Below are 54,458 nucleotides of genomic sequence, written 5' to 3'. Positions count from 1 at the left end.
CGACGGGCCCGATCCGGCGCCACGCCACCCTCGCCATCATCGGCCTGCCCAATGCCGGCAAGTCCACCCTGCTGAACGCCCTGCTGGGACAGAAACTGGCGGCCACGAGCCAGATCCCCCAGACCACCCGCACGAAAGTGCTGGGGGTGGTGAACCGCGGCGATGTGCAGCTGGCCTTCCTGGATACGCCGGGCATCCACCTGCCCAAGCACGCCCTCAACGAACGCATGATGGCCCACGTGGACCAGGCGCTCGAGGAGGCCGACCTCCTTCTGTGGATGGTGGACGCGGACGACTACCTGGGGACGGGTGAGCATGCCCTGGCCAAGCGCCTCCGCAAGCTGGGCCGGCCTACCTACCTGCTGCTGAACAAGATCGACCTGCTCTCCAAGGGCCGCCTGCTGGAGAAGATCGCCACGTACAAGGACCTGCTGCCCTTCAAGGAGATCGTCCCCATCGGCGCCAAGATGGGGCTGAACCTCGACCCGCTCTGGACCCTCCTCGAGCGGGATGCGACCCAGCCCGGCTGGCTCTACGACGAAGAGACCTTCACCGACCAGACCGAGCGGTCCCTGGCCGCGGAGTTCATCCGCGAGAAGGTGCTCCGGAAGACCCGCGAGGAAGTCCCCCACGGGGTGGCGGTGCTCATCGAGCAGTGGCTTGAGGCGGGCCATGCGGACTACCCGGAGGACCTGGGACCTGAAGGCGTCTTCATCGCGGCCCGTATCCTGGTGGACCGCGACGGCCACCGCAAGATCCTGCTGGGCAGCCAGGGCGAGATGATCAAGGACATCCGCCAGAGCGCCCAGCGCGAGCTGAAGAAGCTGCTCCAGCGCCCCGTGCGCCTGGAGCTGTTCGTGAAGGTGGACGAGGGCTGGCGGGACCGCCCCGATCGGCTGGACCGGCTGGAGATCTGAAACGGGTGGCATAGCCTCCTCGCCGGAGTCTCGCGGCGCTGGCCTGTCCCCCAGGCCGCTCCGCGATCCGGCGGTCGGCTAGATCGACAGATCGGTCGCGCGGTGCTCAGGATCGAGCGGCGCCAGGCCTTCCATGGCCGTGACCGAGGTGTACTGGCCGCGGTCCGGATCGAACGCGAAGACCTCGCCGGTCTCGATCTTGTAGACCCAGGCGTGCAGGTGCAGCCGGCCGGCACTCACCGCCTTGGCCACGGAAGGATGGGAGCGCAGGTTCTCCAGCTGGACCAGGGCGTTCTCCTCCACCGTGGCATGCAGCAAGGCGTTGCCGTGGAGGTGGCCGTAGCTCTGCCACATGATCTGCTCGGTCTTCCGGGCATGGGCCAGCCAGGCCTTGGTGGCGGGCAGTTCGCTCAGCTGGTCCGGTTCCAGCAGGGCCTTCATGGCGCCGCAGTTGGAATGGCCGCAGACGATGATGTCCTTCACCTGGAGGACCGTGACCGCGAACTCGATGCCCGCGCTCATGCCGCCCATGTGCTCGTACGGGGGCACGAGGTTGCCCACGTTCCGCAGAATGAACAGCTCTCCCGGCTGGGTCTGCGTGATCAGGTTCGGGCTGATGCGCGAGTCCGAGCAGGTGATGAAGAGCGTCTCGGGCGCCTGATCCTTGTCCAGGCGCTCGAAGAGGTCCTTGTGGGAGCTGAAGATCTGGGTCTGGAACTGGTGGATGCCTTGGACGAGCTTCTGCATCCAGCCAGTCTACCGGAGGTCAGGGGCGGGGAGGGAGCCCCCACCCTCAGAGGTTCAGGTGCGCCAGGTGCTCTTCGGAGGTGATGGGCGTGTTCGGCTCGTCATGGATGATCTTGCCGTCGCGCAGCTTCACGATGCGGTGGGCGTGGCGGGCGATGTCCTCTTCGTGGGTGACGAGGATGATGGTGTTGCCCTTCTGATACAGATCCTCGAAGAGGGCCATGATCTCCACGCTGGTCTTGGAATCCAGGGCGCCCGTGGGCTCATCCGCCAGGAGGATGGAGGGATCGTTCACCAGGGCGCGGGCGATGGCCACGCGCTGCCGCTGGCCGCCGGAGAGCTGGTTGGGCATGTGGTCGCTGCGGGTGCCCAGGCCGACGTTCTCCAGGGCCTTCAGGGCCATCTGGTGGCGCTCGACCGGGGTCTTCCCCGCGTAGATCAGAGGCAGTTCCACGTTCTGCAGCGAGGTCGTGCGGGCCAGCAGGTTGAAGGTCTGGAAGACGAAGCCGATCTCCTCGTTCCGGATCTGGGCCAGGTCGTCATCCGTCATGGCCGAGGCCAGCTTCCCGTTCAATTCGTAGGTCCCGGTCGTGGGGGTGTCCAGGCAGCCGATGACGTTCATCATCGTGGATTTTCCGGAACCGGAGGGTCCCATGATGGCCACGTATTCTCCGCGGCGGATCTCCATGGACACGCCGTCCAGGGCTCTCACCTCCATGTCGCCCATCTGGTAGACCTTGGTGATGTCGGTGAGCCGGATCAGGGGCGCGTCGGTCATGGAATCCTCAGGGGGCCGGGGGAGGCCCCGGTTCATCTTCGCAGAAGTGCCAGGCCTGGTTTAGGCGCTCTTATTCGGTCTCGAGCAGCAGGGCCAACCCCAGTCCTCCCCCGATGCCGAGGGTGGCCACGCCGAGGCCGCCGCCCCGGCGCCTCAGCTGGTGGACCAGGGTTGCGACGATGCGCGCGCCGGTGGCCCCGATGGGATGTCCCAGGGCCACGCCGCCCCCTGCCACGTTCAGGCGGTCCTCGGGAAGGCCAAGTTGCCGTTGGCAAACGAGAAGCTGGGCCGAAAAGGCCTCGTTCAGCTCCCACAGGTCGATGTCGGCCACGGTCAGGCCGTGGGCGGTCAGCAGGCGCTGCACGGCCGGGACGGGGGCCTCGCCCATGTCCAGCGGATCCACGCCCGCTTCGCTCCAACCCAGGACTCGGGCCAGCGCCGGAGCCTCGCCCGCCTGCTCCCGCCGGGCCAGCAGCAGGGCCGCGGCGCCGTCCGACAGGGCAGAGGCATTCCCGGCGGTGATCTGGCCCCGGGGATCGAAGGCCGGGGCCAGCCGGGCCAGGGCCTCCGGCGTGATCTCCGGCCGGATGGATTCATTGTGGTGGAGGTCTGGATGAGGCAGCTGCTCCGCGAGGAAATCGGCCCTGGCCGCCCGGTGGTGGCTTTCCGCCGCCCAGGCATCGGCCTCCAGGCGCGTGACACCCCGCTTGACCGCCAGGCGTTCGATGGTTTCGCCCATGAGCAGCCCCGTTACGGGGCACCGCAGGCCGTCCTGGAACATGACGTCCGGCAGCTGCCGGTGGCCCAGGCGGAACCCCCAGCGCAGGCCAGGCACCAGATGGGGGGTATCCGACATGGCCTCGCTTCCGCCGGCGAGGATGGGTGCCGTCGCGCCGGCCCCCAACCGCTGGGCTGCGAGAATGAGGGCCTGGAGACTGGACCCGCACGCCATGTTGATCGTGAAGGCCGGCGTGTCGCTGGGGAGGCCGACCTTCAGAGCCAGGGTGCGGGCCGGATTCATGCCCTGGGTGTGGCTGCGCGCCATGCCCCAGATCAGGTTGCCGGGCCGGGGCAGGGCGGGGTCGGCCAGCAGGCCCTCCACGGCCGAGACCCCGAGGGGCAGGGCGCCCACGCCCGCCAGGCTGCCGCCATAGCGCCCCTGGGGCAGACGGCCTGCGGCGAGAATGACCAGGTCTCTGGGGTTCCTCATGAAGCAGGATCCCAGTCGTCGGGGGTCGGTTCGCGGGGGCCCAGCCGGACATCCGGCGGGAACCAGGCATCCCACAGGGCCAGGTGCCGGGCCACGTACTCGCGGAGCCAATACCGGATCCGGTTCACGGGAGGGCGGTCCTCGGTGGAGGCCGGGACGCCCCAGGCCTGGATCCCGATGCGATCGGCCAGGTAGAGGGCGCGGGGCAGGTGGAAATCCGAGGTGACGATGACCACCTGCCGCTGGCCAAAGACAGCCTGGGCCCGCTTGAGGCTGTTCCAGGTCCGGAGGCCTGCGTAGTCGCTGACGATGCGGGTGGGCGGGACCCCCTGCTTCACCAGCCAGCGCCGCATGGCCTGGGGTTCGTTGTAGGAAGGGTGCCGGTTGTCGCCGGACACCAGGAACCAGCGGACCTTTCCGTTCTGGTAGAGATTCAGGGCCGTGCGGAGCCGGCCCTGGAGGAGTTCGGTCGGTTCCCCGTCTCCGTACACGCCGGCACCCAGGACCAGCACCGGCCCGCCCACCGCCGGAAGGGCCTCAGCCCGGTAGATTTGCTGGTGGTGCAGGGCTGGGAACCTTCCCAGAGTCCAGAGCAAGTCTCCCAGGAGGGGAAGCGCCAGGATCAGGAGCAGGGTCCGTCGGTGCGGCCAGCAGCGATGAAGAAGGGCGGAGATCGGCATCGTGAGTTAGCATAGACCTTCCGCACGCCCCAGCCCCATGGACCTCCCGCCTGAACGAGACGCCTTGATGAACATGAGCCTTGATCCCGAAGTCCTTCCCGCCCGTCTGTCTTCCCGCCGTCTGCAGGGGCTCCTGGCCCCCCTGGCCATGGTCCTGGCCGCGGGCGGGTTGGGCTGCTTCCGGGCCACGGGTGTGGCCCGGCCCACCGTGGCGGTGGAGGAGATCCCGGCTTCTGGCGGCGACCGGCTGGTCGGCCTGAAGGCCACCTCCGGGCCGGGGGACTTCTACCTCGGCAATGATGCTGTGCAGCTCGCAGTGGACGGGGCGGCCTTCGGTGACCGGGAAGGCCAGTTCGGCGCCCCCTCGGGTGGCGCCATCCTGGATGTGGGCAATGTGTCCCTCGACCAGAACTACAAGCGGGTGTCCATGCCCACGGACCTGGTGGAACGCCTGGGACCCGTGGCCAACCAGGACCCGGATCTGCCCCTGGTCTTCGACCGCTACACCCCCGGCACCGGCGTGAACCTGGTGGATCTGGAAATGCAGGGCTACCTGCTGGACCCCGGGGGCAAGCTGGGCGTGGCCACCGATACCCAGGGGCGGGTGCAGGGCGTCAGCGTCCTCCACCGGATCTCCCTGACCAAGGCCGACACCTTCTTCACCCTGGAGACCACCATCACCAACGGCGGCACCACGGCGCTTCCCATCCGGAGCATTGGGGATTTCCTGTCCCAGCACGGTGGCGGGTTCCGGTTCGTGGTGCCGGCGGTGTCCACCTTCACGGGCACGCCCCTCAGCAGCTGGGGTGCGGAGATCCCCGGTTCGGACTTCTCGGCGCCACTGACCACGAGTGTGGTGGCCCCCATGGTGGCCCTGATGGGCTCCGAGTCCGCGGGGAATACCCTGGATGAACATGCCACGCTGGGCATCCTGCCCCTGGATGTGGATCAGGTGCTGGTGGCTTCCGACCCCCAGCACGCGCTCACCGAGGTCCGCCCCAGCTTCCCGGGCCGGCTGGTGGTGGGCAGTCCTGCGGTGGCCAGCCTCCCCGCTGGGCAGTCCCTGACCTACCGGCGGCGGCTGTACCTGGTGGGCGGGCCCAGCATCTCGGCCACCCAGCCGGCCCAGGCCACCTCGGTCTTCAACGAGATGGTCCAGGCGCGAACGGGCCTCCGGGGCGGGGATTTTGGTGTCCTGGCCTACGATTCCTTCGGAACGGCCGCGCGTTTCGGCCCCAGGCAGACCGAGTTCCGGTTCGAGCGCTATACCGGCCTGAACGCCGACCCGGCCACGGATGCGGATCCCTCCCACTGGGTGACGGAACGGGTGGAGTGGCGCGAAGCCAGCGACATCCCCTCCGGCGGCGGGGCCCTCGGAATCCTGTTGCCGGCTGTGCCCGATGCCCGGGGAACCGGGCACACCCAGCCGTACCGGGTGACCGCCACCAATGCCATCCAGAGCCATACGCTCTACCTCGGTACGAATGCCGCGGACACCAACCGCCCCTATCTGGCGACGCCCATCACGCCGTCGAAGGACCAGGCCTGGCACTTGGCCGAGAGCCTCAGCCCTGAACGCGCCGACGTGGTGGACACCTCCGGCAACGTGATCCAGCAGAAAGAGCTGATCCACAACTTCATGGCCCGGCAGGCGGGGACCCTGGAACTGGGGGGGATGAACCCCCTCCGCATCACCCTCTCGGCCCTGGGCGGGATTCCGGACCCATCCATGAAGCGGAGGCGCAGCCTGGCGGGGTACTACAACCAGGTTCTGAAGGCCAAGGACTTCGCCGGTGCCAACCTCGGCTCCTATCAGTACACGGCCGGGAACCAGATCTTCGGGACCGCCTTCCGGTATATCGGCGGGGCGGCCACGGCCTATTTCCCCCCCGGTGATTATCTCGCCTACGGCACCCGTGGGCCCCTGTCCCACCTGGATGCCCTGCCGGTGAAGTCCTTCCAGGGGCAGGCGGATGTGGCCCACACCTTCGTGACCATTCCGCCGACCCTGCCGGCGGGCTGGACCACCTTCGATGTCCCCGGCCCCACCCAGGCGACCACCGGCGGGTTGAACCCAGGGGAAATGCTCAGTTCGGCCCTGGCGGAAGGGGTGCAGACCGTCGCCCGCACCGAAGAGGACCGGCTGACGGACCCCGTCGCGCTGCGGGATGAATTCCGTTCGGAGATCGACAACCTCGCCGTCTCGGACGCCCAGCGGGCGCCCATCGGCAATGACCCCTTCGTGGTGGGTGCGCGCAGCTCGACGCTTGGGGATGGCTTCGTCACGGCGCTGTTCACCCCGGCCCCCACGGGCAACCGCAATGGCGGGGCCCGTCCCTCCAAGGGTTGGACCCTGGCGGATTTCATCACCCAGTCGGAGGGCGCCTATACCATCGTCCACCGGCCGCGGGGCCCCCAGGGGCTGTTCACCGTGCGCGGGTTCGATCCGGCAGTGCCGATCGGGACTGGGGTCAATGCCTGGTGGACCCAGACCGGACCCGTGAGCCTGACCAAGCGTCAGGGGGATTTCGACGCCCTGGAACTGCTTCGGGCCGAGGGCTGTGACTCGGCGGATCCCAGCGCCTGGTTCGCCGAGTTCAAGGCTGTGCGGAGCGACTGGTTCTCGCTGTTGAGCCAGCAGCAGCCGACCGCTTTCACCAAGGGGCTGGGCCTCTCCGCCGCGCGGTTCAGTTTCGACACCCCCGTGGGCCTGGCCCGGACCTACCTCAAGGTGGGAGCCAAGCTGACGCAGACGACGCTCGACCCAGTGTTGGCCGCCCTTCGCAGTGGTGCCGCCGTGGCCTCCACCGGCCCCCTGCTTGATGTGACCGTCAATGGCGTGGGACCCGGGGGCCTGGTGCCCGGCCCTGCGGCCACCGTCACCCTCACCATCTCGCTCTATGCGGCGGATTGGGTGCCGGTGGACGAGGTCCGTGTGGTGGTGAACGGCGTGGCCCAGGTGGTGCCCATGAGCAGCTTCACCGCCTCCACCTCCGACTTCCTGCTGCGCACCGCGACCCTCAGTGGCGTGGCGATGCCTACCGGCAAGGACGCCTGGGTGGTGGTCGAGGCCGGCGTCCCTCTGGCCACGACGGGGGCGTACCAGGCCGGCACGCCCTGGAACAAGATCATGAAGGGCATCTATCCCGTCGCAGTCACCAACCCGGTCTTTGTGGATGTGGACGGCGGGGGGTACACTCCTCCGGGACTCTGAACGGACGGTGCAGTGATGGCGGATTGGCTTCCGGAACGCCTTCCGGAGGATATTGATGCGGAGCGGTCCTTCCTGGCCACATGCTGCGCCCCGGGCGCTGGCTTCGTGGCCAGCGAGGCGGTGTTCGCCCTGGCGGAGGACGACTTCGTCCATCCGGCCCACCGCGCCGTATTCCGGGCCCTGCGCACCCTCATCGAAGCCCAGGTCGAGGTCAATTCCCTCACCCTGAAGGATGCGCTGGATCAGGACGACAGCCTGAACAAGGTCGGCGGTTATCCCGGCCTGGTGGAGCTGCTGGCCGGCGAGGATGTCGAGCGGCCCCAGGTGCTGGCGGACCTGATCCGCCGCAAGGCCAAGCTGCGTCGCCTCGTCCACTTGGGCGCCCAGCTGGTGCGCCAGGCCGCAGAGGAGGATGAGCCACCGGAAGTGCTGGTGGACCAGACCGCCCAGAGCCTCTTCCACCTGGCCCAGGGCGATGCCAAGGCCCGGGGCCTGCTCTCCATCCAGTCGGTGGCGGACGATGCCATGGAGCGCCTCCATGAGCGGCTGGAGGGACGCCTGTCACCGGGCGTGCGGGTCGGGTTCCAGCGATTCGACGAACTGACCCAGGGCTTCCAGCCGGGGAATCTCATCGTGCTGGCGGCCCGTCCGGGCATCGGCAAGACGGCCCTGGCCCTGAACTGGGTCCTGCGCGCGGCCCAGGAGCGGGATGGCCGCCCGGGTCATTGCGGCGCCTTCTTCAGCCTGGAAATGAGCCACGAGGAGGTCTTCCTGCGCCTGCTCGCCGCGCAGAGCCAGACCAACATGAAGGATCTCCAGTCCGGCCGCGCCACCGGGCGGCTGGATCATGTGATGCGATCCCGGGACGAGCTGGTGCAGATGCCGCTGTTCATCTGCGATCAGGCCTCGATCACGGTGCCCCAGATCCAGAACATGATCGTGAAGCAGGGCAGCCAGAGCAATCGACGGGTGGAGTTCGTCCTCATCGACTACCTCCAGCTGCTCAGCAGCCCCGAGAACAGCCGGGGCGCCAAGCAGAACGAAGCCGTCCGCATCGGCGAGATCAGCCGCGGCCTCAAGCTCATGGCGAAGGACTTCGGCATACCGGTGGTCGTGCTCTCGCAGCTGAACCGCGAAGTGGAACACCGCACTGGCGGCCGACCGCAGCTCAGCGACCTCCGCGACTCGGGTGCCATCGAGCAGGACGCCGACATGGTGGCTTTCATCCACCGGAAGATGATCCCCTCAGCCAACGAAGAGCCCGATCCCTCAGCCGAGCTGATCGTGGCCAAGCACCGCAACGGCCCCACCGCGATCATCCAGCTGCACTTCCAGGGCGAGTACGCGATGTACCGGGAAATGGTCCGGGAGACGTCCTCCTACGCATGAAAACGGCGGCCGCCAGGCCGCCGTTTTCATGCGTGGATGAGTTGCTATTCCAGGCCGAAGGTCGACGATTCCAGTTCCTTTTTAGCGAAAGCCATGAAGAGATCGGCGGTGGCGCCATCGACGATCCGGTGATCGAAGCCCAGGCTGCTGAACATCATCTGGCGGATGGCGATGAAGTCGGTGCCGTCGGGGCCGGTGATGACCACGGGGCGCTTCACGATGGCGCCCACACCCTGGATGGCCGCCTGGGGCTGGTTGATGATGGGCAGGCCGAAGGTGTCGCCGTAGACGCCCGGGTTGGTGATGGTGAAGGTGCCGCCGCTGATCTCGTCGGGCTTGAGCTGCTTGGTGCGGGCCCGCTCGGCCAGGTCGTTGAGGCTGCGGGCCAGGCCGCCCAGGTTCATCATGTCGGCGTTCTTCACCACGGGGACGATGAGGCCCCAGTCCAGGCTCACGGCGATGCCGAGGTTGATGTCCTGCTTGTAGACGATGTTGTCGCCGTCCACGGAGGCATTGGCGATGGGGTAGGCGCGCAGCGCCTTGCAGGCGGCCATCATCACGAAGGGCATGAAGCTGAGCTTGGTGCCGAACTGGGCTTCGAAGGCCTTCTTGTGCTTGTTGCGCAGCTGGGCCACATGGGTCATATCGATCTCGAAGATCGTGTAGGCGTGGGCCGAGGTCCGCCGGCTCGCCACCATGTTGTCCGCGATGATCTTGCGCATGCGGCTCATGGGCTCGACCTTCACGCGCTCTCCGGCGGCGAAGGCGGGCATGGCCGGGGCCGGGGCCACGGCCATGCCCGGCGTCAGCCCCATGGTCGGCGCGGAGGGGTCGTGGACTGCGGGCAGGGCAGGCGCGATGGATGCTGCTACCGGGGGGGCGGCGGGTACCGCGACCGGCCCCTTGGCCAGGTAGGCTTCCAGGTCCTCCCGGGTGACGCGACCGGCCTGGCCGCTGCCCTGGACCCGGGCCAGGTCGATGCCGTGCTGCTTGGCCATCTCGCGGACCAGGGGGCTGCTCTTGGTGCGCAGGCGGCCCTCGAGGCTGTTGTCATCCTCTTCGACCAGCGGGGCAGGAGCCGCCGCGGAAATCGGCGCCGCTGGGGGAGCAGCGACCGCAGGGGGCGCGCCAGCTCCGGTCGGCTTTTCGGAGGCACCGCCGATGCGGGCCACCACGGTACCCACGGGAACGGTGGCGTTCACGTCCACGAGGATCTCCAGCAGGGTCCCGGCGGCGGGAGCGGGGATCTCCGCGTCCACCTTGTCCGTGCTGATCTCGTAGAGGGTCTCGTCCTTGGCGATCACATCGCCGACCTGCTTGTGCCACTTCAGTACGGTGGCTTCCGCGATGCTCTCGCCCATCTGGGGCATGACGACGTCAAAGGCCATGGTTCGCTCCTATGCGGACAGGGTCGGGGTTTCGAGGTGATGGCGGGTGAGGGACTGGAAGGCGTGGGCCGCCTCCAGCAGGCGGACATCCGAAAGGGCCGGTCCGATGAGTTGGATGCCGACTGGCAGGCCGCCGGTGAACCCCGCGGGCATGGACAGGCAGGGCAGTCCCGCCAGGGCGGTGGGTACGGTGAAGACGTCGGCGAGGTACATGGACATGGGATCCGCTGTCTTGGCGCCGAACGGGAAGGCCGTGCCGGGGCTGACGGGGGAAGCCAGGATATCGGCCTGGGCGAAGGCGGCGCGGAAATCCTCGGCGATGAGCGTGCGGGCCTTGAGGGCCTTCAGGTAAAAGGCGTCGTAATAGCCCTTGGACAGGCAGAAGGTCCCCAGGAGGATCCGGCGCTTCACCTCGTCGCCGAGGCCCGCATCCCGGGTCCGCGCCATCATCTCGGGCAGGCCGCCGTCGGAGGAGGGCACCCGGAGGCCGTACCGCACCCCGTCAAAGCGGCTGAGGTTGCTGGACACCTCGCTGGTGCAGAGCAGGTAGTAGGTATCAATGGCGTAGCGGGTGTGGGGCAGGCTCACGGGAACCCGCCGCGCGCCCCGGCCCTCGAACACCCGCAAGGCCGCGTCGAGCAGCTCCCGAACGCCTGGTTCCAGGCCATCGGTGAAGTACTCCTCGGGAAGGCCGATGCGGAGGCCCTCCAGATCCAGCGGCTGGAGGTCGGCCAACCGCTCCGTGCCCGGCAGGTCCACGGAGGTGCTGTCCAGGGGGTCGGCGCCGGCCATGACGCCGAAGGCGAGGGCCAGATCTGCGGCGGTGGCCGCGATGGGGCCCACCTGGTCGAGACTGGAGGCCATGGCCGTGAGCCCGTAGCGACTGAGGACGCCGTAGGTGGGCCGGAGGGCCGTCACATTGCAGAAACTGGCGGGCAGGCGCACGGAGCCCCCCGTGTCGCTGCCCAGGGCCAGAGGCGCATAGCCGGCGGCCACGGCCACGACGGAGCCGCTGCTGCTGCCGCCGGGCACCCGGGTGGGATCCCAGGGGTTCCGCGCCGGTCCGAAGGCGCTGTATTCGCCGCTGGAGCCCATGGCGAACTCATCGAGGTTGGCCTTGGCGATGGGAATCGCGCCCGCCTCGAGCAGCCGACCCACCACGGTGGCGTCGTAGGGGGCCACGTAGCCGTCGAGCACGCGGGACCCGCAGGTCATGGGCAGGCCGGACCAGTGGAGGTTGTCCTTGAGGACGATGGGGAGACCGAGCACCGGCGAGCGTTCTCCGGCGCGCAGGCGCGCGTCAGCCTTCCGGGCCAGGTCGAGGCTGCGGGCTTCGTCCGTGGCCAGGATGGCGTGGAGGGTACCGTCCAGGGCCCGGATGCGGTCGAAGGCCGCTCGCACCAGGGACTCGGAGGACAGGTCGCCGGAATCCAGGCTCCTGCGCCAGCCCATCGCCCTGCCCAACGCCATGCCCGCTCCCGTGGAACCTTCTACTGTGCCACCAGAGCCGGGGTACCTTCCAGTCCGGACCTTCAGGAGAACCCCCCTCCTCCCGGTGGCGTCGGACCACGTTTCCTTGCCCTGGGCCTGCACACAGGATGGAAATAGGCTACCATCCTCTGCTCAAGCCCTGTTCTTCCATCCCCATGCGATGCGTTGGCGCAGGGTGCCCTGTGGACTCCCATGAATCCTTTCGATGTGCTGGAAATCTCCCCCGATGCCTCCGCCGAGGACATCAAGGCCGCCTACCATCGGCTCGCCAAGCATTGGCACCCGGACCGCTACACCGGAGACGCGAAGGTCGAGGCCGAAGGGAAGTTCCGGGAGTTGGCGGAGGCCTTCAGCACGCTGAAGGATCCCGGCAAGCGGCTTGCGCTGGTGCAGCAGATGCAGCAGCTGCCCAAGGCCGCGCCCGCCGCCGCGCCGGCCGTGGAAAAAGGGAAGGAAGCCGAAACCCCGCAGGAGCGAACGCCCGAGGATTGGGCGGCCATGGCCAAGGAGGCCTTTGACCAGGGGCGGGTGGATCAAGCCCAGGCCCTGATTCAGTACGCCATCCGCCTGGACGACAAGAAACCGAAGTACCACGCACTGCTCGCCACGATCCTGGAACAGGGTGGGGGCGACCTCCGCGCTGTGGTGAAGGCCCTGGAGGCGGCTGTCCGGCTGGCTCCCCGGGATGTGGACTGCCACCTCCGCCTGGCGGGTCACTTCCAGACCCTGGGCATGGCGGCCCGGGCCCAGCGGCACCTCCAGACCGCCCGCGAGATCTCACCCAACCATCCGAAACTGCGGCAGGCCGCCCCCAAAGGGGCCTCGGAGCCCGGCAAGAAGGGGAAGGCCCCGGCCACTCCCGCAAGCCAGGCGAGCCTCATGGATCAACTGAAGGACCTCTGGGGCCGACTGACGGGAAAGGGTTGATCATGAGGATCCGCGCCGCAGGCAAGACCGATGTCGGTTGTGTCCGGAAGCACAACGAGGACAGCTATCTGTCAGATGCGGACCTGGGTCTGTTCTTGGTGGCCGATGGGCTCGGCGGTCACGCCGCCGGTGAGGTGGCCAGCCGGATTGTCGTGGACACCGTGGCCAAGTTCGTGAGCGACACCAAGGAGAAAGACCGGACCTGGCCCATGGAGTACGATCCGGCGCTCTCCTATGACGGGAATCGGCTGAAGGCGGCCCTTCTCCTGTCCGATCGGGCCATCGCCGAGGACATCCGCCACAACCCCGAACGGGAGACCATGGGCTCCACGGTGGTGGCGGGCCTGGTCCACGGTACGAAGGTGACCCTGGCCCACGTGGGAGACAGTCGGGCCTATCTGTTGGGGCCAGAGGGTATCCGTCAGGTGACCAAGGACCACAGCTGGGTGGCGGAGCAGGTGGCGAATGGCATTCTGACCCCTTCCGAAGCCCGGGTGCACCCCTTCCGGAACGTCATCACCCAGGCGCTGGGCAACGGGGGGGACCTGGATATTGAGGTCCAGAATCTCGATCTGGGCAAAACGGAGCGACTTTTGCTTTGCTCTGACGGCCTGTCAGGAATGATCGGCGATAGACAGATCTGGGACATCGTGACGCAGTCCAGTGACCTTCAAGGGGCTGTGGAATCACTTGTTCTGGCCGCGCGAGACCATGGCGGCGAGGACAATATCACGGCCGTCCTGGTCGGTTTGGAACCGGAATCGGCTTGACGCAAAATTAGTTAGTCTTGACCTAATCCATTCCAGCGGTACCATCTCCAATACCTAAATTCTCCAAGTGAGGCATCCGGTGGGTCTCTTCGGAAGCAAACCCAAAAGTCTTGTTGGCTTGGATATCGGGTCCAGCTCGGTGAAAGTCTGCGAACTCCAGCAGATTGGAAAGGGCGGCCAGACGCGTTATCGCCTCCAGAAACTGGGGCGGGTGGCCCTGCCGCCTGACGCCATCGTGGATGGCGACATCATGGATAGCAACGCTGTGGCATCAGCTATCCGGCAGGTCATGGCGGAACAGAAAATCAAAGCCAAGGATGTGGCCATCTCCGTGTCAGGTCAGCAGGTGATGGTCAAAAAAGTGACATTCCCCCTGATGAGCCAGGCTGAGCTGGCGGAATCCGTCCGCTGGGAAGCCGAAAGCTTCTTCCCGGCAGGACAGGGTTTGGACTCCTACGCCCTGGACTATTACCTCATCGAGGAGCGGGCTGGGGACGGCAACATGGATGTCGTGCTGGTGGCCTGCCGCAAGGACAAGCTGGAAGCCTATGTGAGCTGCGTGGCCCAGGCCGGATGCAGCCCCAAGGTGGTGGACGTGGACGTCTTCGCCCTACAGAACGCCTATGAGGCCAACACCATGGGCGGCGGGCGGGATGAAGTCGTCGCCTTGGTGAACATGGGCGCCACCTTCACCAACCTCACCATGATGGTGGGCGGCAAGTCGGTGTTCTGGCGCGACATGGCCTGGGGCAGCAGCCGCTACTCCGAGAAGCTCATGGAGGACTGGGGCGTGACCCGCGAGGGCGCGGAGCGTCTCAAGCGGAACCAGGCGGCCGAAGGGCACGAGCCCGACGAGATCCATCCGTCGATCAATGCCGTATCCGATGCCTTCGGCGATGAGCTCGGCCGGACCCTCGATTTCTTCAAGAGCAGTTTCAAGGTGGACCGTCTCGACCGCGTGCTCGTCAGCGGTGGCGGCTCCATGACCCATGGATTGATGGACGTGTTGAGCGACCGGCTCCGGGTTTCGGTGGACCGGTTCAATCCCTTCCAGCTCGTTGAGATCGATGGCCGGACCGAAGATCCCATGACGGTTCGCGAAATCGGCAGCGGCGCCACCGTCGTGGTCGGGCTGGCCTTGCGCCAAGTGGGGGACCGATGATCAAGATCAACCTGCTGGGTGACGCTCTGGCCCAGGCCGGGGGAAAGAAGGGGGCCAGCAAGGCGGCTGCCGAACCCGTCCAGGTCTACACGGGTGAAGGCGGAAGCCGCTCGAGCCTGCCCATCGCCGGCGTGGTGGTGGGTCTGGTGTTCGCGGCCTGTGGCGGCATCTACTACGTCTGGCTGAACAGCGAACTGACCAGGGCCGAGAAGCAGAAGGCCGATCTCGAGCGCGACAAGAAGCAGTACGAGCCCTACATCGCGCTGGAGAAGACCTTCCGGGAGAAGAAGGCCGCCCTCCAGAAGAAAGAGGAGGTGATGACCACCTTGAAGCGCCAGCAGTCGCTGCCGGTGCACCTCCTCGAGGAACTTGCCAACAGCCTGCCCGACGACGTGTGGTTCAAGAAGATCTCCCAGAAGGGCTCGCTCATCACCATCGAGGGAGAAGGGCGGAATTTCGAGGCCATCAACGCCTTCTACGGCAACCTCCAGTCCCGCACCCGATGGTTCAAGAAGATCAATTATCCGAGCGCGAGGCGGGGAACCACCGGTTCCTTCGACTTCACGATCTCCTTCGAACTCCAGAACGCTGTCTGAGGTAGGCCATGGATCCCCAGCTTCAGAAACAGATCGGCGTTGGCGCGGTGGCGGGTATCGTCCTGGCCGGCTTGGTCTACTTCCTGCTCGGCGGGAAGCGGAGCGAACTGGACGCCGTCCGGACCGACGTGAAGACCCTCCAGGCCGAAGTGGACAAGGGCCGTCTGCTCAAGGCCAGCTACGAGAAGCTGCGCGACGAGGTCGCCAAGCAGGACAAGCGGATCGAAGAACTGGTCAAGATCATGCCCTCCGAGGCGGACTACGGGGAGATCCCCTACCGCATCAAGAAGCTTGCGGATGATGCGGGCATCGACCAGGTCTCCTTCTCCCTCAAACCTGAGCGGAAGGACACCTACTACACGGAAAAGCCCGTGGAGTTCGAGTTCAGGGTGGGGTACCACACCTTCGGCCAGTTCGCCTCGCTGGTCTCCGGCTACGACAAGATCATCAACGTCTCCAACATCGAGTTCAACCGCAAGGCCGACAAAGGCAGCGTCTATCCGGCCACGGTGAAGTGCACCGTCAGCGCGTTCATCTACAACCCCGAACCTCCCCCGGCCCCGCCGGCCCCAAAACCGGCCCCCGGTCCCGCCCCCACGGGCGGCACCAAGGAGGATTGAGGAACCGCCATGATCCAACGACTCCTGTACCTTCCCCTGTTTGCCGGAATCGCCCTGGTGGCCCAGACCGGACCCACGGCCAAGCCCGCGGAAGCACCCGCCGCGGCCGGAACCCCGGCCGCCGAGGCCGCTCCGGCCCAGGACGTGGCCATCATCAAGATCACGCCCTACAAGCCCGCCATCACCCGGGATCCCTTCTCGACTCCCAGGGATGACCGTCCCACGGATGCCCTCGACCTCATCGACGACATCGCCGTCAAGGGGATGATTCGCAAAGACGGCAAGAATTTTGCCATCGTCTCCGACAGCCGTGGGAATGTCCGCTGGCTGCCAGCGGGCCACCGCTTCAAGGATGGCGAGATCACCAGCATCACCGACAAGGCCGTGACGTTCCACCAGTGGGATGTAAATACCACCAACCGTTCTGTATTCCGCACCATCACGAAGACGTTCAAGCGTGAGGAGGGTAAACGATGAATGCTCGCCTGAGTTCCTTGCTGGTCGCAGGGGGCGTGGTCCTGGCGGGGATCCACACGGGGTCCCTCCTTGCCTCGCCGTCCACGGAAACCACCGTCGCGAAGGTCACGCTGGCCGCCGCGACCCTTGAGCCCGCTGGCGCGGGCGCCCGGGTGTCGCTCCGGATCCCCGGGATGGCGGGCCAGCCTGCCATCCAGGTCCTCTCCAGCCCCCTCCGGGTGGTGCTGGATCTTCCCGGGGTCGAGCGGGGAACCGCCGTCACCAAGAAGGATCTGGCCCTGCTGACCCATCCTCTGGTTCAGAAGGCCCGCCTTGGCCAGTTCTCGGCGGCCCCCAAACCGGTCACCCGTCTGGTGCTGGAGGTCGCTCCCGGCACCCAGGTGGTGGTGGGCACCAGCCCGGACGGTGTTCAGCTGATGCTGAACCCCGGCGAAGGACGGGTCCAGGCCCGGGTCGAGGGTTCCCATCGCATGGAGGCTCAGCCTCTGCCGGCGATCCACCCTGCCGCCACGCTCATGGCCGCCGCTCCGGCTCCTGTTCCGGTGACGGTCCAGGCCTCGGCCAAGCCGCTGGCCCAGCTTCCCTCCGTGGGCGGTTCCTTCCAGCTCCTGCCCCAGCTGGCCGTCTCGACGGCACTGCCGGTGACCACGCCCGAAGCGGTGCAGCTGCCCGAGGCGGCGAAGGCCCAGGCACCTGCTCCTGCTTCAAGCCGGTATTCGGGCCGCACCCTCGGTGAGACTTCCACCAAGTACACCGGCGCGAAGATCACCATCGACCTCCAGAACACGGACATCCGGGACTTCCTGCGCATCCTCGCGGACACCGGCAAGCTGAACCTGGTGATGGACCCCGATGTGCAGGGCAACTACGGCTTCAAGTTCAATGAGACCCCCTGGGACCAAGTCCTGGATGTGGTGCTGAAGAACGCGAGCCTGGGCAAGGAGATCCAGAACGGCGTCCTGCGGGTCGCCAAGGTGGACAAGCTCCAGAAGGAAGAAGAGGAGCGGAAGAAGCTGGAGGAGACCAAGGCCCTGGCCGGGGAACTCCAGACCATCACCCGTCCCCTCTCCTACGCCAAGGTCGGCGATGTGCAGAGGATCCTCAAGGAGATGATGACCAAGCGCGGCTCGGCCATCCTGGACGACCGCACCAACACCCTCATCATCACGGATCTGCCCTCGCGGATTCCCGTCATCTCCGAACTGCTGGACACCCTGGACGTCCAGATCCAGCAGGTCCAGATCGAAGCCCGGGTGGTCGAGGCCAACAAGGACTGGCAACGCCAGTTCGGCGTCAAGTGGCCCCAGGCCGACGCCGCCCCGGCGACCATCGGCGGCCCCTGGGTCGGCAACCAGGCGCCCTTCTGGAACGGCATCCAGGGCTTCAACCGGACCGCCTCCGGACAGCACGCGTCGGTTGCCTGGGCTCCTGGCACCTCTGGTGTGACCTCCATCGCGGCCCCGGCCGGGGAACTCTGGCTCTCCTTCCTCAGCAACCGCCTCAGCATCAACGCGGTCCTGCAGGCTCTGGAATCGGATGGCACGGTGAAGATCGTGTCCTCCCCGAAGGTGGTCACCCAGAACAACAAGAAGGCCACCATCCTCAGCGGCGAGAAGATCCCCTATCCCACCCAGCAGGGCGGGGCCCAGGGCGGCGCGATCACCGTGGCCTTCGTGGATGCGAACCTGCAGCTGGACGTTACCCCCCAGATCACCAACGAGGGGACCATCATCATGGACATCAAGCTGGAGAAGGCCGAGGCCGATTTCAGCCGCACCGTGAATGGCACCCCCACCATCCTCCGCAAGGCCCTGGAAACCCAGATGCTGGTGCGGGATGGCGGCACGGCCGTGCTGGGCGGTGTCTACGTGACGAACCACACCACCGGTCGGGCGGGGGTTCCCTTCCTGTCCAAGATCCCCCTCCTCGGCTTCCTCTTCCGCCGGGATACCAAGTCCGAGTCGAACAGCGAGCTGCTGATCTTCATCACGCCGCGGGTCCTGCGCCAGTAGTCCGGCGCTGCCCAAAAGGAAACGGCCCCGAATGGGGCCGTTTCCTTTTGGGCGGGAAAGAACTACTTGGCGATGGGAAGGGTGCGGACGAGGCGTTTGCAGCTATTGCAGAGGATAGTGAAGTTGTCCGCCTGCTCGAAGTGGTATTTGAAGCCGGGGTCCTCGGAGACCTTCTCCAGGTGGCCGAACTGGTACTCGGCGATGCGCACGCTTTGGGGGGCGGTCAGATCGGCGCCGCAGTGGGTGCAGGAGATGGCGGCCATGCTTGCTCCTCGGAAGGCTGGAGATTCAGGAATGGAACAGTTTCCAGAGCCCCCAGCTTAGCAGAGCCAGCACCGCGAGACCCACGAAGACCCGCAGCAGGGCCCTGCCGATCCGATATGCGACGTAGATCACGAACAGGAGCACGAGCGCCCCGGCCACGAGGATGGTGGTGCTCACAGGCGCCTCCCGTCTGAACCCCAGCTGTAGAAACCCCTTCCGGCCTTCTGCCCGATATCGCCCCGGGCCACCAGCTCCCGGAGCAGGGCGGGCGGCTCGAAGCAGGGATCTCCGGAAGCCTGGAAGAGGCCCTCGGCGATGCGCAGGCGCAGATCCAGGCCGATGCGGTCCGACAATTCCAGCGGCCCCACGGGATGGCCGTAGCCCAGGGTCATGAGGGCATCCAGGTCCTCCGCCGAGGCGGTGCCCGCTGCCAGCAGGCGGATCGCCTCCAGCCCCTGCGCCAGGGCCATCCGGGCGGCCGCGAACCCGGGCTGGTCCTTCACGGCCACCACGCGCTTGCGCAGGGCCAGGCCCAGGCTGCGGGCCCGATCCACCAGGGCGGGCGGTGTCCCGGCCGGCACTCCGACTTCCACCACGGCCATCCGGGGAACCGGTACGAAGAGGTGGAATCCCAGGAGACGCTCCTGGAGTCCCGCGGCCTCGGCCAGGCCTGAGATGGGCAGGGCCGAGGTGCCCGAAAGCAGCAGGAGGTCCTTGCCGCCCCAGTCCTTGGCAGCGGCGAGGGCCAGGGTTTTCAGGGCTGGATCCTCCGGCAGGGCCTCCAGCAGGATGGACGCGTCCTCCAGGGCTTCCGGCCCGAAGGGGCGGACCTGGAGCCGCGCCTGGGCCTCCTCGCGGGCCTGGGGCGTCAACACGCCCTTCCGCAAGGCTGCCTCCCAGCGGCGCTCCACGTGCCGGAGCCCTTGCTTGGCGTAATCGAGGTTCCGGCCGAGCAGGCGCACTTCCAGCCCGCACTCCGCGGCCCACTGGGCGGTGGACAGGCCGAGCACGCCTGGGCCAAGGATGGCGAGTGCGCCGGTCACGCTCGGCCCTTGGCGGGGCCGGGGGCTGCCGCGCTCCGCAGGTCGAGAAGATCCGGGTCCACGGGTCCTTCGGTCATTAGATTCGCCCCTCCACCCGCTATGATGAACGGAAAGGGCCAATTCGTACCTTCCCGAACCCGCAGTCCGCCAGGGTCCTCACTTCCTCATGCTCATCGATTTCGCCGCGATCACCCATCCGGGCAAAGTCCGGAGGAACAATGAAGATGCCTACCTGCTGAGCGCGCTGGATGGCGAGGAGCCTATCATCAACGGCCCGGCCAGTTCCCTGAAGGTCGGTGACCCGGGCCTCCTCGTGGCAGTGGCCGATGGCATGGGCGGGGCCGCCGCGGGAGAGGTGGCCAGCCGCGAGGGTCTGGCCGCGATCGCCCTGTACCTCTTCGGCCACTGGGGGCGCCTGGCGCCGGGCAAGGGTCGCGAGGCGGACCTGATCAAGGCGCTGGAAGCCGCCGTCCGGGAGGCCAGCGACGCCGTCCTGCGCTATTCCGACGACGACCGCACCGCCCGGGGCATGGGCTCCACGCTGACGGCGGCGATCATCTGGAACGGCTGCGCCTACGTGGCCCAGATCGGCGACTCCCGGGCCTACCTGCTGCGCCAGGGGGCCCTGCACCAGCTCACGGAGGACCAGACGCTCGTGAACGACCTGGTGGCCCAGGGGACGCTCACGCGCGAGCAGGCCCGCACCCACCCCCAGCGCAACATGATCACCCAGGCGCTGGGTTCCCCCCAGCCGCTGAAGGTGGCGCTCTCGCGTCTGGCCCTGCGCCGGGGGGATCGCCTGCTCTGCTGTTCCGATGGACTCCACGGTGAAGTGGGGGACGGCCACATCCGCGAGACTCTGAACCAGAACCTCAGCCCCCGGCGCAGCCTGGAGCTGCTGCTGGAGGAGGCCATCGCCCGGGGAGCCCGGGACAACGTCACAGGGGTGGTGCTCGTCCTCAACGATCCCTCTCTTCCCCTGCCTGTTCCGGGAGAACCCCTGGACCTTCTGCACCCGGATTCCCGGGACCTCGGGCGCGGCTTCTGGGGCCGACTCCGGGGACTTTTCGGAGGCGCCGCCTCATGAGCATCCTTCAGGGGACCGTGTCCCTCAAACGCTTCCTGGTGCTGGGTCCCGTGCCCGATCCCAAGGATCTCCAGGCGGGCCTGGAGCAGGATCAGTTCCGCCCCTTCCAGGACGGCATGGAGGAGGAGCGCATCGGCTGGTGCGACTGGCGCAATCCGCTCATCACGCCTCCCGACGAGGACTGGGTCGGGCAGGAGCGCTTCGCCGTCTTCGGCCTCCGCATCGACACGCGCCGCGTGCCGCCGGCGCTGCTCAAGGCCCACATGGATCTGCGGCTGCAGAGCCTGCTGAAGGAGAAGGACCTGGCCTTCATCGGCAAGGAGGCCCGCATCTCCCTCCAGGACGAAGTGAAGCTGGAACTGTTGCGCAAAGTGCTGCCGACGCCGCGGGTGGTGGAGGTGGCCTGGGATCTCAAGGGCGGCATCCTCTGGACCACGGCCTCTTCGAGCAAGGCCCAGGGGGCCCTCTCGACGCTGTTCATCAAGTCCTTCGGCTGCGAGATCCATCCCCTGGCGCCCCTGGTGCTGGCGGGGCGGCTCAGCCCCGGCTTGTCCGTGGAGGGCCTGATGGCCCTGGATCCGCTGGATCTCGAAATCGAGGAGGCCTAGGTGAAGCCGCTTGAACTCTTGGAGCAGGGCCGCTTCCTCGGCGAGGAGTTCCTCCTCTGGCTCTGGATGCGCAGCATGACCGAAGGCGGGGCCAGCGGCGGGGACGGCGACGGCTCCGGCTGTTTCGTGGACGACGCCATCCAGCTGGTCTCGGAGCGGGGCGAGGTGAAGGAGATCAGCCTCAGGAAGGGCAATCCTTCGGAGAGCCGTGAAGCCTTCGAGGCCCTCGGCCGGGGCATGCGCCCCGCGAAGATGAAGCTCCGCATCCTCTCCGGTGACCTGGAGTGGGTGTTCACCCTCAACGCCGCCACGCTGGACATGGGCACCCTCAAGCTGCCGCCCAGCACCGGCAAGGCGCCGCACGAGCGATTGCACGACCGGCTCTTCCTGCTCGAGGAAGGGGCGGGCCACCTGGAACGGCGCCTGAAGCTCTTCCTGCAGGCCCGCTCCGAGGATCCCGGCGGCCTGGAGGAATCCATGCGCGCTTGGGTGCGGGCGGGCCGTTCCGGCGAGGCCCTGCCCACGGGCGAGGCCCCGTGGGAGGCCTGAGCCTCCGCAGCGCCTTGCTTCTGCCCGCGGCCCTGGTCGCCGTGGCGCAGGAACCTGCCCCCGTGCTGGCCCACGCCCGCACACCCGAAGGCAGGCCCATCATCCTGCGGCTCCAGTTCCGGAAGGGGCTCAGCGTCGAGGGCAAGGCGCTGCCGAAGGCCTTCCTGGCCAAGGGCGCCGAAGGCAGCGGCTGGGTGCCCTTTGAGAGCCTCAGCCCTCAGGGCAAGCGCTGGGCCCTGGCGGCCCTGTTCCCCGCGGATCAGTGGCGCCAGGAGGAGGTCCGGCACCGGGTCGGTCATCCCGATGTGGAATCGGTCTGGACCCTCGCCGCCTTGTTCACGGGCCATGGCCAGAACTATGACCGGCTCATGGCCGAGAACCCCGACCTGCCCGAGAAACTCCGCGAGGGCGATGTCTGGCGCATTCCGCGCAGCCTGCTGTCGGCCGACCTCGGGGGCCTGGGCAAGGGCCCCGACCGCTCCCAGCCCGAGGATGCCCTCGACGACGAGGCCCGCGTGGCGGCCTACCGCGGGCTGCTCTCCTTCGGCGAGGACACCCAGGGCAAGTACGCCGCCTACCGCATGCGCCGGGGCGAGGCGCTGTACTCGAGCGTGGTCATCCGCTACACCGACCGGGTGGATCCCAAGGGCGTGAACGAGCTGGCGGACCTCATCGCCCAGCGCAGCGGCATCGCCGACGTGCGCGGCATCCAGCCCGGCCAGCTCGTCAAGATCCCCGTGGCCTACCTGGCGGATCCCTTCCAGTCCGAAGGCAGCTCGGGCCTGGCGGAAGAGCGTGAGGTCCGCGCCGAAGTGCGCCGCACCGCCCGGGTGGAAGCCGGCCCCAAGCTCAAGGGCGTGCGGATCATCCTGGATGCCGGCCATGGCGGCGTGGATCCCGGTGCCCGGGCCAACGGCCTCTGGGAATCCGATTTCGTCTACGACATCGCCATGCGCGTGCGCCGCCTCCTCGAGCAGGAGACCGAGGCCCAGGTGAGCAGCACCATCCGCTACCCCGGTCTGGGCTTCCAGAGCCGGGAGACGATCCGGACCCCCAGCCACGCGGCGGAGATCCTCACCAGCCCGCCCTTCGCCGTGGATGGTGAAAGCCCGTCCGCGGTGAGCGTCCACCTGCGCTGGGTGCTGGCCAACGACCTCTTCGCGGCCTTCCGGAAGACCCGGGGTGATGTCCAGAAAACGCTCTTCCTGAGCTTCCACGCCGACAGCCTGCACCCCTCCGCGCGGGGCTCGATGGTCTATGTGCCCGGGGCGGCCCTGGTGCCGTCCACCTTCGCCCTGAACGGGGCCCGGGCCGGTCGCGTGGCCGAGGCGAAGCGCTCCAGCCGGGTGGCCTTCACAGGCCGGGAAAAGCTGCAGGGCGAGGCCCGCAGCCGGCAGTTCTCCGAGGCCCTGCTGACGGCCCTGCAGAAGGACAACATCCCCGTCCACGCCAACCGGCCCATCCGCAATGTCATCCATCGCGGCGGCGGCAAGTGGATCCCCGCCGTCATCCGCTACAGCATCGGCGCCACCAAGGCCCTGATCGAGGTGGCAAACCTCACCAACGAGGACGACGCCGCCAACCTGCGTGATCCCGACTTCCGGGAACGCTACGCCGTGGCCGTGGTGAACGCGATCCGGGCTTACTACCGGAAATAGCTGTTTCGCCACGGGGGCGGCGAAGCGGCGCAGGGTGCCCCTTTGCGCCGGCGGGAAAAGCATCAGAATGGAGATGGAGGGTCGGATGCGACTGCTGCTGGTGGCGCTCGTCCTGCTCATGGGCTTCGGCTGCCGGAAGCCGGAGACCGTGGCGACACCCCAAGCGCGGCTCATCGTGCGCTACCTGGATCGGGACGCCGTGCTGGAGCTGGCGGCCATGCCGGCTGAAGGCCCGTGGCGGGTGATGAACGCGGGGCAGTGGGAGCCCCTGGAGGTCCGCTGGAAGCCCGGCACGCCCAGGATCGGCGCCGCCGTGGTGGGCCGCACCGCTCCCGACTGGGTGCTGCTGGAGGACCCCGCCCAGGGCACCCACCGGGTCGTCATGCGTGGCCCCGGTCCCGAAGAGCTCCGTGACCGCAACCAGCGCATGGACCCCGACGACCGCGACGCCCTGGCCGTCCTGGGCGTCTTGTGGGTGTTGGGGTGGAAACGGTGGTAGGAGACCCCTGTCGTGGGAACCGCTCTCCGCTAGAATGGCCCTTCCCGAGGCGGCCCCCCGGCCCCCGGCGATTGAGAGGCATCCATGACGACGACTCCCCTGGTGGGCATCCTGATGGGCTCCAAGAACGACTGGGAGACCATGCAGCACACGGCGCTGACACTGAAGGCGCTGGGGATCCCCTTCGAGGCCCACGTGGCCAGCGCGCACCGCACACCGGAGAAGGTGGTGGCGTTCTGCAAGGAGGCCGAGGGCCGGGGCCTCAGGGTGATCATCGCCGCCGCGGGCGGGGCGGCGCACCTGGCGGGCGTCTGCGCGAGCAAGACGCACCTGCCCGTGCTGGGCGTGCCCATGAAGGGCTGGGCGACGGAGGGCATGGATGCGCTGCTCTCCACGGTGCAGATGCCCTCGGGCATTCCCGTGGGCACCCTCGCCATCGGCAAGGCCGGCGCCATCAATGCCGCCCTCCTGGCCACCTCGGTCCTCTCGCTCACGGATGCCGGCATCCGGGACCGCTACCTGGCCTACCGCCAGGCGCAGACCGAGAAGGCGCTGGCGGACGACGATCTCGTGATGCCCTAACATGGACCGCGTCCACCTCATCACCCTGTCCGATCGCGCCTCCCGGGGCGAGTACCAGGACCAGTCCACGCCGCTGCTGACCTCGTGGCTCAAGGGGCAGGGGGTGAAGGCGGTGACGGCCTCGCTGATGCCGGACGATCCGACGGCCCTGGAGGCGGACCTGCGGGTCGCCGTGGCGTCGGAAGCGCCGCTGGTGCTCACCTGCGGCGGTACGGGCTTCGGCCCCCGGGACACCACGCCGGAGGCCACGCGGCGCGTCATCGAGCGCGAGGCGCCCGGCATCTGCGAGCTGATCCGCGCCAAGGGCGGCCATCCCCTGGCCTTCGCCAGCCGCGCGGTCTGCGGCATTGCCGGACGGACGGTGATCCTGAACCTCTCGGGGCGGCCCGCGGCGGCCCTGGAGCAGATCCAGCTGGCCTGGCCCCTGCTCCTGCATGCCGTCTCGGTGCTGAGGAAGGAAGGCGCGGCCGGAGGACCTTGCACGTGAAGGTCTGGGCCCGCATCAACCACGTGGGCTGGGTGCATCTCTGGCGCACCCGGGAGGCCTTCGAAGCGGCCGAGCCCTCGGCCCACTTCCTCCACGGCAAGACCGATCCGCGCTGGGTGGAGGCCTCCCTCACGCCCGGACAGCGGCAGCGATTGGAGGCCGGGGATCTGGTGGAGATCGAGGATCCGGGCTTCTTCGACGACGAGGATTGATCAGGCGGCGGGAGCCGCCAGGGTGGCCTCCAGCCGGTGGTACAGCGCCAGCAGGGAACTGCTGAGCCAGAGGTTCATGGCACCGCCCAGCAGGTTGAAGACCCAGAGGGCGGGATGCTTCAGGCGCACCAGGGCGCTGGGGCCCAGGTCGGGGTCCGCGGCGGGGAGGAGGCGGTCCAGGGCCCAGCCCGCGGCGATCTGGTAGACCAGGGCCACCAGCAGCATGGCCAGCACCGCCTGGATGATCCGGGGCCAGTGGCGGGCCATGGCGGCTTGGCTCCAGCGCAGGGAGGCCAGCGCGGAGTCCCCCCGGAGCAGCATGCGCATGGGGGCCCAGCCGAACAGGGTGAGGAGCAGGAGCCCCGGGACCAGGAAACAGAACAGGCCCAGGCCGATGGCGACGCTGAGCCCCAGCCGCAGGAGGAAGGCCTTCAGCCAGCGGCCATCGAAGACGGTGGGCCAGGTGGCCGCGGGATTGCCCGGGGCGTCCCGCAACTCCGCATCCAGCTGGGCCTGCAGCCTGGGGATGAAGTACATCTCGAGCGGCAGCAGGCCGGCGAAGCCGAAGATGGGCTGGACCAGCAGGCTGGGCTTCACGCCCGCCGCCATTTCCAGGGCGGGTCCCAGCTGGGCCAGGAGCATGGCCAGCAGGGCCAGGCCGAGGCTGAGCAGGGGGTGCCGGCGGAGCAGGGCGAGCCCCTCGCGGAGGGCACCGAGGTGGGACGGGAGAGGCGTACGCATGCCTCCAGCCTAGCCTGAGCGCCTTCCCTGCATGGACCGCTGGGCTATCATCATCGGCATCATGACGCCCGAAGCCCCCTGCCTCCTGGTGGCCAGCCCTTCGCTCCTGGACCCCAACTTCCTCCACACGGTGGTGCTGATCGTCGAACACGATGATGAAGGGGCCCTGGGGCTGATCCTCAACCGGCCCCTGCCGCTGGCCCTGGCCCAGGTCAGCGCGGAGGGCGGTTTGGCCTATGAAGGCTCTGAGGAGGCCACCGCCTGGCGGGGCGGACCCGTGGACCCGCAGCGGGGCATCCTCCTGGTGCAGGGCGGCCTGCCGGAGGAGGAGGACACGGTGGTGGACTTCACCCATTTCGTGAGCCACCGCAAGGATCTGCTCGAGTCCCTGCTGGGGGATCCGTCGGCCCGCTACCGCCTCTTCCTCGGCTACGCCGGCTGGAGTCCCGGCCAGCTGGACCAGGAACTGGAGGCTGGCGCCTGGGCCAGGCGCCCCCTGGTCTCCGAATGGCTGATGCACTCCGATCCCACCAGCCTCTGGCAGGTGGCCCTGGGCAGCGGAACCAGCGGGTGAGCCGGCCCCGGTTCTGTGTGCAGGGCGCGTTATACCGATATCAATAATGTTTATACAAATGGGATGATCCATTAAAAGGATTGCCTGCCGGGTAGCCTGGAAGCAGGCAGTCCTCCGGAGGAACCGATGACCTGGAAGCGATCCCTTCGACTCATCGCCATCCTGGGCATGGGGTTCCCCCTGGCCGCCGCGGGGAGCGCTCCGGTGAACGACACCGGCACCACCGCGTGGATGCTGACCTCCACCACGCTGGTGCTGCTGATGGTGCCGGGGCTGGCCATGTTCTACGGCGGCCTCGTCCGCACCAAGAATGTCCTGGGCACGATGATGCATTCGTTCTCGGCCATGGCCGTGGTGGGTGTCCTCTGGACAGTGGTCGGCTACGCCCTCAGCTTCGGACCCAATGTGCTGGGAGGGCTCATCGGCTGGAGCCGGGGCCTGGTCCTGCTCCGCAGCATCGACCACACGATCCTGCCGGCGGGGGTGCCCGAGTACGCCTTCGCCATGTTCCAGGGCAAGTTCGCCATCATCACGCCGGCCCTGATCGCCGGGGCTGTGGCCGAGCGGATCTCCTTCCGCGGCTGGGTGGCCTTCATCACGCTCTGGGTGCTCTTCGTCTATTGCCCGCTGTGCCACTGGGTGTGGGCCTCCGATGGCTACTTCTTCAACCTCGGCGCGAAGGGGGCCATCGACTTCGCGGGCGGTACGGTGGTGCACATCTCCTCCGGCGTGGCGGGCCTGGCGCTGGCCCTGTTCCTGGGGGCGCGCCACGGCTACCCGAAGACCGCCATGTCCCCGAACAACCTCACCTTCACGCTCATCGGCGCGGGCCTGCTGTGGGTGGGCTGGTTCGGCTTCAACGCGGGATCCTCCATCGCCTCCAACCTGGAGACCGCCCGGGCCCTCACCGTCACGCAGGTGGCCGCGGCCGCCGGGGCGCTCACCTGGGTGCTCATCGAGATCATCCGGGAGGACAAGCCGACCAGCCTGGGCATGGCCTCGGGCATCCTGGCGGGCCTGGTGGTCATCACGCCGGCCGCCGGCGTGGTCCAGGTCGGCGGGGCCATCGCGCTCGGGGCCATCGCCTCCTGCGTCTGCTACGGCATGATCATGCTGAAGAACCGCCTGGGCTACGACGACTCCCTGGATGCCTTCGGGATCCACGGCACCGGCGGCATCGTCGGGGCCCTCGGTCTCACCTTCTTCATCCGGGACTCCTGGTGGGCCGAGGCCGCGACCAAGGTCCCCGGCTGGGGCGTGCTCTCCCAGCTGAAGATCCAGGCCTTCGCGGTGGGCGCCACCATCGCCTTCTCCGTGGTCATGACGCTGCTCATCGCCTTCCTGGTGGAGAAGCTCGTCGGCTTCCGCGTCGCCGAGTCCGTGGAGCGGGCGGGCCTGGATCACGAGATCCACGGGGAACGCGCTTACGGCCTGAACAACCTCAACTAGGCTGAACCAGGAGGCTCCGATGAAGCTCATCACCGCCATCATCCCCGAAGAGAAGCTCGACGAGGTTCGCGAGGCCCTGATCGAAGCGGAAATCGAGCGCATCACCGTCGCCCGCGTCAGCGGCCACGGGCGCCAGCAGGAGATCGTGGTCCAGCGCGGGAAGAAGATCATTCCCAACCTGATCCCCAAGATCCAGATCACCATCGCCTGCAACGACGCCTTCGAGGACATCACCGTGGACACCATCATCCGCACGGCCCGCCACGGCGCCGGCGAAGTGGGCGACGGGAAGATCTTCGTCCAGGACCTCAAGGAGTGCATCCGCATCCGCACCGGCGAGCGGGGCGGCCAGGCCATCTGAAGTCCGCATTCCGGGCTAGGCTTTCGGCATGCGCAGCATCGTCTGGTTCCGGGGCAAGGACCTCCGCGTGGCGGACCACGGGCCGCTCGTGGAGGCCGCCGCCGCGGGCGAGGTGATCCCGCTCTTCGTGCTGGATCCCTTCTTCTTCGCGCCGGAGCGGGCCCGGGATCTGCCCCATCGCATGCAGTTCCTGGTGGCGTCGCTGGTGTCCCTGGAGGCCAACCTGGGCCACCTGGGGTCGCGCCTGCTGGTGGTGCCGGGCCGCAGCGTGGAGGTTGTGCCGCGCCTGGCGGCCCAATGGAAGGCTGACCAGGTGCTGGCGCATCGCTGGGTGGAGCCCTTCGCGCGGGTGCGCGATCGCCGCGTGGACGAGGCCCTGGCCCGCGCGGGCATCGCCTTCCGCCTGTTCGAGGGGGAGACGCTCCTGCCGCCCGGCTCCGTGCGGAACGGGCAGGGCGGCATGTTCCGGGTGTTCACGCCCTTCGCCCGGGCCTGCGGGGCGAAGCTGGACCTGGCGCCGGCGCTGGCCACGCCGCGCTCGCTCCCGCCGATTCCCGGGGACCTCCGGGCCGATACGGTGCCGATCCCTTCGCTGACGGACCTGGGGCTCGTGCCCAATCCCCGCCTCCAGGCCGGCGGGGAACGGGCCGCCCGCCAGCGCCTGAAGGCCTTCCTGGAAGCCGCCCTGGGGGACTACGGGGTGGGCCGGGACCGCATGGACCAGCCCGGCACCTCGCGCCTCAGCGCGGACCTGAAGTTCGGCACCTTGTCTGTGCGCGCCCTCTGGCAGGCGGTGGCGGCGGCCGGGGCGGGCGAATCCGGACGCCGCTATCTCAACGAGCTGCTGTGGCGCGAGTTCAGCCACCACCTGCTGTGGGAATGGCCGGAGCTCCTGGAGCGGCCCTTCCGGCCGGCGTTCGAGGGCTTCCCCTGGCGTGAGGACGAAACCGCCTGGGAAGCCTGGACGGAAGGCCGCACGGGCTATCCCGTGGTGGATGCCGCCGCCCGGCAGCTGCAGGCCGAGGGTTTCATCCACAACCGGGCCCGCATGGTGGCCGCGAGCTTCCTCACGAAACACCTGCTCATCGACTACCGGCGCGGTGAGGCCCACTACCTGCGCTGGCTCACGGACGGCGACTGGGCCGCGAACAACGCCGGCTGGCAGTGGTGTGCGGGCTGCGGCTGCGATGCCCAGCCCTGGTTCCGCATCTTCAATCCCGTCACCCAGGGCCGCAGGTTCGATCCAGAGGGCGCTTACGTCAGGCGTTGGGTGCCCGAGCTGGGCGACTGCCCGACCGCCTTCATCCACGAGCCCTGGAAGGCGCCGCAGGCGATCCGCCTGCGGTTCGACTATCCCGGGCCCATCGTGGACCACGCCTTCGCACGGGAGCGGTTCCTGGCCACTGCGAAAGGGCAGCTGGGGCCCGGGGCGCCCTGATAGAGTGGAGGGAGCGGTCTGTCGCTATCCCTTCTGCTTTATTGACTTATGGGTATTGCATGCACACCATCCGATTCGACGGCAAGAAACCCGGCAGCGCGGAGTGCGAGCAGGAGACCGCCCTGCTGGCGGCCAGCACCCGGGCCGGCGTGCCCCTGAACCACCGCTGCGGTGGCCACGCCCGCTGCGGCACCTGTGTCGTCACCGTGGTCGAGGGCGCGGAGAACCTGAGCGAGAAGGGCACCGCCGAATCTCGCGTGCTCGAAGTGCTCAAGGCCGGGCCCGACCAGCGCCTCGCCTGCCAGGCCTGGGCGAAGGGTGATGTGAGCGTGAAGTACTAGCTGCTAGCCGACCGGTCTCCGCCCTTCCATGGCGCGGTCCAGCGTGAGCTCGTCGGCGTACTCGAGGTCGCTGCCGATCGGCAGGCCCAACCCGATGCGGGTGGTGCGGACGCCGATGGGTTCGAGGATGCGGGCCAGCCAGCTGGCGGTGGCCTCGCCGTCCACGGTGGGGTTGGTGGCCAGGATGATCTCCTGGATGGCGCCGTCCTCCAGGCGCTTGAGCAGCTCGCGCACGCGCAGCTGATCGGGCCCCACGCCGCGCAGGGGCGAGATGAGGCCGCCCAGCACGTGGTAGCGGCCCCGGAAGTGGCCGCTGCGCTCGAAGCTGAGCACGTTGGAGGCCTCGGCCACGATGACGAGGCTGGACGGATCCCGCCGCGGATCCAGGCAGATGGGGCAGGTGGGCTGGTCCGTGAAGGCGCCGCAGACCTGGCAGAAGCCCACCTTCTCGGCGGCCTGCTGAAGCTGGTGGGCCAGATGGGCCATGGCCTCCGGGCCCTCCTTGAGCAGGTGCAGGGCCATCCGCTGGGCGGACTTGGCGCCCACGCCCGGCAGCTTCTGGAGGCTCTCGACCACGGCCTCGAGGGGCGGCGGCAGCTTCACGGCAGGCCCCCACGATCCTGGCTGCCAGCCGCCGGCTGGCAGCTGACGGCTGACAGCCAGCAGCCGATGGCCATCAGAGCCCCAGGCCCGGCAGGCCGAGGCCGGCGCCCATGCCGCCCATCTGCTTCTTCATGGCCTCATCCACCTTGGTGGTGGCATCGCGGAAGGCCGCCAGGAGCAGGTCTTCGAGCATGGAGGGATCCTCGGGATCCATGGCGTCCTTGGCGATGGAGAGGCCCATCAGCTCCTTGGACCCGTTCAGGGTGACCTTCACCAGTTCGCCGCCGGCGGTGCCTTCGATGCGCAGGTTGGCCTGGGCCTCCTGCAGCTTCGCCTGCATCTGCTGGGCCTGTTTCATCAGGAAGCGCATGTCCATGGTCAGTCTCCGGGAAGAGGGGTGGGCACGGGGCGGCGCAAGCGATGCGCCAGCCGCAGCATCAGAAAATATCCCACGGGCATCGCCAGGGCGCTCATCACGAAGCCGCCCAGCAGATAGGGCGCGAGGATGGGTTTGAGCATGGTGGCGGCCGCCTCGAACCCGGCGCGGGTGCTGACGCTCTGCCAGCCGATGCTCTTCCAGTCCACGCCGCTCAGGTCCAGATGCAGGCCGCGGCCCAGCAGGATGTTGCCGAACAGGGCGGAAACGGTGGCGATGGGCACCATGGTCCAGGGATTGTTGGTGAACGCGCCCAGGAAGGTGAGGGGCCGGTGCAGTTTCTTCACCAGGGCGCAGACCGCCAGGATGATGGCCGTGTGGGTGCCCAGCAGCGGGTTCCAGGCGATGGCGAACCCCAGGGCGAAGCTCCAGGCCAGGTGGTGTGGTTCCAGCTCGGGATCGGCGAGAAATCGCTTGGTGCGGGCCCAGATGTGCGTTTTGTCGTGATGCGTCATGAAGATCCGAAGTGGTCGAAGCTGAGGTCGGGCAGGGGACGGAGCGAGCCTCCATCATAGGCCAGCAGGGGTGATTCCCCGCGGGGCAGGGTTTCGCCGACGGGGATGAGGGGCAGTCCCAGTCTGGCCTCGAGGTCGGCCTGGGCCAGCGCGCTGCCGAAGCAGCGGGCGTAGTCCTCGCCCCCGCGCAGGGCGTCCTCCTCCAGGCCGGGATCCACCACGATGCTGAGACCCGAGGCTTCCGCCAGATTGCGCAGGTCCCGGCTGAGCCCGTCGGACAGGTCGAGGCAGGCGTGGACATCGGGGATTCCGGCCAGTTGCAGGCCCAGGCCCAGCCGGGGGCGGGGGGCCAGGTGGGCCTCCAGCTCCGCATCAGGCCTCGTGGGATCCCAGCGGTGGCCCGCCTGGAGTTTCCGCAGGCCCCGCAGGCTGGCACCGGGGCGCTGGTCCACGAAGAGCCGGTCGCCGGGCTGCAGGCCGTCCCGGCGTAGCCAGCGGGTGGCGAAGCCGAATGCCGTGAGGCCCAGGCCCAGGCCCGAGGGGCGGCCGACCGTGTCGCCGCCCAGGACCTGGACCCCGGACTCGCGGGAGGCTTCCGCCAGGCCCTCCAGGAAGCGGTCCAGCCAGGGGGCATCAATCTCAGGCCCCAGGGCCAGGGTGAGGGTGTAGCCGAAGGGGCGGGCGCCGGAGGCGTCCAGATCCGAGAGGTTCACCATCAGCAGCTTGCGCGCCAGGAGGTCCGGCGGATGCCAGTCGAGGTGGAAGTGCTGGCCGGATTCCATGAGGTCCGTGGTCACCAGCAGCGTCTGCCCGGCCGGGGTCGCAGGCAGGGCGCCGCAGTCGTCCGTGAGCCCGTCGCCTCCGGGCAGCAGATTCCGGATCCGGGCAAGAATTCCCGTTTCCTGCAGGCTCATGGGCGGACCTCCGTCACAACTCCAGTCTCCCACGCCCCAGGAGGCCAGGCGAAGCTTGGTCCGGGGCCCCTGCGATGCTAGGTTGGTTGGGTTCGCCCACTGCCAGGGCCCCAATTGAATTTCGAGGAGACGACCATGGCCATCACCAAAGTCTGGATCGACGAAGGCTGCATCGTGTGCAATGCCTGCGAGGCGGAGTGCCCCGACGTGTTCCACGTCACCGACACCAGCTGCAACATCAACGGCTCCGTGCGCGAGGACGGCATCGATTCCGAGAACCGGGATGAGCAGAGCCCCCTCTCCGGCAGCTTCGGCACCGACCTGGAAGCCAGCATCGAGGCCGCCGCCGCTGGCTGCCCCGTGGAAGTCATCAAGTTCGAGAAGGCCTAGGACTGGAACGGCTTCGCCGTTTCAGATGAGAACGGGCGCCAGTCGGCGCCCGTTCTGTACGTCGGGATGCAACCGCGTCACCATGGAATTCCCCCGGAGGTTCCCATGCTCAATCGTCTTCAGGCCGATCTGAAAACCGCCATGCTGGCCCGAGATGCCGCCCGGACCCAGGTACTCCGCATGGCCCTGGCCGCCTACAAGAACGAGGCGGTGGCCAAGGGGCTCGGCCCCCAGGGGACCCTTGCCGAGGCGGACGCCCTGGCCGTGCTGAAGCGCCTGGTGAAGTCCCGGGAGGACAGCGTCGCCCAGTTCGAGAAGGTGGGCCAGGCCGAGCGGGCCGCCCAGGAGCGGGCGGAGATCGAGCTGCTGAAGCCCTACCTGCCGGCCATGATCGAGGGACCGGCCCTGGAGGCCGCCGTGAAGGCCGCCATCGCCCAGTCGGGTGCCGTCGCGAAGAAGGACATGGGCCTGGTCATGAAGGCCCTGCAGGCCGCCCACGGGGGTGCCTTCGACGGCAAGGCCGCCAGCGCCCTGGTCCAGAGCCTGCTGACCTGAAACCGCGAATGACGCGATTGGGCGCGAAGGAGGATTTGGGAAGCGCCTGAGGCGAGTCCAACCGCCCGCTCTCCTGGGCTTTCTTCTTTCCCACTCGCGGGCCCGAAGGGCGATCCGCGCCATTCGCCGTCGGCTTTTCATCCCAGGGGAATAGGTCTGGGCCTGGGTTAGACTAAAAAGTTCGAGGCCCCCATGAAGCAGTCGAAACTCCTCATTCAGACCCTGCGCGAGACGCCGCGCGATGCCGACGTCGTGAGTCAGCAGCTCATGATGCGCGCCGGCATGATCCAGAAGGTGGCCGCGGGCATCTACAGCTACCTGCCGCTGGCCTTCCGGAGCATCCGCAAGTTCGAGGAGATCGTCCGCGAGGAGCTGGCCAAGGACGGCTGCCAGGAACTGCTCATGCCCGCGGTGCTGCCGGCGGAGCTGTGGCAGGAGAGCGGCCGCTGGAAGTTCTACGGCGATGAGCTGCTCCGCTTCTGCGACCGCAAGGCCAAGGCCGAGGTCGCCGAGCGCCGCGCCCGGGGCGAGAAGCCCGATGAGCGGGAGTTCTACAACTTCTGCCTGGGCCCCACGCACGAAGAGGTGATCACCGACATCGTCCGCAAGAACGTGCGCAGCTACAAACAGCTGCCCATGAACCTCTTCCAGATCCAGACCAAGTTCCGGGACGAGCGCCGACCCCGCTTCGGCCTCATGCGGGGCCGCGAGTTCACCATGAAGGACGGCTACTCCTTCCATGTGGATGATGCCTGCGCCGACCGCGAGTACTGGGCCATGTTCAACGCCTACAAACGGATCTTCAGCCGCCTGGGCGTGAAGTTCCGCCCCGTGGAGGCCGACAGCGGCGCCATCGGCGGCAGCTTCACCCATGAGTTCCACGTGCTGGCGGGCAGCGGCGAGGACGCCATCCTCAGCTGCGATGCGTGCGACTACACCTCCAACATCGAGAAGACGGAAGCGCCGGCACTGCCCGTCGCCGATCACGGCCGGGCCTTCGAGCTGAAGAGGGACCACTTCCGCACACCGGGCGTCGTGGGCCAGGTGGAGCAGGCGGCGGGGATGATCGACGCGGACCACCCCCAGGGCATGCCCATCACCCAGACCAGCAAGTTCTTCCTCTACCGCGTCACCTTCGCGGATGGGACCACGAAGCTGGTGGGCGCCGTGCTGCGGGGCGACCACGAGGTGAACCCCGTGAAGGTGAAGAACTTCATGGGTGCCGCCGAGATGGAGCTGATGCCCCTGGAGGAGGCCGAGGCCTTCACCGGCGCCAAGAGTGGCTTCATGGGGCCCGTGGGGCTGAAGGAGGTGGCCTTCCTCGTGGACCGCAGCCTCGAAGGCGCGGTGAACCTCACCTGCGGCGCCAACCGCACGGACTACCACCACTTCGGCCTGGATCCGGTGCGGGACCTGCCGGGTTGCACCTACACGGACCTGCGCATGGCCGCCGAAGGGGATGCCTGCACCCGCTGCGGGAAGGGCACCTACCAGGCCTTCCGCGGCATCGAGGTGGGGCAGGTCTTCAAGCTGGGCCTGAAGTATTCCAAGAGCATGGGCTGCACCTTCCTGGACGAGCAGGGCAAGGAGAACCCCATGGTGATGGGCTGCTACGGCATCGGCATCACCCGCACCGTGGCTGCGGCCGTCGAGCAGAACTACGATGCCGACGGCATCATCTGGCCCTGGCCCATCGCCCCGTACCAGGTGCACATCGTCTGCCTCGACCCGGCCAACCCAGAGGTGGCTGGCGTGGCGGCGCAGGTCGAAAAGGATCTGGAGCAGGCCGGCTTCGAAGTCCTGCACGACGACCGCGAGGGCATGAGCCCCGGCGCGAAGTTCAAGGATGCCGACCTGCTGGGCTTCCCCCTGCGCCTCACGGTGGGCGCCAAGGGCCTCAAGGATGGCATCGTGGAGTTGCGGGACCGCCGGACCAAGGAGGTCCTCAAGCTCAAGCCCGAGGCCGCCGTGGCCGAAGTGGCCGTCGCCCGCGACCGCATCATGCAGGAGTTGGAAACCGCAGGAGGGCGTTAGGGCCTCCCTTCAAATTGGGGTGCGGCCGCGCAAGGGGCGCCGCCCAAGCGAGACGAGGAGAACGACGATGGCGATAACGGCACTATCGGCGAGGAGTTTGACGTGGTATCGCGCAGGGCGCCGCCCCTTGCCCTCCGGGACGTGGCCAGCCGCACCCCTGGCGGCCTTGCCGGCCTTGAACGATGTCCCGCATCGCCCTTCGGCCGGCGCCTTGCCAGGGGCGCGGCTGGCCGACGTCGCGGCTCACATCCAATTTGAAGGGAGGCCCTGATGGCCGAGGGCCGGGTCCACCTCACGACCTTCATCGAAGGCGTGCTGGTCCACGGCCAGCAGACCCCGTTCGTGCTCCTCGTGCCCTCGCCCCACACCCCACATCGGGGCCTGCTCATGCCGGTCCAGATCCCCTGGTCGCCGGGCTTCCTGCCCACCTCCCTGCTGAATGCGCAGATCGAGGCCGGCTGGGGCATGCCGTACCGGTTCGTGGACAAGTCCACCCTGCCCGTGGTCTTTGACGAGCGCACCAGCCGGCTCCCGACTCCCTGGCTGCTCCGGCTCGAAGGGCTCGAAGGCCAGCAGCGGCTCTATCTCAGCCACCTGCTGCGCACGAAGGCTCCCGAGGACCTGCTGCCGCCGCCTCCCACCGGAGGGCAGTGGCTCCACGAGAAAGGCCTCCAGAATGCCGACCTGCTGCCCGGCGTGCGCCGGCTCTGCCAGGCCGCCCTGCAGGCGGTGATGGAGGGGTGAGGTTCCGGCCTGCATCCGCTCCTGCGAAAATCGGCGCCAGCGGCGCCGATTTTCACAGGGGCGGATGCCCGGAAAGATCAGAACTGTTCGAACGCGTTGAAGAAGTAGGCGACTTCGAACTGAGCGCTCTCGGGCTTGTCGCTGCCGTGGGTGGCGTTGCGGCCGATGCTGGCGCCGAAGCGCTTGCGGAGGGTCCCCTCGGCGGCGTTGGCGGGGTTGGTGGCGCCCATGAGGTCGCGCCAGCGCAGGATGGCGTTCTCGCCTTCGAGCACCATGATGGCGACGGGGCCCTCGGTCATGAAGGCCTCCAGCTCGGCATAGAAACCCTTGCCCACGTGCTCGTGGTAGAAGCCCTGGCAGATGGCGGGGGTGAGGCGGGTCAGCTTAAGGCCGACGATCTTGAGACCGCTCTGCTCGATGGCGGTGAGGATCTCGCCGATGTGGCCGTCCTTGACGGCGTCGGGCTTGACGATGGCAAAGGTGCGCTCAAGGGCCATGGTTTCTCCAGAATCCAAACAATCAGTGTGCCCTGGATGGGTAAGTCGGGCAACCACGGAGGCTTGGGAGACCGCACCCCCACTGGGAATTGGTCCTTCATCACGCTACAATCAACGGTTTACGCGACTGGACGGATCCATGATCGACAACCTCCTCAAGAAACTCATCGGTTCCAAGAACGACCGGGAGCTGAAGCGGCTGTGGGCCAAGGTCCAGTTCATCAATGCCCTGGAACCCGAGATCTCAGCCCTGAGCGATGAGGCCCTGAAGGCCAAGACCCCCTACCTCAAGGAGAAGCTGGCCAACGGCGCCACCTTGGAGGAGATCCTGCCCGAGGCCTTCGCCGTGGCCCGGGAAGCCAGCAAGCGTGTCCTCAAGATGCGGCATTTCGATGTGCAGCTGGTGGGCGGCATGGTGCTCCACGAGGGCAAGGTGGCCGAGATGCGCACCGGTGAGGGCAAGACCCTGACCGCCACGCTGCCGCTGTACCTCAACGCCCTCGCGGGCAAGGGCGCCCACCTCGTCACCGTGAATGACTACCTGGCCCGGCGCGACGCCGAGTGGATGGGCCGCCTCTATTCCTGGCTGGGCCTCACCATCGGCGTGATCCAGCACGGCCTCGACGACCAGGAGCGCCGCGACGCCTACGGCTGCGACATCACCTACGCCACCAACAACGAGCTGGGCTTCGACTACCTCCGCGACAATATGAAGTGGGATCTGGAGGACTTCACCCAGCGCGGCTTCCACTATGCGATCGTCGACGAGGTGGACTCCATCCTCATCGATGAGGCCCGCACGCCGCTCATCATCGCCGGCAGCAGCGAGGAGGACACCTCCAAGTACTTCCGCATCGACGCGGTGGTCCCCAAGCTCAAGGCGGAAGTCCACTACAAGGTGGACGAGAAGGACCGCCAGGTGATGCTCACCGACGAGGGCATCCACTTCGCCGAGCAGCTGCTGGGCGTCGCGAACCTCTACGATCCGGGCAGCATCGAGACCCTGCACGGCCTCAACCAGGCCCTGCTGGCCCACAACCTCTACCGCCTGGATGTGGATTACATGGTCCACCCCAAGGAAGACGGCAAGGGCATGGAAGTGGTCATCGTGGACGAGTTCACGGGCCGCCTCATGCCGGGCCGCCGCTGGTCCAACGGCCTGCACCAGGCCATCGAGGCGAAGGAAGGCGTGGAGGTCAACGCCGAGAACCAGACCCTCGCCACCGTGACCTTCCAGAACTTCTTCCGCATGTACGGCAAGCTGGCCGGCATGACCGGCACGGCCGAGACCGAGGCCACGGAACTGCACTCCATCTACAAGCTGGACGTGATCATCGTCCCCACGAACATGCCCATGGTCCGCAAGGACTTTGCGGACACGGTGTATGCCACCCGCAAGGGCAAGAAGAAGGCCATCGTCGAGGAGATCCGGGAACTCCACACCAAGGGCCAGCCGGTCCTGGTGGGCACGGCCAGCATCGAGAGCAGCGAAGATCTCGCGGAGGCCCTCAAGACCGCCCGCATCCCCCATGTCGTGCTGAACGCCAAGCACCACGAGCGGGAAGCGGAGATCGTGGCCCAGGCGGGCCGCAAGGGCTCCGTCACCATCGCCACCAACATGGCCGGCCGCGGCACGGACATCATCCTGGGCGGCAATCCCGAGGGCATGGCCCGGCTGGAGGCCAAGAAGCGGGACATCGCCCTCTACGATGAGGACGGGCTGGAAACCGCCGAATTCTCCGCCCTCGTGGAGCAGATGCGCGAACAGACTGCGGCCGAACACGAGGAAGTGGTGAGCCTCGGTGGCCTGCACATCCTGGGCACCGAGCGGCACGAGAGCCGGCGCATCGACAACCAGCTCCGCGGCCGTGCCGGCCGCCAGGGCGACCCCGGCAGCAGCCGCTTCTACCTGTCCCTCGAGGACGACCTGATGCGGATCTTCGGCGGCGATCGCATCAAGAACCTCATGGGCGCCATGGGGATGAACGATGACGAGCCCATCGAGGCCGGCATGGTCACCCGCGCCATCGAGCGCAGCCAGAAGCGCGTGGAAGCCCACCACTTCGAGATCCGCAAGCACCTGCTCGAGTACGACGATGTGATGAACAAGCAGCGCATCTTCTTCTACGGGCTGCGCACGGAGATCCTCGGAGGCAATACGAAGGACTACGTCCTGCGGGTCGCCGGGGAGATCGCCGAGGGCATCTGCCATGACTTCCTGCCCGATAAGGGTGAGCGCGACCTGGCTGGCTTCCGGGAGCGCGTGGAGCAACTCTTCACCCTGACGGGCGAAGAGGTGGATGCCGTGGGCCAGATGCCCTACGCCCAGGCCAGCGGGGCCCTGGCCACCCTGGTGCAGAAGTTCTACGAAGGCAAGGACGAGCGGCTGGGCGGCGAGGGCATGCGCAGCTACGAGCGCTGGTCCATTCTCCAGATCATCGATGCGGCCTGGAAACGCCACCTGCTGGTCATGGACCACCTGAAGGAGGCCATCGGCTTCCGCGGCTATGGCCAGAAGGACCCGCTGGTGGAGTACAAGCGCGAGAGCTACGAATACTTCGAGCAGATGCGCTTCGGCTACGAGGACGAGATCATCTCCTACCTCTACCGCGTGGAGCCTCAGCCCGCCTACACGCCGGACGAGGATCTCCTGCGCGGCCCCTCGGACACCTTCGAGCTGGGCCCCGACGAGCAGGGCAACGCCCCCGACGGCATCCAGCGCGTGCTGCGGTTCACGGCGGGCGGGCTGGAGGACTAGCCTTCGGCCATCAGCCATCGGCAGGGCCCCTCTGGGGCCCTGCTGTTTTTACTGACAGCTGACCGCTGACAGCTGATAGCTTCTAGATCCATGGAACTCATCGTCGTCACGGGACTCTCCGGCGCCGGCCGCCACTCGGTGCTGGGCGCGCTGGAAGACAGCGGCTGCACGGCGCTCGACAATGTCCCGCCCCGCCTCCTCGAACCCCTGATCGAGCTGGAATCGAAGCTCAGGCCGGGCCGGGAGCGTCTGGTGGTGGGCATGGACAGCCGCCAGGGCGACTTCGCCCACGAGTTCGGCCCGCTGCTGGAACGCCTGAGCGCGGGCAACGTGCCGGTCCAGGTGGTCTTCGTGGAGGCGGATGACAGCATGCTGCTGCGCCGGTATTCCGAGACCCGGCGGCCTCACCACCTCGCCCTCCTGGGCTCCGCCGGGGAAGGCATCCAGCGGGAGCGGGAGCTGCTCGCCCCGATCCGCGCCCTGGCCACCACCATCCTCGATACCACCACGCTGAGCCTGGCGGACCTGCGCCAGCGGGTGGCGGCGCTGGTGCCCCAGCTGCCCTCCCGCAGCACCGCCGTGCGGCTGCTGAGCTTCGGGTTCAAGCGGGGCGTGCCGGCCGATGCGGACGTGGTGCTGGATGCGCGGTTCCTGCCCAATCCCTACTATGTGGAAGCCCTGAAACCGCTGACGGGGTGCGACTCGGCCGTGCAGGAGTACCTGCTGGAATGTCCGGAGTTCCGGGAGTTCCTCGAACGGGCGGAATCCTGGCTGCGCTGGTCCCTGCCCCTGGTCCGCCAGGAGGGCCGCGCCTACCACACCCTCGCCATCGGCTGCACCGGCGGCCAGCATCGCTCCGTGGCCCTGGTGGAGCTGCTGGCCCACCGGATCCGCAACGATGTGGCCGCCCTCACCGTGCGGCACCGCGAGCTGAACGGCTGATCAGGATTCCGTGAACACCACGCCGCGCTTCGCCAGTTCCGCGCGGATGAAATCCCAGGCGCCGGGCTCCTGCCCCAGGAACTCGGGCGGGTTGACGCCCTGGCGGGTGTAGCCGCCCTGCGCGAGGAGGCGCACGGCGGCCGTGCAGGTGTAGCCGGTGGTTCGTGCCATGGAGGTGGTCTTCGTGGCGCGGTCGTAGCGGTCGAGGAGGTTCAGCTCCCGGCGCACCCGCTGGCCATCCTTCAAGCCCGTCACAGTGACGCGCATGATCGTGAAGTCCTCGTCGCCCTCCTGCATGAACCACATGGGGAAGAGCAGGGCGGTGGTGAGTTCCAGGGGGCTGATCTCCACCCCGGCGACCTGGAGCTTCTCCTTGCTGAAGAATCCGGACTCCCGCAGCATCCGCATCTTCTCGATGTGGCCGGGGTAGCGGAGGGTCTTCTCCTTCATGTCAGGCACCTGGGGGAAGGTGCGGATGAGGCTGCGCAGGCCGTCCGTGTTGAAGGATTCCAGCGTGCCCAGGCCCTCGAAGTCCAGCAGCTCCGGCTCGGAGAGGGCGGGCAGCGTCACGGTGCGCCCATCCTTCACGTAGCGGGCGGGACGGGTGTATTCCTCGATGACATCGATGGGACTGAAGCCGGCCTTGTACTCGTAGGGCCAGGTCCGCACCGCGGGCAGGCCGCCCACCAGGCACTCGAAGACGTCCACGTGGTCCCACTGGCGGGCGGTGTCGCCGAGGATGATGTTCCCGCAGCCGGGCGCCACGCCGCAGTCCACGATGGCGGTCAGCCCCTGGGCTTTCGCCAGGGCGTCCAGCTCGAAGCAGTCCTCGTCGAAGAAGGAGATGTCCACCAGGGGCTTCCCGGCCTCCAGCACGGCCTTGGCGGTGGCGAAGCCCATGAAGCCCGGCACGGCGCCGACCACCAGGTCCGCATCCGCCACGGCGGCCTTCACGCCGGCCGGCGTGGCGAGATCGGCGGGGCGCGTGGCCAGTCCGGCCCCGCGCATGCGGGCCAGGGCGCCTTCGGAGCGGTCGGCCACCGTGACCTTGAACTCCGAGGCCAGGTCCTTGGCCATGGCGCCGCCGACGCGGCCGGCTCCAAGAACGACGACATGGGTCATGAGAGACTCCCTTCAGGGGCCGTGACGCGGGGCTTCACGGCGAGGTAGACCGGCCAGCCCAGGGCCACCAGGGCCAGGCCGGGCCAGGAATAGCTGGGCCGGTGGATGAAGAGGGCGCCGATGATGGCGAGGGCGCCGAGGAGGTAGAGTCCCGGGACGAAGGGGTAGCCCCAGACCTTCACGGGGCGCTCCAGGTCGGGCCGCCGCCAGCGGAGGAGGAAGATCCCGCCCACGGCCAGGACGTAGAAGAGGATCGTGGGCAGCATGACGAAGTCCAGCAGCTGCCCGTAGGTGCCCGTGAGGGTGAGCAGGCAGGTCCACAGGGCCTGGATCCAGAGCCCGAAGCCCGGGACGCCATGGTCGTTGAGGAGGGCCGCGCGGGGGTAGAACAGGCCGTCCTCCGCCATGCGCTGGTAGACCCGGGCGCCGGACAGCACCAGGCCGTTGAGGCAGCCGAACATCGATACCAGGATGCTGCCCGCCATGATGAGCCCGCCGCCGCTGCCCAGCAGGGCCTGAAGGGCGGCGCTGCCCACGCGGTCCTGGGGGGCGTGGGCGATGCCCGAGGGCCCCAGCACCTTCAGGTAGGCGGCGTTGGCCAGCACGTAGAGGCCGCAGACCATGGTCGTGCCGATGAGGAGGGCGAATGGGATGGTCCGCCTCGGCTCCTTCACCTCCCCGGCGATGAAGGTGATGGCGTTCCAGGCGTCCGCCGAGAACAGGCTGCCGGTCTGCACCACCAGCAGGGCCGTGAGGAAGGGCAGGGCGGCGCCGTCCGTGGCGATGAAGGGGGCCTGGGAGGGCGCGACGGCGGGTTTCAGCAGCAGGCCCAGCAGGATCAGGGCGGCCAGGCCGCCGATCTTGGCCACGGTGAACAGGTCCTGGATGCGGGAACCCAGCCGCACGCCGTAGAGGTTCACCGCGCTCAGCAGCACCACCACGGCGATGCCGGACAGCCGGGAGGGCGTGAGCCCCAGGTGGTAGGGCCCTACGGCGATGGCGTGGGTGACCTTCATGAGCGGCACGTCGAGGTGGGGCCCCATCCAGGCCGAATCCGTGACCGCCGGCAGGAAGCTGCCCAGGTACTTCCCGAACCCCACGGCCACGGCGGCGATGGTGCCGCACTCGATGACCACGAAGAAGGTCCAGCCGTAGAGGAACCCCACGGCGGGTCCGTAGGTCTCGCGAAGGTAGGTGTACTGGCCGCCAGCCTGGGGGAACATCCCCGCCAGCTCGCCGTAGCTGAGGGCCGCGAAGAGCGTGAGCACCGCCGTGAGGCCCCAGGCCACCAGCAGGAAGCCGCCGGAGCCCCCCGTGCGGACCATGTCGGCGGCGACGATAAACACGCCCGAGCCGATCATCGAGCCGGCGATGAGCATGGTGGCCGAGAACAATCCGACGTGACGGCGGTAGCCGGGGGCGCTCATTGGGTTCCTTGGGTGGATGGATCCACGCTATCACGGCATTCTGGAGGCATGGCGCGATCTTCCATGTCCCTCAGGTTCTTCCTGGCCACCCTCCTCCTGGCCGCGGCTCCGGTCGCAGGTGGCTGGTGGGCCTGGAAGGGCCAGGGCCCCCTCCGGCAGGACGCCACGGTCCTGGTGAAGAAGGGCGCCAACATCAACCAGATCGCCGATCAGCTGGAACGGGACGGGGTGATCCGGTCCGCCTCGCTCTTCAAGCTCTGGGCCCGGGCGCGGAAGCTCCAGCTCATCCGGGGCGAGTACACCTTCACGCCCCGGGCCAGCCTGTCCGACGTGGCCGGCAAGCTGCGGCGGGCCGAGATCCACTACACCGCCGTCTCCATTCCCGAGGGGGCCCATGCCTGGGCCGTGCAGAAGCGGCTCAAGGACTTCGTGCCCGAAGAGGTCTTCTGGACCCTCTGGAAGAGCCCACGGCTGGCCCGGACCGCCGGCTTCGAGGATGCGGAAAGCCTGGAAGGCCTTGTGGCCCCGGCCACCTACAAGCTGCACCATGCCCTGGAGCCCGAGGAGATCATGCTCATGCTGGTGGAGGCCTTCCGGAACCAGGTCCGGCCGAAGCTCGAGGGGGGCCCGCTGCCGCCGTACGAGACCCTGATCCTGGCCAGCCTGGTGGAGAAGGAGACGAAGCTGCCCGAGGAACAGCCGCGGGTGGCGGGCGTCTACTTGAAGCGGCTGAAGATCGGCATGCGGCTCCAGTGCGATCCCACGAGCCTCTACGCCCGGTGGATCACGGGCGACCTGCGGTTCACGGCGCCCACGCCGGAGGACATCCGCCGCTCCAGCCGCTTCAACACCTATGCGGTGAAGGGCCTGCCGCCCACGCCCATCGCCGTGCCCAGCCCCGCAGCCATCGAAGCGGCGAAGGAGCCGCTCTCCGGCAAGGACCTCTACTTCGTGGCCACGGGCCAGGGCGGCCACAACTTCGCCCCCAACCTGCGGGACCACAACCGGAACGTGGGGCTCTACCGCAAGGAACTCGCCCGGCAGCGGAAGTCGGCCCGTGGCTAAGGTCCGGCTGGACCAGCTCCTCGTGCAGCGTGGCCTGTGCGAGACCCGCGCCCGGGCCCAGGCGCGCATCCTCGCGGGGGACGTGCTGGTGAGCGACCGCCCGGTCACCAAGGCGGGCACGGGCGTGGACGAGCTGGCCCCCATCCGCCTGCGGGGGGAGGCGCTGCCCTTCGTGAGCCGGGGCGGACTGAAGCTGGCCGGGGCCCTGGATCGCTGGGGCATCGACCCCACGGGCCGCACCTGTTTCGACGCCGGGGCCAGCACCGGCGGTTTCACCGACTGCCTGCTCCAGCGGGGCGCGGCGAAGGTCTACGCGGTGGATGTGGGCACCAACCAGCTCCACTGGAAGCTGCGGACCGATGCCCGGGTCGTCTCCATGGAGCAGGTGAACCTGCGCACCTGGGATCCCGCCTGCATCCCCGAACGGTGCAGCCTGCTGGTGGCGGACCTCAGCTTCATCTCTCTGCGGCTGGCCATTCCGCCGATACTGCCCAGTCTCGAACCCCGGGCCGAGGCCGTGCTGCTGGTGAAGCCCCAGTTCGAGGCGGGCCGCGACGACGTGGGTCCGGGCGGCATCGTGCGCGATCCCGCCGTCCACCGGCGCGTGCTGGTGGAAACCTGGGCCTTTTTCGAGGGCACGGAGCTGCGCCCCCTGGATCTGGCCGAGAGCCCCATCAAGGGGGGCGAGGGGAACATCGAATTCCTGCTGCGGCTGGGCCTGGGGGCCCCGAGCGGAAGCCTGGGACCGGCCCTCGCGGCTTTGGGGCTCTGAGCCCCAGCCTGTACACTGGGGGATTACCGGAGCCCGGGTGTTCGACAACATCTCCATCCCCACCATCCTCGTCAGCTATGTGGCCCTGCTCTTCAGCCTGAGCGTGCACGAAGCCAGCCACGCTTCGATGGCCTACTGGCTGGAGGACGATACGGCGGCACGGCTGGGCCGGATGACCCTGAACCCTCTGGCCCACATGGACTTGCTGGGCACCTTCGTGTTTCCCCTCCTGGGCCTGGCGACGGGCTTCCCCTTCATCGGCTGGGCCAAGCCCGTGCCCGTGGATCCCCGCAAGCTGACCCGCCGGTTCACCCAGCGGGTGGGCTACGCCTTCGTGGCCAGCGCCGGGCCCCTCTCGAACCTGATCCAGGCCGTGATCTTCCTCGGGATCATGTTCCTGGTCGTGAAGGCCGTGGTACCCGTCCCCGACATGGAGTTCCGGGTCTTCGCCCGGGCGCTCCTGGCCGCGAAGGTGGAGAGCCTGCAGGTCCTCCAGCTGGGCACCACGGCCACGCTCTTCCTGGCGCTCCTGGGTCGCCTGGTGCTGATCAACCTCGGCCTTGCCCTCTTCAACCTGCTGCCCATGGGGCCTCTCGATGGAGCGGGCATCCTGCGGGGCTTCCTGCCCTGGCGCTGGCTGCCGAAGTTCGACCGGGTCCAGCCCTGGATGGGGGGCATCCTCATCGTGCTGGCCCTCACCGGTCTCCTCGGCTATGTCCTGGGACCCGTGTTCGGGCTGTTGTTCTACGGCATCGAGCTCATCGCCCGCCTCGTTCTCCACTTCTGATCCCCGCGCCCCCTCGGAGTCTCCATGCAACGCATCCTTTCCGGCATCCAGCCCTCGGGCTCCCAGCACATCGGCCACCTGGTGGGAGCCCTGGACAACTTCACGCGGCTGCAGGGGCAGGGCGAAGCCTTCTACATGATCGCGGACTGGCATGCGCTCACCTCGAAATACGAATCCGTCGAGGAGATCTGGCCCGCCACGCTCGAGCTCACCGCCACCTACCTGGCCGCCGGGCTGGATCCGGAGAAGGCGACCATCTTCGTTCAGAGCCTGGTGAAGGAGCATGCGGAGCTGCACCTGCTGCTGTCCATGGTGACGCCGCTGACCTGGCTGGAGCGGGTGCCCACCTACAAGGAGAAGCTGCAGAACGCCGTGGCGGACCTCGGCAGCTACGGTTTCCTGGGCTACCCCCTGCTGATGACCGCGGACATCATCATCTACCGGGCCCACAAGGTGCCCGTGGGCGAGGACCAGCTCTTCCACATCGAGCTCGCCCGGGAGGTGCTGCGCCGCTTCAATTTCCTCTACAAGGAGGAGGTCTTCCCCGAGCCGGAGGCCGTGCTCACCAAGACGCCCAAGGTGCCGGGGCTCGACGGGCGCAAGATGTCCAAGAGCTACGGGAACTGCATCTACCTGCGGGACACCAACGAGGTGATCCTCGAGAAGTGCACCCGCCAGATGGCCTCAGACCCCGCGCGGGTCCGCAAGACCGATCCCGGCAACCCGGACATCTGCCCGGTCATGGACTTCCACAAGCTCTTCAGCGATGACGCCACGGTGCAGCTGGTGGACACCGAGTGCCGGCGCGCCGGCATCGGGTGCTTCGACTGCAAGAAGCGCGTGGCGCAGGCCATGATCCAGCGCATCGAACCCCTGCGGGAGAAGATCGAGGCCCACCTGGCCCACCCCGGGACCATCGAAGCGGTGCTGCACGACGGCAGCGCCCGGGCGCGGGCCGTGGCGGCGGAAACCATGGTGGCGGTCCGTCGGGCCATGAAGATGCCTGCCCTCTAGGAACGGGTGGGGAACCGGCTCTTGCGTTCCCTTGCAGTCCTGGTAGACTTTCTTTTGCTCGTGGTCCCTTAGCTCAGTTGGTTAGAGCATCTGACTCTTAATCAGAGGGTCCCCGGTTCGAGTCCGGGAGGGACCACCAGACCAGAAGCCCGCAGATCCAAAGTCTGCGGGCTTTTTCGTGCTGTCTCCACGGTCACATGTCTCCGCGCGCGGCGGTGCCATCATGGCTTGGCCAGCTATATTTGTAGGGCCGCCCAGTCTCCCCAGATGGGCCGGGAAACCCAGGAACGACGGGAGGAACACCGTGGATTTGAAACGCATCATTCTCGACCTCATGCCGGATGCCCTGGTCCGGACCTTTGCCGCGCCGTACTGCGCGGGCAAGGGTATCGGCAGTGGCGTGGCCAAGGTGGACGAGATCCACGCCAAGAGCGGGCTCTACTCGACGCTGGATCTGCTGGGCGAGGAAGTCTTCAAGCGGGAGGACGTGGAAGCCACGGTCCAGGTGTACTTCCGGATGATCGAGGCGGTGAAGGACCGCCCCAATGCCAGCATCAGCCTCAAGCCCACGCAGCTGGGCATCAATGAGAGCGAGGCCTACTGCCAGGAGAACCTCCGCCGCATCGTCGGCGCCGCGGCGGCGCACGGCGTCCACATCACGCTGGACATGGAGGACCGGCACTTCACGGATGTCACCCTGCGCATGTTCAAGGCCATCCGGAACGAGTTCGACAACTTCGGCATCGTGCTGCAGAGCCGACTCTTCCGCACCGGCGAGGACATCAAGGCCCTCCACCTCAAGCCCTGCAAGGTCCGCATCTGCATCGGCATCTACCGCGAACCTGCGGAGGTCGCCCTGCAGGACAAGCGGGACATGAAGGAGAAGCTCTTCGAGTACGTGCAGCTGCTGCTGGACCATGGCCACTATCCCGAGATCGCCACCCACGACGAGCCCCTGATCCGCCGCTGCCTCGACCACCTGGACAAGAAGGGCGTGGCCAAGGACGCCTACGAGTTCCAGATGCTGATGGGCGTCCCCCGCGCGGAGATCCAGCAGGAGATCGTCAAGCGTGGCCAGATCATGCGCCTCTACGTCCCCTTCGCCGAGGACTGGAAGTACGCCGTGGCCTACATGAAGCGCCGGCTGGGGGCCAATCCGGCCATGGCCGCCATGGTGCTGAAGAACCTGTTCGGGCACTGATCACAACCCCTTGGACGATCCCCCGGACGCGGCTATGTTGCTCCTGTGGGGCCGTGTCCCACGCAGACGGAGAATTCCATGAAGAAGATGCTGGCGCTGGTCCTGATGAGCTCTTTCGCCCTGGCGGGCTATGCCGCCGAGGACAAGAAGCCCGAGCCCAAGAAGGGCTGCGGGATGGCCTGCTGCGAAAAGAACAAGGCCGCCTCCTGCAAGGATTGCACTGAGTGCTGCAAGAAGAAGGATGCCGCTCCCAAGAAGGGCTGATGGTCCCTTTCCCGGCGCCACACGGCTCCGGAACGTGAAAACCCCGGACCCTGGTTCCGGGGTTTTTGCGTTCCGGGCTGGTTCGTGATTGTCTGGATGGGATGAAGATCCGCACCCTGCTCCCTGGCGCCATCCTGTTGGCTTTGACCGCCGGTACCGTGGCCGGCTGGATGTGGACCCGGGACGTGCCGCAACCCCAGGGTCAGGAGGCGCCGGTCCAGCCGCAGAAGCGGGGCCGCCGGGGGGCGCCCGTGCAGCAGCGCCTGGTGGACCAGTCGCCGCTGCTCACCGCGCGGAGCCTGATGCCCCTGGCCACGACCTTCGAGGAAAAGCAGCTGGCCGTCCAGGCGGAACGTCTCGGCAACCACTCGGTGGACCTCGCCTTCTCCTACGCGCTCCGGACGGCGGCCACCGCGGCGGTGCCGAACACGCCGGAGATCAAGGAGCTGTCGGAGGCCAAGGCCAAGGCCCAGGCAGCCGTGGAGTCCGGGGAACAGCAGGTGGCCCGCCTGGGCCGGCTGCTCGCGGCGGCCCCGGAGTCCAAGAAGGATGCGCTGGAAGACCAGATCGACCTCACCAAGGCCCAGCTGGAACTGGACAAGGATGAGCTGGAGACGGCCTCGAACGACCTGGCGCAGGTTGGCGGCGATCCCCAGGCCAAGATCCGGCGGCTGAAGGAGGCCCACGAGGCCGCCGACCGGGAATCCTCCCAGATCATGGCGGCGGCTAGGCCTCCCAGCGCCTTCCAGCCCGGCAGCCTGGTCGGCCGGGTGCTGGAATGGCGTACCCAGCGGGACAAGTGCGCGCGGCTGGAGAAGGCCCGGGCCGAAGCCCAGGTCAAGGAGCAGGCCATGGCCAAGCGCCGGGCCGAAGTCGAGGCCCAGGCGAAGAAGGAGCAGGAGGACCGCGAGGCGGCCCGCAGCACGGCCTCGAGCCTCATGAAGGGCGCCTCGAGCCATGGGCTGGAGCGGGGGGAGGCCAAGGCAGCCGTGTCCTCCCTGAAGCAGTTCGGGGACGTGCAGCGCAGGCTGGCCACCATGGCCAAGCGGATCCAGGATCAGCAGGGCCTGGCGGAAACCTACGGAGCGTGGCTCGGCTTGGCCGATGGCTACCGCAACGTCGCCCTGCACAAGCTGCTGTCCCAGGGCCTGGCCATCCTCGGCGTGGTGGTCGTCGCCTACCTGCTCGGCCTGCTCATCGACTGGCTGCATCGGCGTCCCGCCGCGGTGGAACGGGCCTCCGTGGGGGCCTCGAAGTCCGTGCTGAAGGTGATCATCCGGGTGGTGGCCGTGCTCACCATCGGGTTCATGGTCGTGGGGATGCCGGCCCAGGCCACCACGGTCTTCGGCCTCGCCGGCGCCGGCCTCACCGTGGCCCTCAAGGACTTCATCGTGGCCTTCTTCGGCTGGTTCATCCTCATGGGGAAGAACGGCATCCGCCTGGGCGACTGGGTGGAGATCCGGGGCGTGGGCGGCGAGGTGGTCGAGATCGGCCTGCTCCGCACGGTCATCCTGGAGACCGGCAGCTGGAGCGATGCGGGCCATCCCACGGGCCGCCGGGTGGCCTTCGTGAACAACTTCGCCATCGAGGGGCACTTCTTCAACTTCTCCACCTCCGGGAAGTGGATGTGGGACGAACTCAACGTCGCCGTCCCCGCGGGACAGGACCCCTACCTGGTCATCGATGGCGTGCAGAAGCTGGTGGAGCAGCAGACCTCGGCCAACGCGAAGATCGCCGAGGCGGAATGGCAGCAGACGGCCGCCCGCTACAAGGTGAAGGCCTTCTCGGCCATCCCGGGCGTCCAGGTGGTGCCGGGTCCCAACGGCATGGAAGTCCGGGCCCGCTACCTCACCCGGGCCTTCGAGCGGCACGAGACGCGGCTCCGGCTGAACCAGGCCGTGGTTGAGCTGATGCACGGTCCGCGGGCGGGCGCTTCGGCCTGACCCTCGGCCGGGCCGGGTGCAGCGGGGCCCTGTGGTACCCTGGAGGCACCGTAGGCTTGAGGATCCTGCTTTCCGCGACCTCGATCCCCTGTCTCTGGATCTACCGCCGCCCAGGCCTGCCGGGCGACCCATTCTGCGCATCGGATTCCCATGATCTCGTTCTCCAGCGTCAGCAAGCAGTACGGCAAGCAGGTCCTCTTCATCGAGGCGGATTTCCAGCTCAATCCCGGCGAGAAGGTGGGGCTGGTCGGCCCGAACGGGGCCGGCAAGTCCACGCTGTTCCGCATGATCATGGGCGAGGAGTCCCCGGATGAGGGCTCCGTGACCCTGCCGAAGAAGCTCACCCTGGGCTACTTCCGGCAGGAAGTGGACGAGATGGCCGGCCGGCCGGTGCTGGATGAGGCCATCGCTGGGAGCGGCCGCCTCGGCGACCTCCACCACGAGTTGCTCGACCTGGAACACGCCATGTCCGACCCGGACCGCGGGGACGAGCTGGAGGCCATCCTGGAGCGCTTTGGCCACGTCCAGGAGGAGTACCAGCATCTCGGGGGCTACGAGCTGGAGGCCCGCGCCCGGGCCTGCCTGCACGGCCTCGGCTTCGAGGACGAGCAGATCGACGGCGACGTGGGCGCGCTCTCCGGCGGCTGGAAGATGCGCGTGTCCATGGCCAAGGTGCTGCTGGGCAACTTCGACGTCCTGCTCATGGACGAGCCCACCAACCACCTGGACATCGAATCCATCCTCTGGCTGGAGACCTTCCTCAAGTCCGTGCCGGCGACGCTGCTGATGACCAGCCACGACCGCGACTTCATGAACCGTGTGGTCACCAAGGTCCTGGAGATCGACGGCGGCGACATCGTCACCTATTCGGGCAACTACGATTTCTACGTGCGGGAGCGGGAACAGCGCGAGGCCAACCAGGAGGCCGCCTACGCCCGGCAGCAGGCCAAGCTGGCGAAGGAGCAGCGCTTCATCGAGCGGTTCTCCGCCCACGCCGCGAAGGCGGCCCAGGTGCAGAGCCGCGTGAAGGCCCTCGACAAGATCGAGCGCATCGAGCCGCCCCGGAAGCGCCGCGTCGTGAAGTGGGATTTCCGCATCCCCGGCCGCTCCGGCGACGACGTGGCCATGCTGGAGGGCGTCTGCAAGGCCTATGGCACGAAGAAACTCTATGACCAGTTCGCCTTCCACGTCCGGCGCGGTGAGCGCTGGTGCGTCATGGGCCGGAACGGCGCCGGCAAGTCCACCCTGCTGAAGATGGTGGCGGGGGCCATCCAGCCCGATGCGGGGGTCGTGAAGCTGGGGGCGAGCCTCAAGCTGGGCTACTTCTCCCAGCAGGCCCTGGATCTGCTGGATCCGGACCTGACGGTGCTGGAGCAGATGCAGCAGGACTTCCCCATGGAGGGCCTGGGCGTGCTGCGCAACCTGCTGGGGGCCTTCCAGTTCTCCGGGGACGATGTGGACAAGCGGATCCGGTCGCTCTCGGGCGGGGAGAAATCCCGGCTGGTGATGGCCCGCATGCTCTTCAATCCGCCCAATTTCCTGGTGCTGGACGAGCCCACCAACCACCTGGACCTGGCGACCAAGGAGATGCTCATCGAGGCCCTGAAGGACTTCGAGGGCACCATGCTCTTCGTGTCCCACGACCGCTCCTTCCTGCGCGGCCTGGCCAACCGGGTGCTGGAGCTGGGCGGCGAGGAACACTCGGACCCCCTGGCCTTCGGTGGTTCCTACGCGGAATACGTGGAGAGCATGGGCCGCGAGGCCCCGGGCGTGCACAACTGAGCCCGTCGCAGGGCGACTAGGCTGAGGTCCGCAGCGCTGGCGGCGGCTGGCAGATGAGCGTGAGCCAGGCCCCGGTGCGGGGGTGCTCCAGCTCCAGGCGCTGGGCGTGCAGCAGGTAGCCCGGGTCGCCGGGGACGGCGCCCGTGCCGGGCCTGGGCGTGCCGCCGGGCCCGTAGAGGGGGTCGCCCACCAGTGGATGCCCGGCGAAGGCCAGGTGGATGCGGATCTGGTGGGGACGGCCTGTGAAGATCTCCACCTCCAGGAGGGAGGCGTCCTCCCGCCGTTCCAGGACGGTCACGCGGCTGCGGGAGGGCCGGCCGCCGGGCGTGGCCGCATGGAGGAGGCCCAGGGGCTCGTAGGGGACTTCTCCGATGGGAGACGCGACTTCGAAGGCATCCTCGGCGGGATGCCCCTGGCAGAGGGTGCGGTAGACCTTGCGGGTCCGGCGCTCCTGGAACACGGCCTGGAGGGGGCCCCGCGCGGCGGCCGTGCGGGCGAACAGCACCAGCCCGGAGGTGCCCCGGCCCAGCCGGTGCATGGGGCTGGCTTCCGGGGCCCGGCGGCGCACCACGGCCAGGAGGGTGTGCTCCAGGAACTCCCCGCCTCCGGGCAGGGTGGGCAGGCCGCTGGGTTTGGCCACGGCCAGCAGGTCCTCGTCCTCGTAGAGCACCGCCGTGGCGAGGGGGACTTCCGGCTCGAGCCAGGGCGGTCGGGCCCAGGTGATCCACTGGCCTGGGCTCAAGGGGGATTCCGGGCTGGCGGGCCGCAGGTCGAGGTGGACTTGGCCTTCCAGGATCCGCGTCCGCCAGAGGTCTGAGTCCGCCCTCGGATGCCGGGCCGAAAGGTAGGCCAGCAGGGTGCGCCCGGCCCCTTCGGCCCCGACCTGTTCCCGGTGGACATAGCCCTGGTTGAGCCCCATGCGGTCGACCGCCCCCTCCGGACCCCCCGGTTCCCCATTATGTCCCGGGGCGCCGGGAGCGGAACCGGAGCTCGCGCGGTCCGCCCCGCTGGGGCCCGAGGCCTCCCCTTATTTTCGGCCCAGGTTAGGCTGTGGGTTCTCCTTTCCGAGGCACGATCCATGTCCATGCGCCCCCCAGCTCCCCCCCGGCTCCCGTATCGGAAGCCCACCGAAGGGCGGGACTATTGGGTGGTGGACGGCATCCTGCCGGATGCGATGGCGCTGGTGGCGCGGTTCCGGGCCCTGGAGGCCTGGGAGATGGGGTTCCCCCACACCCAGGAGACCTGGCCGGGCATGCGCTCGCGGAACGCGCTGTCGCCGGAGGAGCTGGCCCCCATCGAGGCCAAGGTCCGCGAGCTAACGGGGGTGAAGCGGCTGTGGACCGAGACCGCGCCGGATGGTGCCTACCTCAACCACAACGTGGTGCAGGTGGTCGGCGCCACGGAGTCGGGCCCCCGCCCCCACACGGACTCGCGGCGGCTCTGCCGGTACGCCGCCGTGATCTACCTGACGCCGAAGGCCCCTGCGGCCGCGGGCACGACCTTCTACCGGCTGCGCTATCCCAACGGCGCCCTGGGCGGGAACCTCTGCCCGCCGCCGCATGCCAACCTGCGCGAGGCGCTGGGCGTGACCGGGCTGCCCCTGCAGGCCTGGCATCCCGATGTGTCGGTGCCCAACGCGTTCAACCGCCTGCTGCTCTACCGGGCGGACCTGGTGCACTCCGCCACCGGCTACTTCGGTCACGACCTCGCCACCAAGCGCATGACGGCGCTGTTCTTCTGGATGGCGGAGTGAAAGGGAGCAGTCAGCTATCAGCTGTCAGTCACTGAGAGCTGACAGCTGATAGCCGAGAGCTACTTTTTCGCTTTCGTCAGCCGATCGAGCAGCTTCTGATCCACGTGATCCGTCACTTCTTTCAAGGCCGCACCGGCTTGCGCCAGCAGGCTGGCGCATTCCCGCTGCATGTCGGCGACATACGCCGCGTCGGTGATGTCCTTGAGGTTGATGACCACGTTCCAGACGCCGCCGCGCACCCCGGCGTAGGCCATCTGCGCGCCCACGGCCGCATCGGTGATGGAGGCCACCTTGCCCAGCCGGGCGGCCTGGCCGGCCAGTTCCAGGGCCTCGAAGCTGGTCTTCGCGGTGTCCAGGGGCACCTCGATGGCCACCTTCAGGCCGGCCTGCATGGCCTCGTGGCGGGCGGCCTTCTGCTCGGGCGTGGCGTCCGGCAGGCGGCGGGCGTCCATGAAGGCGTTGAAGGCGTTGGTGTCGGCATCGACGGCCACCATGAGGCGGTCCTTCAGCACCTGGGCCTGTTCGGCCAGGGTGATGAGCTTGGCGTCCTTCCCGGCGTCCGCTCCGCCCTGGGCCAGGTTGGCCACCATGCTGGCCAGCGCCGCGCCCAGGCTGCCGGCCAGGGCCGCGATGGAGCCGCCGCCGGGGGCCGGCGTGTCGCGGCTGACCTCATCCGTGAAGGCGTGGACGGGCATGGCGACGAGGGACTTCGCATCGTAGGTGGGCAGG

Annotated in this window: 57 protein-coding genes and 1 tRNA gene (2 of these 58 running past the window's edge); 39 read left to right on the top strand and 19 right to left on the bottom strand. The window is 68.1% G+C overall.

Translation table 11 applies throughout. The features are described from left to right. Window positions 1-917 carry the 3' portion of a GTPase Era gene (gene era, locus MLE43_RS03595; RefSeq protein ID WP_243301975.1) on the top strand. 16 nt of this gene lie to the left of the window's left edge, so only the last 917 of its 933 coding nucleotides appear in the window; its start codon lies off the left edge, out of view; the stop codon is at window positions 915-917. Window positions 918-995: 78 nt separating this feature from the next. Here the strand turns inward: era and MLE43_RS03590 are convergent, their stop codons facing one another. The 4 genes from MLE43_RS03590 to MLE43_RS03575 all read right to left on the bottom strand — a co-directional run bounded on the left by MLE43_RS03590 (window position 996) and on the right by MLE43_RS03575 (window position 4,248). Beyond that, window positions 996-1,664 (bottom strand): carbonic anhydrase, encoded by a 669-nt coding sequence (locus MLE43_RS03590; RefSeq protein ID WP_243301973.1) that lies wholly within the window; start codon window positions 1,662-1,664, stop codon window positions 996-998. 46 nt (window positions 1,665-1,710) lie between these two features. Beyond that, window positions 1,711-2,442, bottom strand: coding sequence for an ABC transporter ATP-binding protein (locus MLE43_RS03585; RefSeq protein WP_243301971.1), 732 nt, complete (start codon window positions 2,440-2,442; stop codon window positions 1,711-1,713). 70 nt (window positions 2,443-2,512) lie between these two features. Beyond that, window positions 2,513-3,652, bottom strand: coding sequence for a thiolase family protein (locus tag MLE43_RS03580; protein ID WP_243301969.1), 1,140 nt, complete (start codon window positions 3,650-3,652; stop codon window positions 2,513-2,515). Continuing rightward, on the bottom strand, window positions 3,649-4,248 hold the full coding sequence (locus tag MLE43_RS03575; RefSeq protein WP_243301967.1) for a SanA/YdcF family protein: 600 nt from the start codon (window positions 4,246-4,248) through the stop codon (window positions 3,649-3,651). The genes MLE43_RS03580 and MLE43_RS03575 overlap by 4 nt, the downstream gene beginning before the upstream one ends. 151 nt (window positions 4,249-4,399) lie before the next feature. Between MLE43_RS03575 and MLE43_RS03570 the strand changes: the two genes are divergently transcribed. Together MLE43_RS03570 and MLE43_RS03565 are read left to right on the top strand one after the other, a co-directional pair. After that, window positions 4,400-7,546 (top strand): CehA/McbA family metallohydrolase domain-containing protein, encoded by a 3,147-nt coding sequence (locus tag MLE43_RS03570; RefSeq protein ID WP_243301965.1) that lies wholly within the window; start codon window positions 4,400-4,402, stop codon window positions 7,544-7,546. Between the two features lie 15 nt (window positions 7,547-7,561). Next, window positions 7,562-8,935 (top strand): replicative DNA helicase, encoded by a 1,374-nt coding sequence (locus MLE43_RS03565; protein ID WP_243301963.1) that lies wholly within the window; start codon window positions 7,562-7,564, stop codon window positions 8,933-8,935. Between the two features lie 44 nt (window positions 8,936-8,979). Here MLE43_RS03565 and MLE43_RS03560 read toward each other — a convergent pair whose 3' ends face one another. Together MLE43_RS03560 and gatA are read right to left on the bottom strand one after the other, a co-directional pair. Next, window positions 8,980-10,323, bottom strand: a complete 1,344-nt coding sequence (locus tag MLE43_RS03560; protein WP_243301961.1) for a dihydrolipoamide acetyltransferase family protein — start codon at window positions 10,321-10,323, stop codon at window positions 8,980-8,982. Between the two features lie 9 nt (window positions 10,324-10,332). Continuing rightward, on the bottom strand, window positions 10,333-11,793 hold the full coding sequence (gene gatA, locus MLE43_RS03555) for an Asp-tRNA(Asn)/Glu-tRNA(Gln) amidotransferase subunit GatA (protein WP_243301952.1): 1,461 nt from the start codon (window positions 11,791-11,793) through the stop codon (window positions 10,333-10,335). A 213-nt stretch (window positions 11,794-12,006) separates the two neighbouring features. Between gatA and MLE43_RS03550 the strand changes: the two genes are divergently transcribed. From MLE43_RS03550 to MLE43_RS03520, 7 genes are all read left to right on the top strand, one after another. Further along, entirely contained in the window at window positions 12,007-12,741 is a 735-nt protein-coding gene (locus tag MLE43_RS03550) for a J domain-containing protein (RefSeq protein WP_243301950.1), read from the top strand. A gap of 2 nt (window positions 12,742-12,743) precedes the next feature. Beyond that, window positions 12,744-13,511, top strand: a complete 768-nt coding sequence (locus MLE43_RS03545; protein ID WP_243301940.1) for a Stp1/IreP family PP2C-type Ser/Thr phosphatase — start codon at window positions 12,744-12,746, stop codon at window positions 13,509-13,511. A 67-nt stretch (window positions 13,512-13,578) separates the two neighbouring features. Continuing rightward, window positions 13,579-14,673, top strand: coding sequence for a type IV pilus assembly protein PilM (gene pilM, locus MLE43_RS03540; protein WP_338029048.1), 1,095 nt, complete (start codon window positions 13,579-13,581; stop codon window positions 14,671-14,673). Continuing rightward, on the top strand, window positions 14,670-15,269 hold the full coding sequence (locus MLE43_RS03535; RefSeq protein WP_243301930.1) for a PilN domain-containing protein: 600 nt from the start codon (window positions 14,670-14,672) through the stop codon (window positions 15,267-15,269). Before pilM ends, MLE43_RS03535 begins: the two co-directional genes overlap by 4 nt. Window positions 15,270-15,277: 8 nt before the next feature. Then, window positions 15,278-15,889, top strand: coding sequence for a type IV pilus inner membrane component PilO (locus MLE43_RS03530; RefSeq protein WP_243301929.1), 612 nt, complete (start codon window positions 15,278-15,280; stop codon window positions 15,887-15,889). A gap of 9 nt (window positions 15,890-15,898) precedes the next feature. Further along, the gene (locus MLE43_RS03525; RefSeq protein WP_243301927.1) at window positions 15,899-16,366 is read left to right on the top strand and encodes a pilus assembly protein PilP; all 468 of its coding nucleotides are present in this window, start codon (window positions 15,899-15,901) and stop codon (window positions 16,364-16,366) included. After that, window positions 16,363-18,378 (top strand): type IV pilus secretin family protein, encoded by a 2,016-nt coding sequence (locus MLE43_RS03520; RefSeq protein ID WP_243301925.1) that lies wholly within the window; start codon window positions 16,363-16,365, stop codon window positions 18,376-18,378. The genes MLE43_RS03525 and MLE43_RS03520 overlap by 4 nt, the downstream gene beginning before the upstream one ends. 62 nt (window positions 18,379-18,440) lie before the next feature. On the opposite strand, the gene MLE43_RS03515 is transcribed toward MLE43_RS03520, so the two are convergent. From MLE43_RS03515 to MLE43_RS03505, 3 genes are read right to left on the bottom strand one after another with little or no spacing between them, the layout of a single operon-like run. Continuing rightward, on the bottom strand, window positions 18,441-18,641 hold the full coding sequence (locus tag MLE43_RS03515) for a hypothetical protein (RefSeq protein WP_243301923.1): 201 nt from the start codon (window positions 18,639-18,641) through the stop codon (window positions 18,441-18,443). A 25-nt stretch (window positions 18,642-18,666) separates the two neighbouring features. Beyond that, on the bottom strand, window positions 18,667-18,819 hold the full coding sequence (locus MLE43_RS03510; protein ID WP_243301921.1) for a hypothetical protein: 153 nt from the start codon (window positions 18,817-18,819) through the stop codon (window positions 18,667-18,669). Beyond that, on the bottom strand, window positions 18,816-19,685 hold the full coding sequence (locus MLE43_RS03505) for a 3-hydroxyacyl-CoA dehydrogenase family protein (RefSeq protein ID WP_243301920.1): 870 nt from the start codon (window positions 19,683-19,685) through the stop codon (window positions 18,816-18,818). Before MLE43_RS03505 ends, MLE43_RS03510 begins: the two co-directional genes overlap by 4 nt. Before the next feature lie 166 nt (window positions 19,686-19,851). Between MLE43_RS03505 and MLE43_RS03500 the strand changes: the two genes are divergently transcribed. The 8 genes from MLE43_RS03500 to MLE43_RS03465 all read left to right on the top strand — a co-directional run bounded on the left by MLE43_RS03500 (window position 19,852) and on the right by MLE43_RS03465 (window position 25,367). Beyond that, complete coding sequence (locus MLE43_RS03500; protein WP_243301912.1) at window positions 19,852-20,772, top strand: PP2C family protein-serine/threonine phosphatase; 921 nt, start codon at window positions 19,852-19,854, stop codon at window positions 20,770-20,772. Beyond that, on the top strand, window positions 20,769-21,380 hold the full coding sequence (gene rdgC / locus MLE43_RS03495) for a recombination-associated protein RdgC (protein WP_243301902.1): 612 nt from the start codon (window positions 20,769-20,771) through the stop codon (window positions 21,378-21,380). The genes MLE43_RS03500 and rdgC overlap by 4 nt, the downstream gene beginning before the upstream one ends. Then, a complete protein-coding gene (locus tag MLE43_RS03490; RefSeq protein ID WP_243301901.1) occupies window positions 21,381-21,929 on the top strand; it encodes a hypothetical protein in 549 nt (182 codons plus the stop codon). Next, window positions 21,917-23,587 carry an N-acetylmuramoyl-L-alanine amidase family protein gene (locus MLE43_RS03485; RefSeq protein WP_243301900.1) on the top strand — a complete coding sequence of 557 codons (1,671 nt, stop codon included), beginning with the start codon at window positions 21,917-21,919 and terminating at the stop codon, window positions 23,585-23,587. Before MLE43_RS03490 ends, MLE43_RS03485 begins: the two co-directional genes overlap by 13 nt. A gap of 85 nt (window positions 23,588-23,672) precedes the next feature. Further along, a complete protein-coding gene (locus MLE43_RS03480) occupies window positions 23,673-24,086 on the top strand; it encodes a hypothetical protein (protein ID WP_243301898.1) in 414 nt (137 codons plus the stop codon). A gap of 84 nt (window positions 24,087-24,170) precedes the next feature. Further along, window positions 24,171-24,668 carry a 5-(carboxyamino)imidazole ribonucleotide mutase gene (gene purE / locus MLE43_RS03475; protein WP_243301896.1) on the top strand — a complete coding sequence of 166 codons (498 nt, stop codon included), beginning with the start codon at window positions 24,171-24,173 and terminating at the stop codon, window positions 24,666-24,668. Between the two features lies 1 nt (window position 24,669). Then, on the top strand, window positions 24,670-25,155 hold the full coding sequence (locus MLE43_RS03470; RefSeq protein ID WP_243301895.1) for a MogA/MoaB family molybdenum cofactor biosynthesis protein: 486 nt from the start codon (window positions 24,670-24,672) through the stop codon (window positions 25,153-25,155). Further along, complete coding sequence (locus MLE43_RS03465; protein WP_243301893.1) at window positions 25,152-25,367, top strand: hypothetical protein; 216 nt, start codon at window positions 25,152-25,154, stop codon at window positions 25,365-25,367. The genes MLE43_RS03470 and MLE43_RS03465 overlap by 4 nt, the downstream gene beginning before the upstream one ends. Here the strand turns inward: MLE43_RS03465 and MLE43_RS03460 are convergent, their stop codons facing one another. Then, window positions 25,368-26,108 carry a hypothetical protein gene (locus tag MLE43_RS03460; protein WP_243301891.1) on the bottom strand — a complete coding sequence of 247 codons (741 nt, stop codon included), beginning with the start codon at window positions 26,106-26,108 and terminating at the stop codon, window positions 25,368-25,370. A gap of 31 nt (window positions 26,109-26,139) precedes the next feature. On the opposite strand from MLE43_RS03460, the gene MLE43_RS03455 reads away from it, so the two are divergent. The 5 genes from MLE43_RS03455 to MLE43_RS03435 all read left to right on the top strand — a co-directional run bounded on the left by MLE43_RS03455 (window position 26,140) and on the right by MLE43_RS03435 (window position 30,271). Continuing rightward, the gene (locus MLE43_RS03455; protein ID WP_243301890.1) at window positions 26,140-26,682 is read left to right on the top strand and encodes a YqgE/AlgH family protein; all 543 of its coding nucleotides are present in this window, start codon (window positions 26,140-26,142) and stop codon (window positions 26,680-26,682) included. 126 nt (window positions 26,683-26,808) lie between these two features. Beyond that, window positions 26,809-28,131, top strand: coding sequence for an ammonium transporter (locus MLE43_RS03450; RefSeq protein ID WP_243301888.1), 1,323 nt, complete (start codon window positions 26,809-26,811; stop codon window positions 28,129-28,131). Window positions 28,132-28,150: 19 nt separating this feature from the next. Next, window positions 28,151-28,492, top strand: coding sequence for a P-II family nitrogen regulator (locus MLE43_RS03445; protein WP_243301886.1), 342 nt, complete (start codon window positions 28,151-28,153; stop codon window positions 28,490-28,492). 28 nt (window positions 28,493-28,520) lie between these two features. Continuing rightward, window positions 28,521-29,930: a cryptochrome/photolyase family protein gene (locus MLE43_RS03440; protein WP_243301884.1), complete on the top strand. Its 1,410-nt coding sequence runs from the start codon at window positions 28,521-28,523 to the stop codon at window positions 29,928-29,930. Window positions 29,931-29,989: 59 nt separating this feature from the next. Next, window positions 29,990-30,271, top strand: a complete 282-nt coding sequence (locus MLE43_RS03435; RefSeq protein WP_243301875.1) for a 2Fe-2S iron-sulfur cluster-binding protein — start codon at window positions 29,990-29,992, stop codon at window positions 30,269-30,271. 3 nt (window positions 30,272-30,274) lie between these two features. Here the strand turns inward: MLE43_RS03435 and recR are convergent, their stop codons facing one another. From recR to MLE43_RS03415, 4 genes are all read right to left on the bottom strand, one after another. Beyond that, window positions 30,275-30,874: a recombination mediator RecR gene (gene recR / locus MLE43_RS03430; protein ID WP_243301873.1), complete on the bottom strand. Its 600-nt coding sequence runs from the start codon at window positions 30,872-30,874 to the stop codon at window positions 30,275-30,277. A 73-nt stretch (window positions 30,875-30,947) separates the two neighbouring features. After that, window positions 30,948-31,250 (bottom strand): YbaB/EbfC family nucleoid-associated protein, encoded by a 303-nt coding sequence (locus MLE43_RS03425; protein ID WP_243301871.1) that lies wholly within the window; start codon window positions 31,248-31,250, stop codon window positions 30,948-30,950. A gap of 2 nt (window positions 31,251-31,252) precedes the next feature. Beyond that, entirely contained in the window at window positions 31,253-31,765 is a 513-nt protein-coding gene (locus tag MLE43_RS03420; RefSeq protein ID WP_243301869.1) for a DUF2062 domain-containing protein, read from the bottom strand. Further along, window positions 31,762-32,679: a thiamine-phosphate kinase gene (locus MLE43_RS03415; RefSeq protein ID WP_243301867.1), complete on the bottom strand. Its 918-nt coding sequence runs from the start codon at window positions 32,677-32,679 to the stop codon at window positions 31,762-31,764. The genes MLE43_RS03420 and MLE43_RS03415 overlap by 4 nt, the downstream gene beginning before the upstream one ends. A 135-nt stretch (window positions 32,680-32,814) precedes the next feature. Here MLE43_RS03415 and MLE43_RS03410 point away from each other — a divergent pair, with 135 nt between their 5' ends. The 4 genes from MLE43_RS03410 (at window position 32,815) to MLE43_RS03395 (ending at window position 36,402) form a co-directional block, all read left to right on the top strand. Beyond that, entirely contained in the window at window positions 32,815-33,069 is a 255-nt protein-coding gene (locus MLE43_RS03410) for a ferredoxin (protein ID WP_026853950.1), read from the top strand. A gap of 105 nt (window positions 33,070-33,174) precedes the next feature. Beyond that, a complete protein-coding gene (locus MLE43_RS03405; RefSeq protein WP_243301865.1) occupies window positions 33,175-33,624 on the top strand; it encodes a GatB/YqeY domain-containing protein in 450 nt (149 codons plus the stop codon). A 192-nt stretch (window positions 33,625-33,816) separates the two neighbouring features. Further along, window positions 33,817-35,658 (top strand): proline--tRNA ligase, encoded by a 1,842-nt coding sequence (proS, locus tag MLE43_RS03400; protein ID WP_243301863.1) that lies wholly within the window; start codon window positions 33,817-33,819, stop codon window positions 35,656-35,658. A 270-nt stretch (window positions 35,659-35,928) separates the two neighbouring features. Continuing rightward, a complete protein-coding gene (locus MLE43_RS03395) occupies window positions 35,929-36,402 on the top strand; it encodes a hypothetical protein (RefSeq protein WP_243301862.1) in 474 nt (157 codons plus the stop codon). Window positions 36,403-36,479: 77 nt separating this feature from the next. On the opposite strand, the gene ndk is transcribed toward MLE43_RS03395, so the two are convergent. Then, the gene (gene ndk, locus MLE43_RS03390; protein WP_243301861.1) at window positions 36,480-36,899 is read right to left on the bottom strand and encodes a nucleoside-diphosphate kinase; all 420 of its coding nucleotides are present in this window, start codon (window positions 36,897-36,899) and stop codon (window positions 36,480-36,482) included. Between the two features lie 139 nt (window positions 36,900-37,038). Between ndk and secA the strand changes: the two genes are divergently transcribed. After that, window positions 37,039-39,657: a preprotein translocase subunit SecA gene (gene secA / locus MLE43_RS03385; RefSeq protein WP_243301853.1), complete on the top strand. Its 2,619-nt coding sequence runs from the start codon at window positions 37,039-37,041 to the stop codon at window positions 39,655-39,657. Window positions 39,658-39,747: 90 nt separating this feature from the next. Continuing rightward, window positions 39,748-40,599 carry an RNase adapter RapZ gene (gene rapZ / locus MLE43_RS03380; RefSeq protein ID WP_243301847.1) on the top strand — a complete coding sequence of 284 codons (852 nt, stop codon included), beginning with the start codon at window positions 39,748-39,750 and terminating at the stop codon, window positions 40,597-40,599. On the opposite strand, the gene MLE43_RS03375 is transcribed toward rapZ, so the two are convergent. Next, window positions 40,600-41,721 (bottom strand): saccharopine dehydrogenase family protein, encoded by a 1,122-nt coding sequence (locus MLE43_RS03375; protein ID WP_243301845.1) that lies wholly within the window; start codon window positions 41,719-41,721, stop codon window positions 40,600-40,602. Next, a complete protein-coding gene (locus MLE43_RS03370; RefSeq protein ID WP_243301843.1) occupies window positions 41,718-43,148 on the bottom strand; it encodes an APC family permease in 1,431 nt (476 codons plus the stop codon). The genes MLE43_RS03375 and MLE43_RS03370 overlap by 4 nt, the downstream gene beginning before the upstream one ends. A gap of 48 nt (window positions 43,149-43,196) precedes the next feature. On the opposite strand from MLE43_RS03370, the gene mltG reads away from it, so the two are divergent. The 9 genes from mltG to MLE43_RS03325 all read left to right on the top strand — a co-directional run bounded on the left by mltG (window position 43,197) and on the right by MLE43_RS03325 (window position 51,976). Further along, window positions 43,197-44,213: an endolytic transglycosylase MltG gene (gene mltG / locus MLE43_RS03365; RefSeq protein WP_243301841.1), complete on the top strand. Its 1,017-nt coding sequence runs from the start codon at window positions 43,197-43,199 to the stop codon at window positions 44,211-44,213. Next, a complete protein-coding gene (locus MLE43_RS03360) occupies window positions 44,206-44,985 on the top strand; it encodes a TlyA family RNA methyltransferase (RefSeq protein WP_243301839.1) in 780 nt (259 codons plus the stop codon). The genes mltG and MLE43_RS03360 overlap by 8 nt, the downstream gene beginning before the upstream one ends. Window positions 44,986-45,022: 37 nt before the next feature. Further along, the gene (locus MLE43_RS03355) at window positions 45,023-45,772 is read left to right on the top strand and encodes a site-2 protease family protein (RefSeq protein WP_243301837.1); all 750 of its coding nucleotides are present in this window, start codon (window positions 45,023-45,025) and stop codon (window positions 45,770-45,772) included. Between the two features lie 24 nt (window positions 45,773-45,796). Further along, window positions 45,797-46,786: a tryptophan--tRNA ligase gene (gene trpS, locus MLE43_RS03350; RefSeq protein ID WP_243301835.1), complete on the top strand. Its 990-nt coding sequence runs from the start codon at window positions 45,797-45,799 to the stop codon at window positions 46,784-46,786. Between the two features lie 62 nt (window positions 46,787-46,848). After that, window positions 46,849-46,925: transfer RNA gene (locus tag MLE43_RS03345), tRNA-Lys, on the top strand. Window positions 46,926-47,090: 165 nt separating this feature from the next. Then, entirely contained in the window at window positions 47,091-47,987 is an 897-nt protein-coding gene (locus tag MLE43_RS03340) for a proline dehydrogenase family protein (RefSeq protein ID WP_243301832.1), read from the top strand. Window positions 47,988-48,065: 78 nt separating this feature from the next. Beyond that, on the top strand, window positions 48,066-48,251 hold the full coding sequence (locus tag MLE43_RS03335) for a hypothetical protein (protein ID WP_243301824.1): 186 nt from the start codon (window positions 48,066-48,068) through the stop codon (window positions 48,249-48,251). Window positions 48,252-48,352: 101 nt separating this feature from the next. Continuing rightward, a complete protein-coding gene (locus MLE43_RS03330) occupies window positions 48,353-50,194 on the top strand; it encodes a mechanosensitive ion channel domain-containing protein (RefSeq protein ID WP_243301822.1) in 1,842 nt (613 codons plus the stop codon). 150 nt (window positions 50,195-50,344) lie between these two features. Beyond that, window positions 50,345-51,976, top strand: coding sequence for an ABC-F family ATP-binding cassette domain-containing protein (locus MLE43_RS03325; protein WP_243301819.1), 1,632 nt, complete (start codon window positions 50,345-50,347; stop codon window positions 51,974-51,976). A gap of 16 nt (window positions 51,977-51,992) precedes the next feature. Here the strand turns inward: MLE43_RS03325 and MLE43_RS03320 are convergent, their stop codons facing one another. Then, window positions 51,993-52,895: an RluA family pseudouridine synthase gene (locus tag MLE43_RS03320; protein ID WP_243301817.1), complete on the bottom strand. Its 903-nt coding sequence runs from the start codon at window positions 52,893-52,895 to the stop codon at window positions 51,993-51,995. A gap of 159 nt (window positions 52,896-53,054) precedes the next feature. Here MLE43_RS03320 and MLE43_RS03315 point away from each other — a divergent pair, with 159 nt between their 5' ends. Beyond that, window positions 53,055-53,729: a DUF6445 family protein gene (locus MLE43_RS03315; protein WP_243301811.1), complete on the top strand. Its 675-nt coding sequence runs from the start codon at window positions 53,055-53,057 to the stop codon at window positions 53,727-53,729. Window positions 53,730-53,788: 59 nt separating this feature from the next. Here MLE43_RS03315 and ftcD read toward each other — a convergent pair whose 3' ends face one another. Further along, window positions 53,789-54,458: the end of a glutamate formimidoyltransferase gene (gene ftcD / locus MLE43_RS03310; protein WP_243301809.1), read on the bottom strand. It continues 1,178 nt past the right edge of the window; 670 of the gene's 1,848 nt are visible here — the last part of the coding sequence; its start codon lies off the right edge, out of view — the gene reads right to left on this strand; its stop codon occupies window positions 53,789-53,791.

The sequence above is a fragment of the Geothrix oryzisoli genome (assembly GCF_022808865.1).
Classification (GTDB): Bacteria; Acidobacteriota; Holophagae; order Holophagales; family Holophagaceae; genus Geothrix; species Geothrix oryzisoli.
The sequence above is the reverse complement of the archived record's forward strand: the minus strand, read 5'-3'. Positions and strand labels throughout refer to the sequence as shown.

Excerpts from the sequence above, each read along its gene's own strand:
- MLE43_RS03590 (WP_243301973.1), bottom strand. The coding sequence starts at position 1,664 with ATGCAGAAGCTCGTCCAAGGCATCCACCAGTTCCAGACCCAGATCTTC.
- MLE43_RS03585 (WP_243301971.1), bottom strand. The coding sequence starts at position 2,442 with ATGACCGACGCGCCCCTGATCCGGCTCACCGACATCACCAAGGTCTAC.
- MLE43_RS03580 (WP_243301969.1), bottom strand. The coding sequence starts at position 3,652 with ATGAGGAACCCCAGAGACCTGGTCATTCTCGCCGCAGGCCGTCTGCCC.
- MLE43_RS03570 (WP_243301965.1), top strand. The coding sequence starts at position 4,400 with ATGAACATGAGCCTTGATCCCGAAGTCCTTCCCGCCCGTCTGTCTTCC.
- MLE43_RS03565 (WP_243301963.1), top strand. The coding sequence starts at position 7,562 with ATGGCGGATTGGCTTCCGGAACGCCTTCCGGAGGATATTGATGCGGAG.
- MLE43_RS03560 (WP_243301961.1), bottom strand. The coding sequence starts at position 10,323 with ATGGCCTTTGACGTCGTCATGCCCCAGATGGGCGAGAGCATCGCGGAA.
- gatA (WP_243301952.1), bottom strand. The coding sequence starts at position 11,793 with ATGGCGTTGGGCAGGGCGATGGGCTGGCGCAGGAGCCTGGATTCCGGC.
- MLE43_RS03550 (WP_243301950.1), top strand. The coding sequence starts at position 12,007 with ATGAATCCTTTCGATGTGCTGGAAATCTCCCCCGATGCCTCCGCCGAG.
- MLE43_RS03545 (WP_243301940.1), top strand. The coding sequence starts at position 12,744 with ATGAGGATCCGCGCCGCAGGCAAGACCGATGTCGGTTGTGTCCGGAAG.
- MLE43_RS03535 (WP_243301930.1), top strand. The coding sequence starts at position 14,670 with ATGATCAAGATCAACCTGCTGGGTGACGCTCTGGCCCAGGCCGGGGGA.
- MLE43_RS03530 (WP_243301929.1), top strand. The coding sequence starts at position 15,278 with ATGGATCCCCAGCTTCAGAAACAGATCGGCGTTGGCGCGGTGGCGGGT.
- MLE43_RS03525 (WP_243301927.1), top strand. The coding sequence starts at position 15,899 with ATGATCCAACGACTCCTGTACCTTCCCCTGTTTGCCGGAATCGCCCTG.
- MLE43_RS03520 (WP_243301925.1), top strand. The coding sequence starts at position 16,363 with ATGAATGCTCGCCTGAGTTCCTTGCTGGTCGCAGGGGGCGTGGTCCTG.
- MLE43_RS03515 (WP_243301923.1), bottom strand. The coding sequence starts at position 18,641 with ATGGCCGCCATCTCCTGCACCCACTGCGGCGCCGATCTGACCGCCCCC.
- MLE43_RS03500 (WP_243301912.1), top strand. The coding sequence starts at position 19,852 with ATGCTCATCGATTTCGCCGCGATCACCCATCCGGGCAAAGTCCGGAGG.
- rdgC (WP_243301902.1), top strand. The coding sequence starts at position 20,769 with ATGAGCATCCTTCAGGGGACCGTGTCCCTCAAACGCTTCCTGGTGCTG.
- MLE43_RS03480 (WP_243301898.1), top strand. The coding sequence starts at position 23,673 with ATGCGACTGCTGCTGGTGGCGCTCGTCCTGCTCATGGGCTTCGGCTGC.
- purE (WP_243301896.1), top strand. The coding sequence starts at position 24,171 with ATGACGACGACTCCCCTGGTGGGCATCCTGATGGGCTCCAAGAACGAC.
- MLE43_RS03470 (WP_243301895.1), top strand. The coding sequence starts at position 24,670 with ATGGACCGCGTCCACCTCATCACCCTGTCCGATCGCGCCTCCCGGGGC.
- MLE43_RS03460 (WP_243301891.1), bottom strand. The coding sequence starts at position 26,108 with ATGCGTACGCCTCTCCCGTCCCACCTCGGTGCCCTCCGCGAGGGGCTC.
- MLE43_RS03455 (WP_243301890.1), top strand. The coding sequence starts at position 26,140 with ATGGACCGCTGGGCTATCATCATCGGCATCATGACGCCCGAAGCCCCC.
- MLE43_RS03450 (WP_243301888.1), top strand. The coding sequence starts at position 26,809 with ATGACCTGGAAGCGATCCCTTCGACTCATCGCCATCCTGGGCATGGGG.
- MLE43_RS03445 (WP_243301886.1), top strand. The coding sequence starts at position 28,151 with ATGAAGCTCATCACCGCCATCATCCCCGAAGAGAAGCTCGACGAGGTT.
- MLE43_RS03440 (WP_243301884.1), top strand. The coding sequence starts at position 28,521 with ATGCGCAGCATCGTCTGGTTCCGGGGCAAGGACCTCCGCGTGGCGGAC.
- MLE43_RS03435 (WP_243301875.1), top strand. The coding sequence starts at position 29,990 with ATGCACACCATCCGATTCGACGGCAAGAAACCCGGCAGCGCGGAGTGC.
- MLE43_RS03425 (WP_243301871.1), bottom strand. The coding sequence starts at position 31,250 with ATGGACATGCGCTTCCTGATGAAACAGGCCCAGCAGATGCAGGCGAAG.
- MLE43_RS03420 (WP_243301869.1), bottom strand. The coding sequence starts at position 31,765 with ATGACGCATCACGACAAAACGCACATCTGGGCCCGCACCAAGCGATTT.
- MLE43_RS03415 (WP_243301867.1), bottom strand. The coding sequence starts at position 32,679 with ATGAGCCTGCAGGAAACGGGAATTCTTGCCCGGATCCGGAATCTGCTG.
- MLE43_RS03410 (WP_026853950.1), top strand. The coding sequence starts at position 32,815 with ATGGCCATCACCAAAGTCTGGATCGACGAAGGCTGCATCGTGTGCAAT.
- MLE43_RS03405 (WP_243301865.1), top strand. The coding sequence starts at position 33,175 with ATGCTCAATCGTCTTCAGGCCGATCTGAAAACCGCCATGCTGGCCCGA.
- proS (WP_243301863.1), top strand. The coding sequence starts at position 33,817 with ATGAAGCAGTCGAAACTCCTCATTCAGACCCTGCGCGAGACGCCGCGC.
- MLE43_RS03395 (WP_243301862.1), top strand. The coding sequence starts at position 35,929 with ATGGCCGAGGGCCGGGTCCACCTCACGACCTTCATCGAAGGCGTGCTG.
- ndk (WP_243301861.1), bottom strand. The coding sequence starts at position 36,899 with ATGGCCCTTGAGCGCACCTTTGCCATCGTCAAGCCCGACGCCGTCAAG.
- secA (WP_243301853.1), top strand. The coding sequence starts at position 37,039 with ATGATCGACAACCTCCTCAAGAAACTCATCGGTTCCAAGAACGACCGG.
- rapZ (WP_243301847.1), top strand. The coding sequence starts at position 39,748 with ATGGAACTCATCGTCGTCACGGGACTCTCCGGCGCCGGCCGCCACTCG.
- MLE43_RS03375 (WP_243301845.1), bottom strand. The coding sequence starts at position 41,721 with ATGACCCATGTCGTCGTTCTTGGAGCCGGCCGCGTCGGCGGCGCCATG.
- MLE43_RS03370 (WP_243301843.1), bottom strand. The coding sequence starts at position 43,148 with ATGAGCGCCCCCGGCTACCGCCGTCACGTCGGATTGTTCTCGGCCACC.
- mltG (WP_243301841.1), top strand. The coding sequence starts at position 43,197 with ATGGCGCGATCTTCCATGTCCCTCAGGTTCTTCCTGGCCACCCTCCTC.
- trpS (WP_243301835.1), top strand. The coding sequence starts at position 45,797 with ATGCAACGCATCCTTTCCGGCATCCAGCCCTCGGGCTCCCAGCACATC.
- MLE43_RS03335 (WP_243301824.1), top strand. The coding sequence starts at position 48,066 with ATGAAGAAGATGCTGGCGCTGGTCCTGATGAGCTCTTTCGCCCTGGCG.
- MLE43_RS03330 (WP_243301822.1), top strand. The coding sequence starts at position 48,353 with ATGAAGATCCGCACCCTGCTCCCTGGCGCCATCCTGTTGGCTTTGACC.
- MLE43_RS03325 (WP_243301819.1), top strand. The coding sequence starts at position 50,345 with ATGATCTCGTTCTCCAGCGTCAGCAAGCAGTACGGCAAGCAGGTCCTC.
- MLE43_RS03320 (WP_243301817.1), bottom strand. The coding sequence starts at position 52,895 with ATGGGGCTCAACCAGGGCTATGTCCACCGGGAACAGGTCGGGGCCGAA.
- MLE43_RS03315 (WP_243301811.1), top strand. The coding sequence starts at position 53,055 with ATGTCCATGCGCCCCCCAGCTCCCCCCCGGCTCCCGTATCGGAAGCCC.